The 55609-nt window shown below is 68.3% G+C and carries 56 protein-coding genes and 1 tRNA gene (2 of these 57 cut by a window edge); 18 read left to right on the forward strand and 39 right to left on the reverse strand.

Annotated features, from left to right (window positions below):
* The 4 genes from ABL838_RS29795 to ABL838_RS29810 all read right to left on the reverse strand — a co-directional run.
* On the reverse strand, positions 1 to 930 hold the 5' portion of the coding sequence (locus ABL838_RS29795; RefSeq protein WP_126021227.1) for a sugar ABC transporter permease. It extends 270 nt beyond the left edge of the window; the window shows 930 of its 1200 coding nt (coding positions 1–930); the start codon lies at positions 928 to 930; its stop codon lies beyond the left edge, outside the window.
* A gap of 163 nt (positions 931 to 1093) precedes the next feature.
* Positions 1094 to 2128 (reverse strand): D-xylose ABC transporter substrate-binding protein, encoded by a 1035-nt coding sequence (gene xylF / locus ABL838_RS29800; RefSeq protein WP_418123230.1) that lies wholly within the window; start codon positions 2126 to 2128, stop codon positions 1094 to 1096.
* A 142-nt stretch (positions 2129 to 2270) separates the two neighbouring features.
* Positions 2271 to 2972: an alpha/beta family hydrolase gene (locus ABL838_RS29805; RefSeq protein ID WP_418123231.1), complete on the reverse strand. Its 702-nt coding sequence runs from the start codon at positions 2970 to 2972 to the stop codon at positions 2271 to 2273.
* On the reverse strand, positions 2969 to 3601 hold the full coding sequence (locus ABL838_RS29810) for a response regulator transcription factor (protein ID WP_126021223.1): 633 nt from the start codon (positions 3599 to 3601) through the stop codon (positions 2969 to 2971). Before ABL838_RS29810 ends, ABL838_RS29805 begins: the two co-directional genes overlap by 4 nt.
* Positions 3602 to 3921: 320 nt before the next feature.
* On the opposite strand from ABL838_RS29810, the gene ABL838_RS29815 reads away from it, so the two are divergent.
* From ABL838_RS29815 to ABL838_RS29845, 7 genes are all read left to right on the forward strand, one after another.
* The gene (locus tag ABL838_RS29815) at positions 3922 to 4911 is read left to right on the forward strand and encodes an AraC family transcriptional regulator N-terminal domain-containing protein (protein WP_418123232.1); all 990 of its coding nucleotides are present in this window, start codon (positions 3922 to 3924) and stop codon (positions 4909 to 4911) included.
* 265 nt (positions 4912 to 5176) lie between these two features.
* Positions 5177 to 5827: an aldehyde dehydrogenase iron-sulfur subunit PaoA gene (gene paoA / locus ABL838_RS29820; protein ID WP_418123234.1), complete on the forward strand. Its 651-nt coding sequence runs from the start codon at positions 5177 to 5179 to the stop codon at positions 5825 to 5827.
* Complete coding sequence (locus ABL838_RS29825; protein ID WP_418123236.1) at positions 5824 to 6774, forward strand: FAD binding domain-containing protein; 951 nt, start codon at positions 5824 to 5826, stop codon at positions 6772 to 6774. Before paoA ends, ABL838_RS29825 begins: the two co-directional genes overlap by 4 nt.
* 2 nt (positions 6775 to 6776) lie before the next feature.
* Positions 6777 to 8987 (forward strand): aldehyde oxidoreductase molybdenum-binding subunit PaoC, encoded by a 2211-nt coding sequence (gene paoC, locus ABL838_RS29830; RefSeq protein WP_418123238.1) that lies wholly within the window; start codon positions 6777 to 6779, stop codon positions 8985 to 8987.
* Between the two features lie 98 nt (positions 8988 to 9085).
* On the forward strand, positions 9086 to 10129 hold the full coding sequence (locus ABL838_RS29835) for a thiamine pyrophosphate-dependent dehydrogenase E1 component subunit alpha (RefSeq protein ID WP_418123239.1): 1044 nt from the start codon (positions 9086 to 9088) through the stop codon (positions 10127 to 10129).
* The gene (locus ABL838_RS29840; protein ID WP_418123240.1) at positions 10120 to 11085 is read left to right on the forward strand and encodes an alpha-ketoacid dehydrogenase subunit beta; all 966 of its coding nucleotides are present in this window, start codon (positions 10120 to 10122) and stop codon (positions 11083 to 11085) included. Before ABL838_RS29835 ends, ABL838_RS29840 begins: the two co-directional genes overlap by 10 nt.
* A 12-nt stretch (positions 11086 to 11097) precedes the next feature.
* A complete protein-coding gene (locus tag ABL838_RS29845) occupies positions 11098 to 11523 on the forward strand; it encodes a MarR family winged helix-turn-helix transcriptional regulator (protein WP_184639563.1) in 426 nt (141 codons plus the stop codon).
* A 127-nt stretch (positions 11524 to 11650) separates the two neighbouring features.
* Here the strand turns inward: ABL838_RS29845 and ABL838_RS29850 are convergent, their stop codons facing one another.
* Entirely contained in the window at positions 11651 to 12418 is a 768-nt protein-coding gene (locus tag ABL838_RS29850; protein ID WP_418123242.1) for an SDR family oxidoreductase, read from the reverse strand.
* A 125-nt stretch (positions 12419 to 12543) separates the two neighbouring features.
* Here ABL838_RS29850 and ABL838_RS29855 point away from each other — a divergent pair, with 125 nt between their 5' ends.
* Positions 12544 to 13491, forward strand: coding sequence for a LysR family transcriptional regulator (locus tag ABL838_RS29855; protein ID WP_418123243.1), 948 nt, complete (start codon positions 12544 to 12546; stop codon positions 13489 to 13491).
* Between the two features lie 91 nt (positions 13492 to 13582).
* Positions 13583 to 14608, forward strand: a complete 1026-nt coding sequence (locus ABL838_RS29860) for a Bug family tripartite tricarboxylate transporter substrate binding protein (protein ID WP_418123244.1) — start codon at positions 13583 to 13585, stop codon at positions 14606 to 14608.
* A gap of 124 nt (positions 14609 to 14732) precedes the next feature.
* Here the strand turns inward: ABL838_RS29860 and ABL838_RS29865 are convergent, their stop codons facing one another.
* Both ABL838_RS29865 and ABL838_RS29870 read right to left on the reverse strand, forming a co-directional pair.
* Positions 14733 to 15056: a DUF1840 domain-containing protein gene (locus tag ABL838_RS29865; RefSeq protein WP_126021212.1), complete on the reverse strand. Its 324-nt coding sequence runs from the start codon at positions 15054 to 15056 to the stop codon at positions 14733 to 14735.
* Between the two features lie 11 nt (positions 15057 to 15067).
* Positions 15068 to 16339 carry a class I SAM-dependent methyltransferase gene (locus tag ABL838_RS29870; protein WP_418123245.1) on the reverse strand — a complete coding sequence of 424 codons (1272 nt, stop codon included), beginning with the start codon at positions 16337 to 16339 and terminating at the stop codon, positions 15068 to 15070.
* A gap of 131 nt (positions 16340 to 16470) precedes the next feature.
* On the opposite strand from ABL838_RS29870, the gene ABL838_RS29875 reads away from it, so the two are divergent.
* The 6 genes from ABL838_RS29875 to ABL838_RS29900 are packed head-to-tail and all read left to right on the forward strand — an operon-like array spanning position 16471 to position 23411.
* Positions 16471 to 18855 carry a bifunctional salicylyl-CoA 5-hydroxylase/oxidoreductase gene (locus ABL838_RS29875; protein ID WP_418123247.1) on the forward strand — a complete coding sequence of 795 codons (2385 nt, stop codon included), beginning with the start codon at positions 16471 to 16473 and terminating at the stop codon, positions 18853 to 18855.
* A gap of 1 nt (position 18856) precedes the next feature.
* On the forward strand, positions 18857 to 19339 hold the full coding sequence (locus tag ABL838_RS29880; RefSeq protein WP_184639551.1) for a MarR family winged helix-turn-helix transcriptional regulator: 483 nt from the start codon (positions 18857 to 18859) through the stop codon (positions 19337 to 19339).
* On the forward strand, positions 19336 to 20190 hold the full coding sequence (locus tag ABL838_RS29885; protein ID WP_418123249.1) for an enoyl-CoA hydratase family protein: 855 nt from the start codon (positions 19336 to 19338) through the stop codon (positions 20188 to 20190). The genes ABL838_RS29880 and ABL838_RS29885 overlap by 4 nt, the downstream gene beginning before the upstream one ends.
* 4 nt (positions 20191 to 20194) lie before the next feature.
* Positions 20195 to 21388, forward strand: a complete 1194-nt coding sequence (locus tag ABL838_RS29890; protein WP_418123251.1) for an acyl-CoA dehydrogenase family protein — start codon at positions 20195 to 20197, stop codon at positions 21386 to 21388.
* A gap of 5 nt (positions 21389 to 21393) precedes the next feature.
* Positions 21394 to 23016 carry an AMP-binding protein gene (locus tag ABL838_RS29895; RefSeq protein WP_418123252.1) on the forward strand — a complete coding sequence of 541 codons (1623 nt, stop codon included), beginning with the start codon at positions 21394 to 21396 and terminating at the stop codon, positions 23014 to 23016.
* Positions 23013 to 23411 carry a RidA family protein gene (locus tag ABL838_RS29900; RefSeq protein WP_184639544.1) on the forward strand — a complete coding sequence of 133 codons (399 nt, stop codon included), beginning with the start codon at positions 23013 to 23015 and terminating at the stop codon, positions 23409 to 23411. Before ABL838_RS29895 ends, ABL838_RS29900 begins: the two co-directional genes overlap by 4 nt.
* 129 nt (positions 23412 to 23540) lie before the next feature.
* On the opposite strand, the gene ABL838_RS29905 is transcribed toward ABL838_RS29900, so the two are convergent.
* The 18 genes from ABL838_RS29905 to rplN form a co-directional block, all read right to left on the reverse strand.
* Positions 23541 to 23617 (reverse strand) — tRNA-Met (locus ABL838_RS29905).
* Positions 23618 to 23635: 18 nt separating this feature from the next.
* Entirely contained in the window at positions 23636 to 24034 is a 399-nt protein-coding gene (rplQ, locus tag ABL838_RS29910) for a 50S ribosomal protein L17 (protein ID WP_126021204.1), read from the reverse strand.
* A gap of 97 nt (positions 24035 to 24131) precedes the next feature.
* Positions 24132 to 25121, reverse strand: a complete 990-nt coding sequence (locus ABL838_RS29915; protein WP_009124827.1) for a DNA-directed RNA polymerase subunit alpha — start codon at positions 25119 to 25121, stop codon at positions 24132 to 24134.
* 142 nt (positions 25122 to 25263) lie between these two features.
* Positions 25264 to 25887, reverse strand: coding sequence for a 30S ribosomal protein S4 (gene rpsD / locus ABL838_RS29920; RefSeq protein ID WP_126021203.1), 624 nt, complete (start codon positions 25885 to 25887; stop codon positions 25264 to 25266).
* 131 nt (positions 25888 to 26018) lie between these two features.
* On the reverse strand, positions 26019 to 26423 hold the full coding sequence (gene rpsK, locus ABL838_RS29925; RefSeq protein WP_009124825.1) for a 30S ribosomal protein S11: 405 nt from the start codon (positions 26421 to 26423) through the stop codon (positions 26019 to 26021).
* Positions 26424 to 26435: 12 nt separating this feature from the next.
* Positions 26436 to 26801 carry a 30S ribosomal protein S13 gene (gene rpsM, locus ABL838_RS29930; RefSeq protein WP_013544105.1) on the reverse strand — a complete coding sequence of 122 codons (366 nt, stop codon included), beginning with the start codon at positions 26799 to 26801 and terminating at the stop codon, positions 26436 to 26438.
* Between the two features lie 23 nt (positions 26802 to 26824).
* Positions 26825 to 26938, reverse strand: a complete 114-nt coding sequence (rpmJ, locus tag ABL838_RS29935; RefSeq protein ID WP_013544106.1) for a 50S ribosomal protein L36 — start codon at positions 26936 to 26938, stop codon at positions 26825 to 26827.
* Positions 26939 to 27002: 64 nt separating this feature from the next.
* Positions 27003 to 28316: a preprotein translocase subunit SecY gene (gene secY, locus ABL838_RS29940; protein ID WP_019653976.1), complete on the reverse strand. Its 1314-nt coding sequence runs from the start codon at positions 28314 to 28316 to the stop codon at positions 27003 to 27005.
* Between the two features lie 27 nt (positions 28317 to 28343).
* The gene (gene rplO, locus ABL838_RS29945) at positions 28344 to 28775 is read right to left on the reverse strand and encodes a 50S ribosomal protein L15 (protein ID WP_019653975.1); all 432 of its coding nucleotides are present in this window, start codon (positions 28773 to 28775) and stop codon (positions 28344 to 28346) included.
* Between the two features lie 11 nt (positions 28776 to 28786).
* A complete protein-coding gene (gene rpmD, locus ABL838_RS29950) occupies positions 28787 to 28969 on the reverse strand; it encodes a 50S ribosomal protein L30 (protein ID WP_019653974.1) in 183 nt (60 codons plus the stop codon).
* A gap of 35 nt (positions 28970 to 29004) precedes the next feature.
* Positions 29005 to 29523: a 30S ribosomal protein S5 gene (gene rpsE, locus ABL838_RS29955; RefSeq protein ID WP_125950502.1), complete on the reverse strand. Its 519-nt coding sequence runs from the start codon at positions 29521 to 29523 to the stop codon at positions 29005 to 29007.
* An 18-nt stretch (positions 29524 to 29541) separates the two neighbouring features.
* A complete protein-coding gene (gene rplR, locus ABL838_RS29960) occupies positions 29542 to 29907 on the reverse strand; it encodes a 50S ribosomal protein L18 (protein ID WP_026346312.1) in 366 nt (121 codons plus the stop codon).
* A 14-nt stretch (positions 29908 to 29921) separates the two neighbouring features.
* Complete coding sequence (gene rplF, locus ABL838_RS29965) at positions 29922 to 30455, reverse strand: 50S ribosomal protein L6 (RefSeq protein ID WP_369660446.1); 534 nt, start codon at positions 30453 to 30455, stop codon at positions 29922 to 29924.
* A gap of 24 nt (positions 30456 to 30479) precedes the next feature.
* Positions 30480 to 30875, reverse strand: coding sequence for a 30S ribosomal protein S8 (gene rpsH / locus ABL838_RS29970; protein WP_081267428.1), 396 nt, complete (start codon positions 30873 to 30875; stop codon positions 30480 to 30482).
* Between the two features lie 20 nt (positions 30876 to 30895).
* Positions 30896 to 31201, reverse strand: a complete 306-nt coding sequence (gene rpsN / locus ABL838_RS29975) for a 30S ribosomal protein S14 (RefSeq protein WP_019653969.1) — start codon at positions 31199 to 31201, stop codon at positions 30896 to 30898.
* Between the two features lie 8 nt (positions 31202 to 31209).
* Positions 31210 to 31749: a 50S ribosomal protein L5 gene (gene rplE / locus ABL838_RS29980; RefSeq protein WP_093196100.1), complete on the reverse strand. Its 540-nt coding sequence runs from the start codon at positions 31747 to 31749 to the stop codon at positions 31210 to 31212.
* 11 nt (positions 31750 to 31760) lie between these two features.
* On the reverse strand, positions 31761 to 32093 hold the full coding sequence (gene rplX, locus ABL838_RS29985) for a 50S ribosomal protein L24 (RefSeq protein ID WP_019653967.1): 333 nt from the start codon (positions 32091 to 32093) through the stop codon (positions 31761 to 31763).
* 12 nt (positions 32094 to 32105) lie between these two features.
* Positions 32106 to 32474: a 50S ribosomal protein L14 gene (rplN, locus tag ABL838_RS29990; RefSeq protein WP_009124801.1), complete on the reverse strand. Its 369-nt coding sequence runs from the start codon at positions 32472 to 32474 to the stop codon at positions 32106 to 32108.
* A 214-nt stretch (positions 32475 to 32688) separates the two neighbouring features.
* Between rplN and ABL838_RS29995 the strand changes: the two genes are divergently transcribed.
* Both ABL838_RS29995 and proC read left to right on the forward strand, forming a co-directional pair.
* Positions 32689 to 33861, forward strand: a complete 1173-nt coding sequence (locus ABL838_RS29995) for an esterase-like activity of phytase family protein (protein WP_418123253.1) — start codon at positions 32689 to 32691, stop codon at positions 33859 to 33861.
* A complete protein-coding gene (proC, locus tag ABL838_RS30000; RefSeq protein ID WP_418123254.1) occupies positions 33858 to 34715 on the forward strand; it encodes a pyrroline-5-carboxylate reductase in 858 nt (285 codons plus the stop codon). Before ABL838_RS29995 ends, proC begins: the two co-directional genes overlap by 4 nt.
* Positions 34716 to 34763: 48 nt before the next feature.
* On the opposite strand, the gene ubiA is transcribed toward proC, so the two are convergent.
* From ubiA to ABL838_RS30020, 4 genes are all read right to left on the reverse strand, one after another.
* Entirely contained in the window at positions 34764 to 35663 is a 900-nt protein-coding gene (gene ubiA, locus ABL838_RS30005) for a 4-hydroxybenzoate octaprenyltransferase (RefSeq protein ID WP_418118387.1), read from the reverse strand.
* Positions 35653 to 36228, reverse strand: a complete 576-nt coding sequence (locus ABL838_RS30010; RefSeq protein WP_126021199.1) for a Dps family protein — start codon at positions 36226 to 36228, stop codon at positions 35653 to 35655. The genes ubiA and ABL838_RS30010 overlap by 11 nt, the downstream gene beginning before the upstream one ends.
* Before the next feature lie 154 nt (positions 36229 to 36382).
* Complete coding sequence (locus ABL838_RS30015; RefSeq protein WP_126021198.1) at positions 36383 to 37348, reverse strand: LysR substrate-binding domain-containing protein; 966 nt, start codon at positions 37346 to 37348, stop codon at positions 36383 to 36385.
* Between the two features lie 74 nt (positions 37349 to 37422).
* On the reverse strand, positions 37423 to 38391 hold the full coding sequence (locus ABL838_RS30020; RefSeq protein WP_418123256.1) for an acyltransferase family protein: 969 nt from the start codon (positions 38389 to 38391) through the stop codon (positions 37423 to 37425).
* On the opposite strand from ABL838_RS30020, the gene ABL838_RS30025 reads away from it, so the two are divergent.
* Positions 38390 to 38563 carry a hypothetical protein gene (locus tag ABL838_RS30025; protein ID WP_418123257.1) on the forward strand — a complete coding sequence of 58 codons (174 nt, stop codon included), beginning with the start codon at positions 38390 to 38392 and terminating at the stop codon, positions 38561 to 38563. The genes ABL838_RS30020 and ABL838_RS30025 overlap by 2 nt on opposite strands.
* A 268-nt stretch (positions 38564 to 38831) precedes the next feature.
* Here the strand turns inward: ABL838_RS30025 and ABL838_RS30030 are convergent, their stop codons facing one another.
* The 10 genes from ABL838_RS30030 to ABL838_RS30075 all read right to left on the reverse strand — a co-directional run.
* The gene (locus tag ABL838_RS30030; RefSeq protein ID WP_126021196.1) at positions 38832 to 39053 is read right to left on the reverse strand and encodes an MbtH family protein; all 222 of its coding nucleotides are present in this window, start codon (positions 39051 to 39053) and stop codon (positions 38832 to 38834) included.
* 30 nt (positions 39054 to 39083) lie between these two features.
* Entirely contained in the window at positions 39084 to 40406 is a 1323-nt protein-coding gene (locus ABL838_RS30035) for a glycosyltransferase (protein WP_369660442.1), read from the reverse strand.
* A 1-nt stretch (position 40407) separates the two neighbouring features.
* A complete protein-coding gene (locus tag ABL838_RS30040) occupies positions 40408 to 47922 on the reverse strand; it encodes an amino acid adenylation domain-containing protein (protein WP_418123258.1) in 7515 nt (2504 codons plus the stop codon).
* A 295-nt stretch (positions 47923 to 48217) separates the two neighbouring features.
* Entirely contained in the window at positions 48218 to 49231 is a 1014-nt protein-coding gene (locus tag ABL838_RS30045) for a TRAP transporter substrate-binding protein (protein WP_418123259.1), read from the reverse strand.
* Between the two features lie 11 nt (positions 49232 to 49242).
* Positions 49243 to 50973, reverse strand: a complete 1731-nt coding sequence (locus ABL838_RS30050; protein ID WP_418123260.1) for an acetyl/propionyl/methylcrotonyl-CoA carboxylase subunit alpha — start codon at positions 50971 to 50973, stop codon at positions 49243 to 49245.
* A 10-nt stretch (positions 50974 to 50983) separates the two neighbouring features.
* A complete protein-coding gene (locus tag ABL838_RS30055) occupies positions 50984 to 52546 on the reverse strand; it encodes a 5-oxoprolinase/urea amidolyase family protein (RefSeq protein WP_418125929.1) in 1563 nt (520 codons plus the stop codon).
* Between the two features lie 5 nt (positions 52547 to 52551).
* Positions 52552 to 53316 carry a LamB/YcsF family protein gene (locus ABL838_RS30060; RefSeq protein WP_418123261.1) on the reverse strand — a complete coding sequence of 255 codons (765 nt, stop codon included), beginning with the start codon at positions 53314 to 53316 and terminating at the stop codon, positions 52552 to 52554.
* Between the two features lie 22 nt (positions 53317 to 53338).
* Positions 53339 to 54025 (reverse strand): pyroglutamyl-peptidase I, encoded by a 687-nt coding sequence (gene pcp, locus ABL838_RS30065; RefSeq protein ID WP_418123262.1) that lies wholly within the window; start codon positions 54023 to 54025, stop codon positions 53339 to 53341.
* Positions 54026 to 54034: 9 nt separating this feature from the next.
* Positions 54035 to 54991, reverse strand: a complete 957-nt coding sequence (locus ABL838_RS30070) for a DUF979 domain-containing protein (protein ID WP_418123263.1) — start codon at positions 54989 to 54991, stop codon at positions 54035 to 54037.
* Positions 54992 to 54993: 2 nt separating this feature from the next.
* On the reverse strand, positions 54994 to 55609 hold the 3' portion of the coding sequence (locus tag ABL838_RS30075) for a DUF969 domain-containing protein (RefSeq protein ID WP_418123264.1). It continues 128 nt past the right edge of the window; 616 of the gene's 744 nt are visible here — the last part of the coding sequence; its start codon lies beyond the right edge, outside the window; the stop codon is at positions 54994 to 54996.

A 55609-nucleotide genomic window follows, 5' to 3' on the forward strand; every position in this document is an offset into this window, starting at 1 on the left:
CGACACGATGGCCGCGACGGTGACCAGCACCGCCAGCAGCGCGAACAGCATCAGCGTGACGCGCTTGACCGGAATGCCCACCAGCGCCGCGGCGTCGGGGTTGCCGCCCATCGCGAACACGTAGCGCCCGAAGCGCGTGCGGTGCACGATGAACGACAGCACGATGGCCACCACCGCCCAGATCAGCACCGGGATCGGAATGCCCTGCGGCTCGTTCTTGGACGAGATCTGGTAGCTGTTCATCACCCAGGCGAAGCCGAACACCACCGCCACCGGCACGGCCGTGATGAGCACGTCCAGCCACAGCGCCTCGGTTGGCATGTCGTAGCGCTGGCGCGCGCGGCGCTTCTGCACCATGCGCGCGAACAGCACCACCGCCACGAACGCCGCGAGCACCCAGCTCGCGGTGACGCCGATGCCGCCGTCATAGCCACCGCCCAGGCGCTGGAAGAATTCGTCGTTCACCGGCTGCGTCTTGCCGTCGGCCACCAGGAAGGCCGCGCCGCGGAAGGACATGAGGCCGCCCAGCGTGACCACGAAGGAAGGCACGCCCAGCACCGCAGTGAGCCAGCCCTGGTAGATGGACACCAAGAGCGCCACCGCGAGCCCCGCGAGGCAGGCCGTGGGCCACGACCAGCCCGAGGTGTATTGCAGGTAGGCGATGAGAACACCGACGAAGCCCATCACCGAGCCCACCGACAGGTCGATGTGCCGCGCCACGATGATCAGCACCATCACGGTGGACACGATGCCCACCACCGCCGTCTGCTGCGCGACGTTGTAGAGGTTCTCGGGCGAGAGGAACACGCCGCCGGACATGACGCTGAACGCCACGGCCATGATGACCAGCAGCACGCACATCAGGATGAGCCGCAGGTCGACGCCGGTGCGGCGCCACCAGCCCGGTGTTGATGACGATGGGTTGCTCATGTTTCGGATCCTTTTTCTGGACTGCGCGGACTATGAAGAGATGCGCAGGCCCTGCCGGCCGGGCCCGTGGGCGCCGGCAGCTGGTGCGTTGCATGGGAAAGGGAAAAAAGCCGGCGCGCTTTCCGCGGATGGCGCCGGCGCGTCGCTCGCCTGTCGTGCGGCGTTACTTGCAGGCCGCGGGCGCGCTCGCGCCCGACACGCCCTTGCAGAGCTCGTCCTTCTTGATCCAGCCGGCCTTGACCACGAGGTCGAGGTTGTCGCGCGTCACCGCCACCGGCGTCAGCAGGCGCGACTGCAGCGCGACCTTCTTCGGGCCCGAGTTCCACGGCGCGGCCTTGTCGACAGGCTTGCCCTGCGACAGCGCGATGGCCGCTGCGGCGGCTTCGCGGCCGAGCTCGCGCGAGTCCTTGAAGATGGTGGCGGTCTGCGTGCCCAGCGCGATGCGGTTGAGCGCCGCGAAGTCGGCGTCCTGGCCCGACACCGGAATGCCGCGGATGCCCTTGGCCGTGAGCGCCGCCACCGCGCCGCCGGCCGTGCCGTCGTTGGCGGCCACCACGGCATCCACCTTGTTGCCGTTCTTGGTGAGGATCTGCTCCATGCTCTTCTGCGCGACCTCGGGCTTCCAGCCTTCGGTGTATTCGTCGCCGACGATCTTGATGTCGCCCTTCTTGATGGCGGCGTCCAGCACTTCCTGCTGGCCCGCGCGCAGGAAGTCGGCGTTCGGGTCGCTGGGCGAGCCCTTGATGATCACGTAGTTGCCCTTGGGCTTGACCTTGAAGACCTCGCGCGCCTCCATGCGGCCGACCTCGACGTTGTCGAAGGTGATGTAGAAGACGCCCGGCGCCTCGATGAGGCGGTCGTAGGCGACCACGGGCACCTTCTGGCGCGTGGCCTTGGTGACGGCCGGCAGGATGGCGTCCTTGTCCATCGCGAGCACGATGAGCGCCTTCGCGCCCTTCGACATCAGGCCCTCGATGTCGCCCAGCTGCTTCTCGGGCGAGCCGCCCGCATCGGCGCTGATGTACTTGGCGCCGAGCTTCTCCAGCTCTGCCTTGATGGCGGCCTCGTCGGTCTTCCAGCGCTCTTCCTGGAAGTTGGACCAGCTCACGCCGACGACGGTCTGCGCCATCGCGCCCACGGCCGTGGAACCGAGTGCCGTGGCGAAGGCCATGGCGGCCAGGGTTTGTTTCAGTCGCATCGATGTCTCTCCTGAGTTGAGTCGCCCGCAGGCGCCAGCCGTGTAAGAAATTAGTTAGTTTGAAGGGCGAACTAACTATCCCATCGAGGTGCGATCGTGGGCATCCGGGAATTCCCGGAGCGGCTTGCAAGGGTTTGTTCGTTCAGCCGATGCGCCAGGCCTGCGTCCACACGGCGATGCCGTCGAGCAGTTCGTCGAGCGCCTCGGCATCGGTGCGGCCGCTGCGCCGCAGGACGCTGAAGGAGTGGTCGGCGCCGTCTATCTCGAGCACGCTGGCCATCGGGCCGAGCGAGCGGGTGACGACATCGAACTCGCGCGGCTCGGCCAGCGTGTCGCGCGGACCGTGCGCGAAGAGCATGGGCACGTCGACATCGTGCAGATGCTCCGCGCGCGTGGTCGATGGCGCGCCCGAAGGGTGCAGAGGAAACCCGAGGAAGACCAGCCCCTTCACGCCCGGCAGCGGCTCCAGCGCCTGGGCCTGCGAAGTCATGCGGCCGCCGAACGACTTGCCGCCAGCGAAGAGGCGCAGCCCGCCGAAATGCATGGCCGCGCAATCGACCGCCGCACGCACGGTGGCATGCGCGAGGGCCGGCGCGTCGGTGCGCTTGCTGCCTCGCTCCATGTAGGGAAACTGGTAGCGCAGCGTGGCGATGCGCCGCTGCGCGAGCCCGTCGGCCGCAGCCTCCATGAACGGATGCGTCATGCCGGCACCGGCGCCATGCGCCAGCACATAGCAGGCCTCGGGCGAAGGCGGCGACACCGCGAGCGCGGACACGGCGACCTCATCGGCCACCGGAATGCGCAGTTGCCTTGTCGTTGCGGTCGTCGCCTCGGGGTTCGTCAATCGATGAGCTGTGTCTTGATGGCGTAGTAGGTCAGGTCGCTGTTGGTGGAAAGGTTCATCTTCTCCATCAGCCGCGTGCGGTAAGTACTGATGGTCTTCACCGAGAGCGACAGCGCCTCGCCGATGGCGCCCACCGATTCTCCCTTGGCCAGCTTCAGGAACACCTGGAATTCGCGCTCCGACAGGTGCTCGTGCGGCGGCGCGTTGTCCTTGCGTTCCAGCTGGCCCGCGAGCAGCTCTGCCACCGAGGGCGAGATGTAGCGCCGGCCCAGCGCGATCGTGCGGATGGCCTTGGCGATCTCCTCGGGCTCGCATTCCTTGTTGAGGTAGCCGGATGCGCCCTGGCGGATGAGGTTCACCGCGTAGTGCTCCTCGGGATAGCCGCTGAGGATGAGCACGCCGAGGTCGGGCGCCTTGGCGCGCACCATCGCGAGCGCGTCGATACCGCTCTGGCCGGGCATGGAAAGGTCCATCACCAGCACGTCGAGATCGGCCGTGCGCACCAGGTCGATGGCCTCCCGGCCGGTGCCGGCCTCGCCGACCACGCGGAAGTCGACGAAAGTGGAGAAGAACGACTTCAGGCCTGTGCGGACGACCGCGTGGTCGTCGACGATGCCGATCTTGATCATGGTGATGTGCCTCCTGCGCTGTGTTTGGTGGATGGCCGCGAGCCGGCACGCGGGCCGGCAGACGGAATGAGTAGGTGAAGATGCCACAGGCCCTTGCGCCGCGGGGCCTCGCCAGGCGGGTCGGGCATTTGTCCTGCACGCGTTCGCAGAAACGTCTCGCAGCGATGTAGGAGGGCAGGCAGGTGCCCGCTGCGCCGAGGGATGCGAAGACTTGCTCACTCCTCTGGATTTCTTGCCCGATCCTTCGGGGACACGGCTCTTTTGTGGATGACGAAGCGCCCCGCGGGTAGAGTCCTGCGCAAAGTCTCGAAGCAAGCAAGATGGCCCCCAGACAGGACGCGGACGAGGACGCCGCAGCGCGGTGCAGGGCGCTGCAGCGGGCGATGGCGCGGGTCATCGATGCCCGCACGCCGCTGCCGGGCGACCACGACACGCCCATCGCCAACCTCGGCTTCTTCAGGCGCGAATCTCCCGCGCCACCGGCCGTCTGCATGGTCGAGCCGAGCATCGTGCTCGTCGCGCAGGGCGCCAAGCAGATGTGGGTGGGCGGCGAGGCCTATCCGTACGACACCTCGCGGTTCCTCATCACCTCGCTGGACATGCCCGCCAATTCCGAAGTGAAGACGGCGAGCCCGCGGCAGCCCTGCCTGGGCCTGATGCTCAAGCTCGACGTGCGCGTGCTGGCCGAGCTCATCGCGCAGGGCGGCTTGCCGCCGCATCGCGAGCGGCCCATCGGCATCGGCGTGGGACTCGGCGAGGCGACGCCCGCGCTGCTGGCGCCGATCGCCCGGCTGGTGGAACTGCTGGACGAGCCCGAGGCCATTCCCGTTCTCGCGCCGATGATCCATCGCGAGATCCACTACCGGTTGCTGATGAGCGACCAGGCCGCGAGCCTGCGGCAGATCGCCTCGGTCGACGGGCAGGGCCACCGGATCGCCAGGGCCATCGACTGGCTGAAGCTGAACTACGCCTCCCCCTTTCGCATCGACGAGCTCGCGGCCCGCGTGCAGATGAGCGCGCCGACCTTCCACCACCACTTCCGCCAGCTGACGGCGATGAGTCCGCTGCAGTACCAGAAGTGGCTGCGGCTGAACGAGGCGAAGCGGCTGATGCTCAACGAGCACTTCGACGCGGCGAGCGCGGCCTTCCAGGTCGGCTACGAAAGCCCGTCGCAGTTCAGCCGCGAGTACAGCCGTCTGTTCGGCGCACCGCCCAGGCGGGACATCGAAGTGCTGCGCGGCGGTGCGCGCGCGGGTGGCAGGGGAATCGACGCAGCGGGAGCCGGGCAAGGCCAGGCCAGCGGGGCCTGAGGCAGGGCCCGTTGCCGCCGCGCCTCATCGGATCGGGCAAGAAATGAAGAGGATTGCGCTATCGATCCTCGCGCGGCTTCAGAAGAATGGAAATCGGCCGGTCTGCCCCCGCGGCTTCCCAAGGTGAGAACCATTTTCGGAAGCGGGGAGCCCCACGGGCCGCGGGCAGGGATCAACAGCAGCCGTTTTCCTACCGCCACCGCCCATGGCACGCGCTATCAGCAGTATTCGCCATCCCCACGAACCTCGAACAGCAGGAGCTGACATGGACAGTCCCACGACACAACTGATCTCGCGGCGCGACGCGCTCATCGTCGGCGCCGCGACCGCCGCGGCGGTCTCGGCAGCCACCGCGCCGCCCGCGTCGGCGCAGACCGCGGCCCCGGCAGCGGCCGCGGGCGGCTCGCGCATGAAGCTGACGCTGAACGTCAATGGCACGGCGCAGGCACTCGACCTGGACACGCGCACCACCCTGCTCGACGCACTGCGCGAGCACCTGCACCTGACGGGCACCAAGAAGGGCTGCGACCACGGCCAGTGCGGCGCCTGCACGGTCATCGTCGACGGAAGGCGGATCAACTCCTGCCTGACGCTCGCCGTGATGCACGAGGGCGCGCAGGTCACGACCATCGAAGGGCTGGGCACGCCGCAAGGCATGCATCCGCTGCAGGCCGCCTTCGTCAGGCACGACGGCTACCAGTGCGGCTACTGCACGCCCGGCCAGATCTGCTCGGCGGTCGGGGTGATCGACGAGGTCAGGCGCGGCGTGCCGAGCCATGTGAGCGCCGACCTCACGGCCCGCCCCATGTTCTCGGCCGAAGAGCTGCGCGAGCGCATGAGCGGCAACATCTGCCGCTGCGGCGCGTATTCCAACATCGTCGATGCCATCACGGAAGTGGCGGGGAGCAAGGCATGAAGGCTTTCACCTACGAGCGCGCCGCGACCCCGGCGCAGGCGGCGTCCGCCGTCGCGGGCAGGCCCGGCGCGAAATTCATCGCCGGCGGCACCAACCTGCTCGATCTCATGAAGCTGCAGATCGAGGCGCCGGTGCACCTGGTCGACGTGAACGGGCTCGCACTCGACCGGGTCGAGCCGACGCCCGAGGGTGGCCTGCGCATCGGCGCCCTGGTGCGCAACACCGACCTGGCGGCCGACGAGCGCGTGCGACGCGACTACGGCGTGCTCTCCCGCGCGCTGCTGGCCGGCGCATCGGGCCAGCTGCGCAACAAGGCGACCACCGCGGGCAACCTGCTGCAGCGCACGCGCTGCCCCTACTTCTACGACACCGACCAGCCCTGCAACAAGCGCCGCCCCGGCAGCGGCTGCAGTGCGATCGGCGGCGTGACGCGGCAGCTCGCGGTGATCGGCGGCAGCAAGTCGTGCATCGCCACCAACCCCAGCGACATGGCCGTGGCGATGCGCGTGCTGGACGCCTCGGTCGAGACCGTGCGGCCCGACGGGCGCACCCGCGTGATCCCGATCGCCGACTTCCATCGCCTGCCAGGCGACACGCCGCACGTCGAGACGACGCTGGAGCGCGACGAGCTCATCACCGGCGTCACGCTGCCCAGGCCCGTGGGCGGCACGCACGTCTACCGCAAGATCCGCGATCGCGCCTCCTATGCCTTCGCGCTGGTGTCGGTCGCGGCCATCGTGCAGCGCGACGGCTCCGGCCGGGTGGCGCTCGGCGGTGTCGCGCACAAGCCGTGGCGCATGGAGGCTGCAGAGACCGCCATGCCGCAAGGCGCCAGGGCCGTGACCGCGCGGCTGCTCGCCGACGCGCAGCCCACCCACGAGAACGCGTTCAAGCTGCAGCTCGCCGAGCGCGCGCTGGCCGCCGCCATCACGCAAGCGAGGAGCTGACCATGAGATTCGACACACCCGCCACGACAAACCCCATCGACCAGCTGAAGATCATCGGCAGGGCCACGGACCGCATCGACGGCCCGATGAAGACCACCGGCGCCGCGCGCTACGCCTACGAGCGCAACACCGAGATGCCCGGCGCAGCCTACGGCTACGTGGTGGGCGCGGGCATCGCGAAGGGCCGCATCGCGTCGATGGACCTGGCCGCTGCCCGGGCGGCGCCGGGCGTGCTGGCCATCGTCACCGCGCGCAATGCGGGCAAGCTCGCCAAGGGCGACTTCAATACGGCGAAGCTCCTGGGCGGGCCGGAAATTGACCACTACCACCAGGCGGTGGCGCTGGTCGTGGCCGACACCTTCGAGCAGGCGCGCGCGGCCGCGCAGCTGGTGCGCGTCGAGTACGAGCGCACGCCGGGCCGCTTCGACCTGTCCGCCGAGAAGGACGCGGCGAAACTGCCCGCGCCCAACCCCTTCGCGGGCGAGCCGCAGACGAAGACGGGCGATTTCGCGGGCGCCTACGCGGCGGCCCCCGTGCAGCTCGACGCGACCTACACCACGCCCGACGAGTCGCACGCGATGATGGAGCCGCACGCCTCCATCGCGCAGTGGCAGGGCGACAAGCTCACCATCTGGACCTCGAACCAGATGATCGCCTGGGGCGCCGGCGACGTCGCCAAGACGCTCGGCATCCCGAAGGCGAACGTGCGGCTGGTCTCGCCCTTCGTCGGCGGCGGCTTCGGAGGCAAGCTGTTCGTGCGGGCCGATGCGCTGCTCGCGGCGCTGGGTGCGCGGGCGGCGCGGCGGCCCGTGAAGGTGGCGCTGCCGCGGCCGCTGATGGCGAACAACACCACGCACCGGCCAGCGACCATCCAGCGCATCCGCCTGGGCGCCGGCCGGGACGGCAGGCTCACCGCCATCGCGCACGAAGGCTGGTCGGGCGACCTGCCGGGCGGCCAGCCGGAGACGGCCGTGAACCAGACCCGCCTGCTGTACGCCGGCGCGAACCGCCTCACGACCACGCGCCTGGCGGTGCTCGACCTGCCCGAGGGCAACGCGATGCGCGCACCCGGCGAGGCGCCCGGCATGATGGCGCTGGAGATCGCCATGGACGAGATGGCCGAGAAGCTGGGTATCGACCCGATCGAGTTCCGCGTGCTCAACGACACGCAGGTCGACCCCGAGAAGCCGCAGCGTCCCTACTCCCAGCGCAAGCTGATCGAATGCCTGCGCACAGGCGCCGAGCGCTTCGGCTGGAACAGGCGCAACCCGGCGCCGGGGCAGCAGCGCGACGGCCGCTGGCTCGTCGGCATGGGCGTGGCCGCCGCGTTCCGCAACAACCTGGTGATGAAGTCGGGCGCGCGCGTGCGTCTGGACAACCGGGGCATGGTCACGGTGGAGACCGACATGACGGACATCGGCACCGGGACCTACACCATCATCGCGCAGACCGCCGCCGAGACCATGGGCGTGCCGCTCGACAAGGTGCAGGTGCGCCTGGGCGACTCGGCGCACCCGGTTTCGGCCGGCTCGGGCGGCCAGTGGGGCGCCAACAGCTCGACCTCCGGCGTCTTCGCGGCATGCATGAAGCTGCGCGAAGCCGTGGCGTCGAAGCTGGGCATTCCGGTAGCCGAGGCGGAGTTCTCCGAAGGCATGGTGCGCGCCGGCTCGCGCGCGGTGCCGCTGGCCGAGGCGGCGGGAGCGCAGGAGCTGGTGGTGGAGGACAGCATCGAATTCGGCGACCTCGACAAGAAGTACCAGCAGTCGACCTTCGGCGCGCATTTCGTGGAGGTCGGCGTCGACGCGGCCACCGGCGAGATCCGCGTGCGGCGCATGCTCGCGGTGTGCGCGGCGGGGCGCATCCTGAACCCGAAGTCCGCGCGCAGCCAGGTGATCGGCGCGATGACGATGGGCGTCGGCGGCGCGCTGATGGAAGAGCTGGCGCTCGACAAGCGGCACGGCTTCTTCGTCAACCACGACCTGGCGGGCTACGAGGTGCCGGTGCATGCGGACATTCCGCACCAGGACGTCGTCTTCCTCGACGAGACCGACCCGATCTCCTCGCCGATGAAGGCCAAGGGCGTCGGGGAGCTCGGCATGTGCGGCGTCGCCGCGGCGGTGGCGAACGCCGTCTACAACGCAACGGGCGTGCGGGTGCGCGACTACCCGATCACGCTCGACAAGCTGCTGGATCGCCTGCCGCCCGTGGCCTGAGTCCGCTTGGAAAGCGGCGGGTAAGCCCGGTGCCGCGAGTCCGTATCGCTTGATACGATTTTTTCCGGAACGCCCGCTCCAAGGGCGTCGGAGACAAGATGGACTCGAGCATTTCCGGCAGCACCGCCCACGGCGCGCACGGCGCGGGTGAGGCCCTGTACCGCGTCATGGTGCGGATCCGGGCCTTCGAGAACGCGGCGGAGACCGCCAGCCAGGGCGGCGTGAGCGCCTACGGCCAGCAGGCGGCGGGCGCCGCCAAGGTGCGCGGGCCGCTGCACCTCTCCACCGGGCAGGAGGCGGTACCGGCCGGCGTCTGCGCCCACCTGCGCGCCGCCGACTACCTCACTTCCACCCACCGGGGCCACGGCCACACGCTGGCCAAGGGCGCCGACCTCGCGCGGATGATGTGCGAGCTGTTCGGCAAGGCCACCGGCTTCAACGGCGGCAAGGGCGGCTCGATGCACATCGCGGATTTCTCGGTCGGCATGCTGGGCGCCAACGGCGTGGTGGCGGCGGGGCTGCCGATCGCGGTGGGCGCGGCGCACGCGCAGAAGCTGCTGAACAAGGCTGACGACATCACCGTCTGCTTCTTCGGCGACGGCGCGATCAACCGCGGCCCCTTCCTCGAGGCGCTGAACTGGGCGCGCGTGTACGAGCTGCCGGTGCTCTTCGTCTGCGAGGACAACCGCTGGAGCGCGACCACGGCGAGCGGCCCGATGACGGCCGGGGAAGGCGCCTCGGCGCGCGCCGAGTCGCTCGGCATCGCGTCCACGCAGGTCGATGGCAACGACGTGTTCGCGGTGCATGCGGCCGCCGCGAAGCTGGTGGCGCAGGTGCGCAGCGGCGGCGGGCCGCGCCTGCTGCATGCGCTGACCTACCGCGTGAAGGGGCATGTGTCGGTGGACGTGGCGGCCTACCGCGATCCGGCTGAACTGGCCGCCGCGCTCGAGACCGACCCGATCGCACGGGCACGCGCCCATCTGCTTTCGGCCGGCGTCGCGGCTTCCGCGCTCGACGCCATCGAGAACGCCGCGCGCGACGAGGTCGACACCGCCCTCGCCATCGCCGACGCGGCCCCCTGGCCCGAGCCGGCCGCCGCCTTCACCGACGTGCAGACCGTCGGGGAGGGCCAATGGCGATGAAGCACGAACTCAGTTATTCGGAAGCCGCCCTGCTCGCCCTGCAGCGCGAGATGGAAGCCGACCCGCGCGTGGTGGTGCTCGGCGAGGACGTGGGCCGCGGCGGCATCTTCGGGCAGTACAAGGGGCTGCAGCAGAGCTTCGGCCCGGGACGCGTGATCGACACGCCGATCAGCGAGGCCGCGATCATGGGCGCCGGCGTGGGCATGGCGCTCGCAGGGCTGCGGCCGGTGGTCGAGATGCGCGTGGTCGACTTCGCGCTGTGCGGCATGGACGAGCTGGTGAACCAGGCCGCCAAGAACCGCTTCATGTTCGGCGGCCAGGGCCGCGTGCCGCTGGTGGCGCGCATGCCCGGCGGCATCTGGGACGCCTCGGCCGCGCAGCATTCGCAGTCGCTCGAAGCCTGGTTCGCGCACCTGCCGGGCGTGGTGGTGGTGAGCCCATCGACGCCGCAGGACAACCACGGGCTGCTGCGCTCCGCCCTGCAGTGCGGCGACCCTGTGGTCTACATCGAGCACAAGACGCTGTGGGGCGCGCGCGGCGAGGTCGACGAAAGCGTCGCCGTGCCGCTGGGCAAGGCGGCACGCGTGCGCGAGGGCGATGCGCTCACTCTCGTGAGCTGGAGCCGGCAGATGCAGGCCAGCGCGGCGGCGTGCGATGCGCTGGCGGCCGAGGGCATCGCGGTGGACCTGATCGACCTGCGCACGCTGTGGCCGTGGGACCGCGAGACGGTGCTGTCGTCGTGCGCCCGCACCGACCGGCTGCTGGTGGTGCACGAGGCGGTGCAGGCGGCGGGCTTCGGTGCGGAAATCGCGGCCAGCGCTGCGGAGGCCACCGGCTGCCGCGTGGCACGGCTGGGCGCGCCGCGCATTCCGGTCGGCTATGCGCCGGTGCTGGAGGCACAGTCACGCATCGGCACCGAGGCCATCGTGGCCGCGGCGAAAAGGCTCGCTGGCTGAACGCGACCCGCCATGGACCCGCTCTTCTTCAAGCTGGTGCGGGTCGTGAATCTCACGGCGCGGCCTTTCCATGAGCGCGTGGGCCGCGAGCACCGGATCACGCTGAACGAGTGGCGCACGATGGCGGTTCTGGCAGTGCAACCCGGCCTCAACGCCACGCAGGTGGCCGACCAGACCGGCCTCGACAAGATGGCGGTGAGCCGCGCCCTCGCCGGCCTGCTGCGCCACAAGCGCGTGCAGCGCCACGACGACCCGACCGACCGGCGCAGCAGCCGGCTCTATCTCACCGCCGCCGGCAAGGCGCTGCACGAAACGGTGGGCGCGCTCGGCCGCGCGCGCGAGGTCGCGCTATTCGGCGGCATCGGAGCCGTCGAACTGGCCCAGCTCGACGCCACGCTCGACAAGCTCATCGAGGCCGTGCAGCGCGGCCTCCCCTGACCTCCCGAGCAAGGCACGCCCCTTTCCAGAAACACCACGGAACCGGCTCTGCCGGGCCGTAGGTGTTGCCCCCGGAAGGGGGTTGGCGAAGCGACACGAAGTGCGCGCAGCCTGGGGGCGAACCAAGTCACGCCGCGAAGCCACCGTCGATGTTGAGGCTCGCGCCCGTCACGAAGCCGGCTTCGGGGCTGGCGAGGTAGCCGACCATGGCGGCGATTTCATCAGGATGGCCGTGGCGGGCCAGCGCCATCAGGCCGTGCATCGAGGCGGCATTAGGGCCGTCGACGGGGTTCATGTCGGTGTTGACCGGGCCGGGCTGCACGTTGTTGACGGTGATGCCGCGCGGGCCGAGGTCGCGCGACAGGCCCTGCACCAGGCCGACCAGCGCCGACTTGCTCATCGCGTAGGCGCTGCCGCCGGGCCAGGGCATGCGCTCGGCATTGGTGCTGCCGATGTTGATGATGCGGCCGCCCTCGCCCATGTGGCGCGAGGCCGCCTTGGCGGCGACGAAGACGGCGCGCACGTTGATGGCCAGCGTCTTGTCGAAGTCTTCGAGCGAGAACTCGTCGAGGGTGCCGCCGAGGAACACGCCGGCGTTGTTCACCAGGATGTCGATCCTGCCGAAGGTGCGGGCGGCCTCGTCGATGCCGGCGGTGAGGGCCGCGGGGTCGGCGCTGTCGATCTTCAGCGCGAGGGCGCGGCCGCCTTCGGACTGGATGCTGCGCACCAGTTCGTCGGCGGGAGCTGCCGAGGCCGCGTAGCTGAAGGCCACGGCGGCGCCGTCGCGCGCCAGGCGGCGCACGATGGCCGCGCCGATGCCGCGCGAGCCGCCGGTGACGAAGGCGACCTTGCCGGCCAGGACGGAAGAAGAAGCAGAAGCGGTGCTGGAGGCCATGATTTTTTCCTGTGCGATGGTGAAGAAGAAGGCCTCAGTTTGGGCGCTTCATTCCTTCTCCGGTAGCCGTCAATCGGGTCAATCAGATTCAACCGATGGTTGAAGATGGGCGCCACAATGCGGCCATGGAACCGCTCAATCACCTCGAATCCTTCGTGCAGAGCGCGGAAGGCGGCAGCTTCTCCGAGGCCGCGCGGCGCCTTGGCCTGACGCCGGCCGCCGTCAGCAAGAACGTGGCAAGGCTGGAAGCGCGGCTGGGGTTGCGGCTGTTCCAGCGCAGCACGCGCAGCCTGAAGCTGACCGAGGGCGGCGAGCGCTTCCTGGCGCAGATCGGCGGCGCGCTGGCCACGCTGCGCGAGGCGGTGGCCGGCATCGACACCGACGACGGCCAGCCCTCGGGCACGCTGAAGGTGAGCATGGGCCAGGCCTTCGGGCGCGAGCACGTGCTGCCGCTGATGGGCGGGTTCCTCGCGCGCTACCCGGCCATCGTGCCCGACTGGCACTTCGACAACCAGCAGGTCGACCTGGTGGGCGAGGGCTTCGACGCGGCCATCGGCGGCGGCATCGAGCTGCCGGCCGGGCTGGTGGCGCGCGAGCTGGCGCGCATCCACGTGGTGGCAGTGGCCTCGCCCGCGTACATGCAGGGGCGCAAGCCGCCCCGGCATCCGTCGGATCTGGCGGCGCTCGACACGCTGATGCGCCGCTCCTCGCCCACGGGGCGCGTGCGCAGCTGGACGCTGCGGCGCGTGCGCGGCGCGGGCGGAGGCGAAGGCGAAGGCGAGGTCAGCGTCGAGCTGCCCCGGCCGCGCGCCATCTTCAACGACCCCGAGGCGATCGCGCATGCCGCGCTGATGGGGCTGGGTGTGGCGATGCTGCCCATGCCCTTCGTGGAGCGCGGGCTGCGCAGCGGGGAGCTGCTGCGGCTGCTGCCCGACTGGTACCAGGACGCCGGTGCGGTGTGGCTGTACTACCCGAGCAAGAAGCTGCTGCCGCCGAAGACGCGGGTGTTCATCGATTTCGTGCTGGAGCGCTTCCGCGAGGAGCGGTTCGCGCAGCGGATGCAGGTGGCCTGAGGCGCCCCAGACCACGCGCTGTCAACTCCCTCACGCGGCCACGGGGTTTTCACCCGCGACGGCCGGAGCGCGCACCTGTACAAACGCGCGCATGACCCATCAGACTTTCTCTTCCTCCCCGAATCGCCGCACCGCGCTGGCCGCATCCGTCGCCGCCGCGCTGACCCTCATCACCGCTCCCTCGTGGGCACAGGGCACCTGGCCGACCAAGCCGGTGCGCATCGTCGTGCCCTTCGCGGCCGGCGGCACCACCGACATCCTGGCGCGCGCCGTGGCGCCCGAGCTTTCCAAGGCCTTCGGCCAGCAGTTCATCGTCGACAACCGCGCGGGCGCGGGCGGCAACGTGGGCGCCGAGATCGTGGCGCGCGCGCCGAACGACGGCTACACGCTGCTGATGGGCACGGTGGGCACGCACGGCATCAACCGCGCGCTGTATCCCAAGCTGCCCTTCGACCCGATCAAGGACTTCGCGCCCATCACGCTGGTGGCCGCCGTGCCGAACGTGATGGAGATGAACGCCGACAAGGCGAAGTCGCTGAACATCCACAACGTGCAGGACTTCATCAAGTACGCCAAGGCCAACCCTGGCAAGCTGAACATGGCCTCCAGCGGCAGCGGCACCTCGATCCACCTGGCGGGCGAGCTCTTCAAGAGCATGACGGGCACCTTCATGGCCCACATCCCGTACAAGGGCTCGGGCCCGGCGCTGCTGGACATGGTGGGCGGGAATGCCGACGTGATGTTCGACAACCTGCCTTCGTCGATGGCGCAGATCAAGGCGGGCAAGCTCACCGCGCTGGCGGTGACGAGCGCGCAGCGTTCACCGGCCCTGCCGGACATTCCTACGGTGGCTGAAGTGGGCGGCCCCTCGCTCAAGGGCTACGAGGCGAGTTCGTGGTTCGGGCTGCTGGCGCCGGCGGGCACGTCACCGGAGATCGTGAACCGCATTCAGCAGGAAGTGGCCAAGGCGCTGGGCACGCCGGCCATGAAGGAGAAGATGCTGGCTCAGGGCGCGATCCCGAGCGGGAATTCGCCGGCCGACTTCACGAAGCTCATCGCGAGCGAGCATGTGAAGTGGGCGAAGGTGGTCAAGGACTCCGGCGCGAAAGTTGACTAACCCCCAGGCTGCGCGCACTTCGTGTCGCTTCGCCACCCCCCTTGCAGGGGGCAACACCTACGGACCGGCGGAGCCGGTTCCGCGGCGTTTCACGAAAGGGCCGGAGGTGGCTGATCTTTGGTGATCAGGTCTTCCAGGTCACGTCCTTCTTTTCGGCAAGCGAGTCCTTGAGCATGTGCAGCAGCGGGATCGCACGCTGGTGCAGGCCCACGTGCTGCTTCTCGGCCTCGTTGGCGTGGCCTTCGACGGCGTAGTCGTCGTTGTTGTGGGTGTTGGAAGCCTCGCGTGCCAGCGCGGCTTCGAGGGCCGCGATGGCGCCGGGGATCTGCTCGACGGTGATGATGCCCTGCGGGGCGATCGACTTGCCGACGATCTCCAGCAACTGGCGGGCATGCACTTCGAGCATCACGAAATCGGGAGAGGCGCGGGACTGGAATCGATAGAGCATGGTGTTCTCACTCACTTGTTGTAGATGTAGTCACGTGCAAAAGGGTACACGGATTGCGCGCCGCGAAGGACGCCGTGTTCGACGTTGCCGTCGGGTTTGGTGGAAAGCATCTGGTGCAGCGAGATCCAGCCCTGCTCGAAGCTCATGGCGGAGCCGGCCAGGTACAGGCGGTAGGCGCGCAGCACGCGCTCGGCGTTCTCGGCCTGCCGGCCGCCGCTGCGCTGGAGCACTTCGCGCGCGGCGTCGAGCTGCGCTTCCAGCGCGTCCGACCAGGCCCAGAGCGTGCGCGCGTAGTGCGGGCGCAGGCTCTCGGTGTCGACCATCTCCAGGCCGGCCGCGGCCGTCTCGCGCAGCACGTGCGTCACGTGCAGCAGTTCGCCGCCGGGGAAGATGTATTTCTCGATGAAGTCGCCCATGCCCGCGCCGAGCTGGCGGTAGTTGAGTTCGCCCGAGGTGATGCCGTGGTTCATCACCAAGCCGCCTGGCCTGAGCAGCGCATGGATCTTGCGGAAGTAGGTCGGCATGTTGGCCGCGCCCACGTGCTCGAACATGCCGACGGAGGAGATCTTGTCGAAGGGCTTGTCGGTGGGCACTTCGCGATAGTCGCGCAGCTCGACGCGCACCCGGCCCTGCAGGCCCTTCTCCTCGATGAGCCGCTGCACGTGCGCATGCTGGTTCTTCGACAGCGTGATGCCGGTCGCGTCCACGCCGTAGTGCTCGGCCGCCCACAGCAGCAGCGCGCCCCAGCCGGAGCCGATGTCGAGGTAGCGCTCGCCGGGCTGCAGCATCAGCTTGCGGCAGATGTGGTCGAGCTTGGCTTCCTGCGCCTGCGCCAGCGTGAGGTCGGGCGTACGGAAGTACGCGCATGAATACACGCGGCGCGGGTCCAGCCACAGCGCGTAGAAGTCGTCGGAAACGTCGTAGTGGAACTCGATCTGCGCCGCGTCCTTGCGCAGCGAGTGCGAGCCGTGCGACTTGGCCCGGCGCTGCAGGCGGCTCCACCAGCCGGTGTCGGTCTCCGCCGGGTTGCCGGGGAGCATGCCGACCGTGGCATCGATCAGGTCGCGCATGGCGCCTTCGATCTGCACCTTGCCCTCGACGTAGGCCTCGCCGATGGCGCCCACCTGCCGTGCCGCCAGCTTGGCCAGCACCGCCCATTCCTTGAAGGCCAGCGTGACGCGGGCTCCGGCCTGTGCGACGCGCCGGCCATCGGGCAGCTCGAGCGCGATGGGGACAGGCAGCGAAGCCAGCTGCGACTCGATCTTGGGTATCAAGTGTTGCATGGGGCCATGGTATTGATTTTTCCAAGCTTTTGCATGACTTCCCGTGTCGGCGCAAGCCGCGATCTGAGGCGGCTTCGGGCCTGCGCGAACCCGGATTGACATTGGATTGTTTATGCCTAAACTATTTAGCCATGAACAGCCTCGACCCGTCCAAGTCCGCTCCCGCCTCGGACCTCCAACGCATCCTGTGCATCGGCGGCGGGCCGGCGGGCCTGTACTTCGCCCTGTTGATGAAGGCGCGCAACCCGGCGCTGCAGATCACCGTGGTGGAGCGCAACCGCCCCTTCGACACCTTCGGCTGGGGCGTGGTACTCAGCGACCAGACGCTCGCCAACCTGCGCGCGGCCGACGCGCCGACCGCAGCGCTCATCGGCAACGAGTTCCACCACTGGGACGACATCCAGGTCTTCTTCAAGGGCCGCCAGGTGCGCTCCGGCGGCCACGGCTTCTGCGGCATCGGTCGCAAGCGGCTGCTCAACATCCTGCAGGAGCGCTGCCTCGAGCTGGGCGTCGAGCTGGTGTTCGAGACCGACGTCGCCGACGACCAGGCGATGGCCGCCAAATACAAGGCCGACCTGGTGATCGCCAGCGACGGCCTCAACAGCCGCATCCGCCAGCGCTACGCCGAGGTGTTCAGGCCCGACATCGACCTGCGCAACTGCCGCTTCGTGTGGCTGGGCACGCACCAGACCTTCGACGCCTTCACCTTCGCCTTCGAACAGACCGAGCACGGCTGGTTCCAGGCGCACGCCTACCAGTTCGACGACAAGACCTCGACCTTCATCGTCGAGACGCCCGAGGCCGTCTGGAAGGCCCACGGCCTCGACCAGATGGAACAGCCCGAGGCCATCGCCTTCTGCGAGAAGCTCTTCGCCAAGTACCTCGGCGGCCATTCGCTGATCAGCAATGCCACGCACCTGCGCGGCTCTGCCAACTGGATCCGCTTTCCGCGCGTGGTGTGCGAGCGCTGGACGCACCGCATCGACGTAGAGGGCCGCTCGGTGCCCGTGGTGCTGATGGGCGACGCGGCGCACACGGCGCACTTCTCGATCGGCTCGGGCACCAAGCTGGCGCTGGAGGACGCGATCGACCTGGCCAACGAGTTCGCGCAGGGCGGCACTGTCGACCATGTGCTCGAAGGCTACGAGGCACGCCGCAGCGTCGAGGTGCTGAAGATCCAGAACGCCGCGCGCAACTCCACCGAGTGGTTCGAGAACGTGCCGCGCTACACAGGCATGCAGATCGAGCAGTTCGCCTACTCGCTGCTCACCCGCTCGCAGCGTATCAGCCACGAGAACCTGCGCCTGCGCGACACGCAGTGGCTCAGCGGCTACGAGCAGTGGCTGGCCGGCGGCAAGGCGCTGCCGCCGATGCTCATGCCCTACAAGGTGCGCGGGCTCACGCTGAAGAACCGCATCCTGGTATCGCCGATGGCCACCTACAGCGCGGTCGACGGCGTGCCGCAGGATTTCCTGCTGGTGCACCTGGGCGCACGCGCGCTCGGCGGCGCCGCGATGGTGTTCGTCGAGATGACCAGCCCGACGCCCGAAGGCCGCATCACGCCCGGCTGCACGGGCCTCTACAACGACGAGCAGCAGGCCGCCTTCAAGCGCATCGTCGACTTCGTGCATACGCAGTCCAGCGCGAAGATCGCCATGCAGCTCGGCCACAGCGGCCCCAAGGGCTCGACCCGCGTGGGTTGGGAAGGCACCGACGAGCCGCTCGAGAGCGGCAACTGGCCGCTGCTGGCCGCGAGCGCGCTGTCCTACGGCGAGCAGAACCAGCTGCCCGCGGCCATCACGCGCGCCGAGATGGACACGCTGCGCGACCAGTTCGTCGATTCGACCCGCCGCGCCGCCGAATGCGGCTTCGACTGGCTCGAGCTGCACTGCGCGCACGGCTACCTGCTGTCGGCCTTCATCAGCCCGCTCACCAACCTGCGCACCGACGAGTACGGCGGCGACATCGAGGCGCGCTGCCGCTATCCGCTCGAAGTTTTCCGCGCCATGCGCGCCGCGTGGCCCGCCGACAAGCCGATGAGCGTGCGCATCTCGGCGCACGACTGGGCGCCCGGCGGCAACACCGATGCCGACGCCATCGTGGTCGCGCACCTCTTCAAGGAGGCCGGCGCCGACTTCATCGACGTGTCGTCCGGCCAGACCACGCGCGCCGCGAAGCCGGTGTACGGGCGCATGTACCAGACGCCGTTCTCCGACCGCATCCGCAACGAGGTCGGCATCTCGACCATCGCCGTGGGCGCCATCACCGATGCCGACCAGGCCAACAGCATCATCGCCGCCGGCCGTGCCGACCTGTGCGCCATCGCGCGTCCGCACCTGGCCGACCCGGCATGGACGCTGCACGAAGCCGCCAAGCTGCAAAGCCGCGACGTCGAATGGCCCGTGCAGTACCTGAGCGGGCGCGACCAGATGTACCGCGAGATCGCCAAGCAGCAGCAGCTCGCCGCGGCCGCCAATGCAGCGATGGCCGCGCAGAACAGCGAGGAGACGCACTGAGATGGACCTCGAAGCGCGCGCGCACAGCGAACACCCGGAGGCGCTGCGGCTTTGGCTGCGGCTGCTCACCTGCACCCAGCTGATCGAGAAGCAGGTGCGCAACGAACTGCGCTCGCAGTTCGCCACCACGCTGCCGCGCTTCGACCTGATGTCCCAGCTCGAGCGCTCGCCCGAGGGGCTGAAGATGAACGAGCTCTCGCGCCGCATGATGGTGACGGGCGGCAATGTGACCGGCATCACCGACCAGCTCGTGTCCGAAGGGCTGGTGGAGCGCATCAACGTCGAGGGCGACCGCCGTGCATGGCGCGTGCGCCTCACGCCGCGCGGGCGCAAGCTCTTCAACGACATGGCGCAGCAGCACGAGGACTGGATCGTCGAGGCCTTCGCGGGCCTCAGCGCCAAGGAGATCGCGCAACTGCACAAGCTGCTGGGCAAGGTCAAGCAGCACTCGCACAACCAACTACTGATGGCGGAGACCGAATGAAGCACTACATCGGCGCGGGCAATCCCATGCGCGCCCAATTCGAACCCAAGGCAGCCTACAAGGCCGAGCACTTCGCATGGAGCTATGAGGCCGGCGTGGGCACCATCACGCTGAACCGGCCCGACCGCAAGAACCCGCTGACCTTCGACTCGTACGGCGAGCTGCGCGACCTGTTCCGCGCGCTGGTCTACGCCACCGACGTGAAGACGATCGTCGTGACCGGCGCGGGCGGCAACTTCTGCTCCGGTGGCGACGTGCACGAGATCATCGGCCCGCTGACCGGCATGCGCATGCCCGAGCTGCTGGAGTTCACGCGCATGACGGGCGACCTGGTGAAGGCGATGCGCGCCTGTCCGCAGCCCATCGTCGGCGCGATCGACGGCGTGTGCGCCGGTGCCGGCGCGATGATCGCGTTGGCCTGCGACCTGCGCTACGGCTCGCCCGCCACGCGCACCGCCTTCCTCTTCACGCGCGTGGGCCTCGCCGGTGCCGACATGGGCGCCTGCGCGCTGCTGCCGCGCGTAATCGGCCAGGGCCGTGCGTCCGAACTGCTCTTCACCGGCCGCGCGATGACGGCGCAGGAAGGCCATTCGTGGGGTTTCTTCAACGCGCTGTACGAAAGCGATGCGCTGCTCGAGGCCGCCACCAAGGTCGCGCGCGACCTGGCCGAAGGCCCGACCTTCGCGCACGGCATGACGAAGACGATGTTGTCGCAGGAATGGTCGATGACCATCGACCAGGCCATCGAAGCCGAGGCGCAGGCACAAGCCATCTGCATGCAGACCGAAGACTTCAAGCGCGCCTACGAGGCCTTCGCGGGCAAGCGCAAGCCGGTGTTCGGCGGGGACTGACGCGATGATGACCAAGGCTCCCGCACCACCCTCGACGGCGCACCTTGCGCTGCCCTTCTTCGACGACGCGCACCGCACGCTGGCCGACGGCCTGCTGCCCTGGGCCGACGCGCAGCAGGTCGACGAGCACGACGACCGCGCGGCCTGCCGCGACTGGGTACAGCGGCTAGGCGCCGGCGGCTGGCTGCGCTATTGCGTGCCGGGCAGCTCCGGCGGCGCGCTGGAGCGGCTCGATTCGCGCGCCCTGGTACTGCTGCGCGAGACGCTCGCCTACCACTCGCCGCTCGCCGACTTCGCCTTCGCGATGCAGGGCCTGGGCAGCGGCGCGATCACGCTCGCGGGCACACCGCAGCAGCACGCCGATTACCTGACCGCCGTTGCCAAGGGCGGCAAGATCGCGGCCTTCGCGCTCAGCGAGCCCGAGGCCGGCTCCGACGTGGGGGCGATGGCGATGCGCGCCGAGGCGACCACCGACGGCTGGAAGCTGAGCGGCGAGAAGACCTGGATCAGCAACGGCGGCATCGCCGACTTCTACTGCGTGTTCGCGAAGACCGACCCGGCGGGCGGCACGCGTGGCATCACCGCCTTCATCGTCGACGCGACGACGCCCGGCCTCGACACCTCCGCGCACATCGACGTGATGGCGCCCCACCCGCTGGCCACGCTGCGCTTCGAGAACTGTGTCGTGCCGCGTGCTACGCAACTGGGCGAGCTCAACGGCGGCTTCAAGCTCGCGATGCGCACGCTCGACATCTTCCGCGCCTCGGTGGCCGGTGCGGCGCTCGGCATGGGCCGGCGAGCGCTGGCGGAAGCGATCACCCATTCGAAGAAGCGCCGAATGTTCGGCCAGACGCTGGCGGACTTCCAGCTCACGCAGGCCAAGCTCGGCGAGATGGCCGCGCTGATCGACAGCGCCGCTCTGCTCACCTACCGCGCCGCATGGATGCGCGACGACGCCGAGCGGCGCGGCGCACCGGCGGTGGGCGACGTGTCGGCCGCCGCCGCGATGGCCAAGATGTGCGCGACCGAGAACGCGAGCCGCGTGATCGACATGGCGCTGCAGATGCATGGCGGCCTCGGCGTGAAGGTTGGCACGAAGGTTGAAAGCCTCTACCGCGACATCCGCTCGCTGCGCATCTACGAAGGCGCGACGGAAGTCCAACAACTGATCATCGGCAAATCCGTTCTACGGGGATAAACACCGTGTCTGCCCAAGTCGACCGCTTCGTTCACGACCGCTTGCCGCCCGCGGCACAGCTGCCCGTCTTTCGCTACGACCTGCCCGAGCTGCAGCTGCCCGACCAGCTCAACCTGGTCGAGGAGCTGCTCGACAAGGCCGCAGCGAAGGGTTTCGGCGACAAGCCGATGCTGCGCTCGCCGCAGGGCACGCTGACCTATGCGCAGGCGGCCGTCGAGGTCAATCGCATCGCGCAGGTGCTGGTGGAAGATCTCAAGCTGGTGCCGGGCAACCGGGTGCTGCTGCGCGGCGGCAATTCGGTGGCGATGGCGCTGGCATGGCTGGCGGTGGTGAAGGCCGGGCTGATCGCGGTGGCCACGATGCCGCTGCTGCGCGCGAAGGAGCTGGGCGACATCATCGAGAAATCACAGCCCGTGGCCGCGCTGTGCGATGGTCGGCTGCTCGATGAGTTGCTGCTGGCGCAGCAGGCGCATCCGGTGCTTGCCACGGTGGTTGCATTCAACAAGCCCGATGCGGAAGATTCGCTTTCGGCACGCGCGGCGAAGAAGAACGGTGTGTTCGAGGCATGCCCCACGGCATCCGATGACATCGCGCTGCTGGCTTTCACCTCGGGCACCACGGGCAAGCCGAAAGCGCCCGTCACCACGCACCGCGATGTGCTCGCGATGTGCGAGACCTGGCCGCGCCACGTGCTGCGCGCGCGCAGCGACGACATCGTGGTGGGCTCGCCGCCGCTGGCCTTCACCTTCGGGCTCGGCGGACTGCTGGTGTTTCCGATGTGGGCCGGCGCCTCCGTCTACTTCCCCGATGCGCCATTCACGCCCGAGGGGCTGGTGAAGCTCATCAACGAGGTCGGCGCAACCATCTGCTACACGGCACCCACGTTCTACCGGCAGATGGCGCCGTTCGTGAAGCAGCACGGCATGCCCAGCCTGCGCATCAGCGTGAGCGCGGGCGAGGCCCTGCCCGATGCCACACGGCAGCTGTGGAAGGAAGCTTCCGGCATCGAGATGCTGGATGGCATCGGCGGAACCGAGGTGTTCCACATCTACATCTCTGCCGCGGGCAACGACGTGCGCCGCGGGGCAGTTGGCAAGGCAGTGCCCGGTTTCACCGCGAAGGTGGTGGATGGCGAAGGCAACGAGGTGCCCCATGGCACGGTCGGCAAGCTTGCGCTGCAGGGGCCGGTGGGCTGCCGCTACCTCGACGATCCGCGCCAGACGGACTACGTGAAGAACGGCTGGAACTATCCGGGAGATTCGTTCGTGCAGGACGACGACGGCTACTTCTTCTACCAGGCACGCGCGGACGACATGATCATCACGGCCGGCTACAACGTCGGCGGGCCGGAAGTGGAGGATGCGCTGCTCAAGCATCCTGCCGTGGCCGAGTGCGGCGTGATCGGCAAGCCCGATGCCGAGCGAGGCATGATCGTGAAGGCGTTCTGCGTTCTCAAGCCCGGCAACGAGGGCAACGCAACCCTTGTGAAGGCGCTGCAGGACCACGTGAAGGCGACCATCGCGCCATTCAAATACCCAAGGGAGATCGAGTTCGTGCCGGCGCTGCCGCGCACGGAAACCGGCAAGCTCCAACGATTCAAACTGAGACAACTCAACACGACATCATGATCAACAAACTCCTGCAACCCGAAGGCTGGCTGCCTCCCAAGGGCTATGCGAACGGCGTCGCCGCTCGCGGAACGATGCTGTTCGTCGGTGGCCAGATCGGCTGGAATGCGCAGCAGCAATTCGAGTCGGACGACTTCATCGACCAGTGCGGCCTGGCGCTGCGCAACATCGTCGAGGTGCTGCGCGCAGGTGGTGCGGGCCCCGAGCACATGGTGCGCATGACCTGGTATGTGACGGACCGTGACGAATACAGCCGCCGCCTCAGCGAGCTCGGGCCTGTCTATCGCGAAGCGATGGGACGCAACTTCCCGGCCATGACCTGTGTGCAGGTGGCGGCGCTTGTGGAGCACCGGGCGAAGGTGGAGATCGAAGTGACGGCGGTCATCCCGGACTGATCTCTTGCGCCGACCGAAATAAAAATGTCCTCATTGCGAGGGCATTTCTTTTTGTCATTCACCGGCAATTGATAAACAAAGACCGGCAAAGAAAAAGGCCCTTTGATTTCTCAAAGGGCCTTTTCAATTTGGTTGCGCGAGCAAGATTTGAACTTGCGACCTTTGGGTTATGAGCCCAACGAGCTACCAGGCTGCTCCATCGCGCGGCAGACTTAGATTATAGCTTATTCAGCGGCGTTTTGCTCGGCTGCGTCTTCTTTAATTTCAGGACGGTCAACCAGTTCGACAAGCGCCATCGGGGCATTGTCACCCACGCGGAAGCCCATCTTCAGGATGCGGGTGTAGCCGCCCGGACGCGTTGCGAAACGCGGGCCGAGGTCACCGAAGAGCTTCACGACGGCATCGCGGTTGCGCAGGCGGTCGAAGGCCAGGCGCTTGTTGGCGACGGTGGGCTTCTTGGCGAGCGTGATCATCGGCTCGATGACGCGGCGCAGTTCCTTGGCCTTGGGGACCGTGGTCTTGATGACTTCGTGCTCGATGAGCGAATTCATCATGTTCTGCAGCATCGCGAGGCGGTGCGAGCTGGTGCGGTTGAGTTTGCGGAGTCCGTGTCCGTGACGCATGGTGCTTTCCTTTACTTTATAAAAACAGGCAGCCGTGTCAGGTACTGCCTGGTGCACTGGCCCTTTTCAGGGGGCCTCTTTCAAAAAATTCAAATGATCAACGCTTGTCGAGGCCGGCCGGCGGCCAGCTTTCGAGCTTCATGCCCAAGGTCAGGCCGCGCGAGGCAAGCACTTCCTTGATTTCGTTGAGCGACTTGCGACCCAGGTTCGGGGTCTTGAGCAGCTCGTTCTCGGTGCGCTGGATCAGGTCACCGATGTAGTAGATGTTTTCGGCCTTCAGGCAGTTGGCCGAACGCACCGTCAGTTCGAGTTCGTCGACAGGGCGCAGCAGGATCGGATCGAACTGCTGTGCGCTGCGCGGAGCCGGAGCGTCGAACGCAGCGAGTTCGCCGCCTTCGAGCTGCGCGAACACGGCGAGCTGCTCGACCAGGATTTTAGCCGATGCGCGCACTGCGTCTTCGGCGGTGATCGCACCGTTGGTCTCGATTTCGACCAGCAGCTTGTCCAGGTCGGTACGCTGCTCCACGCGGGCGCTTTCGACCGTATAGCTCACGCGCTTGACGGGCGAGAACGAAGCGTCGAGGACGATGCGGCCGATCGACTTGGTCGGCTCGTCCGCGTAGCGGCGCATCGTGCCGGGCACGTAGCCGCGGCCCTTCTCGACCTTGATCTGCATGTCGAGCTTGCCGCCTTGCGACAGGTGGGCGATCACGTGGTCGGGATTGATGATCTCGACGTCGTGCGGGGTCTGGATGTCGGACGCCAGCACCGGGCCTTCGCCGTCCTTGCGCAGGCTCAGCGTGACTTCGTCGCGGTTGTGGAGCTTGAACACCACGCCCTTGAGGTTCAGCAGGATGTTGACGACATCTTCCTGCACGCCGTCGATCGACGAGTACTCATGCAGAACGCCAGCGATCGTGACTTCGGTGGCCGAGTAGCCCACCATGGACGACAGCAGAACGCGACGCAGCGCGTTGCCGAGCGTGTGGCCATAGCCGCGCTCGAAAGGCTCGAGCGTCACCTTGGCCTTGTTGGCGGCAAGTTGCTCGACCTGGATGGTCTTGGGTTTCAGCAGGGTGGTTTGCATGCAGACTTCCTCTCAATACCCCCGGCTCGTTACACCGGTAAGGCTGGTGAAGCACCTGAGCCGCGACGGAGCGCGGAACAGGAACGTGAACAACAAAAACAATCTCCCGCCGGCGCGTGGAAGCGCAGGCGGGTAGAAAAAATCAACGCGAATACAGTTCGACGATCAGCGATTCGTTGATGTCGGCTGCGAATTCGTCGCGATCGGGCACCTTCTTGAACGTGCCTTCGGCCTTGTCGGCATTCACGTCGACCCATGCCGGGATACCGACTTGCTGGGCGAGTTGCAGCGCTTCGACAACGCGGGTCTGCTTTTTCGACTTCTCGCGCACGGCGATCACGTCGCCGGTCTTGACCAGGTACGACGGGATATTGACCGACTGACCGTTCACCGTGATCGCCTTGTGCGACACGAGCTGGCGCGCTTCGGCGCGGGTCGAGCCGAAGCCCATGCGGTAGACGACGTTGTCCAGACGCGATTCGAGAATGAACAGCAGGTTGGCACCGGTGTTGCCACGGCGGCGATCGGCTTCTTCGAAGTAGCGGCGGAACTGCTTCTCGAGCACGCCGTACATGCGCTTGACCTTCTGCTTCTCGCGCAGCTGCAGGCCGTAGTCGGAGGTACGCTGACCCGAGGTGCGGCCGTGCTGGCCGGGCTTGGAGTCGAACTTGGCCTTGTCCTGGATCGAACGACGAGCGCTCTTCAGGAACAGGTCGGTGCCTTCACGGCGGGAAAGTTTGGCCTTGGGGCCGAGGTAACGTGCCACGATTTTTCCTTTGTGTCATCTACCGCAGTTGCCTGCGGGAGCCATCAGCGGAATGCCGATGGCGGTGGGCTTAGTAAAAAAACAAACGCGCAGCCGCTATTCAAAGCCGGCTGCGCCTTGCGGACTGGCGATCAGATGCGGCGACGCTTCTGGGGACGGCAGCCGTTGTGCGGAACGGGCGTCACGTCGGCGATCGAGTTGATCCGGATGCCGAGCGCAGCCAGTGCGCGCACCGACGATTCGCGACCGGGGCCGGGGCCCTTGATCTCGACGTCGAGGTTCTTGATGCCTTGTTCGACAGCAGCACGGCCGGCCACTTCGGAAGCGACCTGCGCAGCGAACGGCGTCGACTTGCGCGAGCCCTTGAAGCCCTGGCCACCCGACGAAGCCCACGACAGGGCGTTGCCCTGGCGGTCGGTGATCGTGATGATGGTGTTGTTGAACGAAGCGTGCACGTGAGCGATACCGTCCGCGACGTTCTTGCGAACCTTCTTGCGAACGCGCTGTGCGGCGTTGTTTGCAGGTGCTTTAGCCATGCTGTTCTATCCTTATTTCTTCAGGGACTGCGCAGCCTTGCGCGGACCCTTGCGGGTGCGGGCGTTGGTGCGCGTGCGCTGGCCGCGCATCGGCAGGCCGCGACGGTGACGGAAGCCGCGGTAGCAGCCGATGTCCATCAGGCGCTTGATGTTCATCGTCGTCTCGCGACGCAGGTCGCCTTCGATCGTGAACAGGGCGATCTGGTCGCGGATCTTCTCGAGATCGGCGTCGGTCAGATCCTTGATCTTCTTCGAATACTCGATGCCGCTCGCTTCGCAGATCTGGCGGGCGCGGGTGCGACCGATGCCGAAGATGGCGGTCAGGCCGATTTCAGCGTGCTTGTGCGGCGGGATGTTGATGCCAGCAATACGTGCCATGTGCGTCCTCTAATACTCTTCAATCAACCCTGGCGCTGCTTGTGGCGCGGGTCGGTGCAGATCACGCGCACCACACCCTTGCGGCGGATGACCTTGCAATTACGGCAGATGGTTTTGACCGAAGCCGAAACTCTCATTTCACTCTCCTAAAACTGTTTAACGTGGCGGTCTACCGCCCGGACTCAATACTGAAACACAGCCCTACGATGTCTTGAAGTTCGCCTTCTTCAGCAGCGATTCGTACTGCTGGGACATCATGTAGTTTTGCACCTGGGCCATGAAGTCCATCGTGACGACCACGATGATCAGCAGGGAGGTACCACCGAAGTAGAACGGCACGTTGTACTTCAGGATCAGGAACTCCGGCAGCAGGCAGACGAAGGTGATGTACACCGCGCCAGCCAGCGTCAGTCGAACCAGGATCTTGTCGATGTAGCGAGCGGTCTGGTCACCCGGGCGGATACCCGGGATGAATGCACCACTCTTCTTCAGGTTGTCGGCCGTTTCCTTGCTGTTGAACACGAGTGCCGTGTAGAAGAAGCAGAAGAAAACGATCGCAGCGGCGTACAGCAGCACGTAGATCGGCTCGCCGGGACGCAGCGCGCTGGCGACGTCCTTGATCCAGCGGAAACCGCCGTCACCGGTGCTGAACCAGCCGACCACAGTCGCCGGCAGCAGGATGATCGACGAGGCGAAGATCGGCGGGATCACGCCAGCCATGTTCAGCTTCAGCGGCAGGTGCGACGACTGGCCGCCATACACCTTGTTGCCGACTTGGCGCCGCGCATAGTTCACGAGGATCTTGCGCTGGCCGCGTTCCACGAACACCACAAAGTAGGTGACCAGCACCACCACGGCGACGATGAAGAGCGCGACGATCACGTTCATGGCGCCGGTACGCACCAGTTCCAGCAGGCCGCCGATGGCATTGGGCAGGCCGGCCGCGATACCCGCGAAGATCAGGATCGAGATGCCGTTGCCCAGGCCGCGTTCGGTGATCTGCTCGCCGAGCCACATCAGGAACATGGAACCTGCCGTCAGGCTCACCATGGCGGTGATGCGGAAGCCGAAGCCGGGCGAGATCACCAGGCCTGCCGACGACTCGAGAGCCACCGCGATGCTGAACGACTGGAACAGGGCCAGACCCAGCGCGCCGTAGCGCGTGTACTGCGTGATCTTGCGGCGGCCGGCCTCGCCTTCCTTCTTCAATTGCTCGAAGGTCGGAAGCACGTAGGTCATCAGCTGCATGATGATCGACGCCGAGATGTACGGCATGATCCCCAACGCGAACACGGTGAAGCGCGACAGCGCACCGCCCGAGAACATGTTGAACAGGCTCAGAATGCCGCCCTGCTGGCCCTGGAACAGCGCAGCCAGCTGGTCCGGGTTGATACCCGGCACAGGAATGTGCGCGCCAATCCGGTAGACCACGAGCGCGAGCAGCAAAAAGACGAGCCGACGACGGAGGTCGCCGAACTTGCCTGTTTTTGCGATCGTTGCCGCGTTAGTTGCCACGAAGAACTTCTTTCAGTCCGATGGTGATCAGGCGATGCTGCCGCCGGCCGCTTCGATCGCAGCCTTGGCGCCAGCCGTTGCGCCCACGCCCGTCAGCTTGACGGCCTTGGTGAGCTCACCGGTCTTCACGACCTTGACGACCTTGGCGAGCTGGCCCACGAGGCCGGCTTGCTTCAGCGCCAGGATGTCCACTTCGGCCAGGCCGAGCTGCTCGAGAGCGGTCAGCGTGACTTCGGCGTTGAACTTCAGCAGGTGCGACTTGAAGCCACGCTTCGGCAGGCGACGCTGCAGCGGCATTTGACCGCCTTCGAAGCCGACCTTGTGGAAACCGCCTGCGCGCGACTTCTGGCCCTTGTGGCCGCGACCCGAGGTCTTGCCCAGGCCGGAACCGATACCGCGGCCGACACGGCGCTTGGCGTGCTTGGCGCCATCCGCCGGCTTGATGCCATTGAGTTCCATATCAGTCTCTCTTACAGGACTTTGACCAGATAACTGATCTTGTTGATCATGCCGCGCACCGCGGGCGTGTCTTGCAGCTCGCTCACGCTGTTGAGCTTGCGCAGGCCGAGGCCGCGCACGGTCGCGCGATGCGATTCCTTGGTGCCGATCGGGCTCTTGACCAGTTGCACCTTGAGGGTCTGTTGTTGCGTCATTTGAATGCTTCCTTGAGGCTTGCGACGGCCTGCGCTCAGGCGAAGATTTCTTCGACGGTCAGGCCGCGCTTGGCAGCCACTTCGCTGGCGGTCGTCGAGTTCTTCAACCCGTCGAGCGTGGCGCGAACCATGTTGTAGGGGTTCGACGAACCATGGCTCTTGGCCACGATGTCGGTGATACCCATCACTTCGAACACGGCGCGCATCGGGCCGCCGGCGATGATGCCGGTACCCTTGGGAGCCGGGTACATCACGACCGTCGAAGCGCCGTGGTGGCCTTGCACCTGGTGGTGCAGCGTGCCGTTCTTGATCGAAACCTTCAGCAGGTTGCGACGCGCTTCTTCCATTGCCTTCTGCACTGCAGCGGGCACTTCCTTCGACTTGCCCTTGCCCATGCCGACGCGGCCATCGCCGTCACCGACCACGGTGAGTGCTGCGAAACCGAGGATACGACCACCCTTCACCACCTTGGTGACGCGGTTGATCGCGATCATCTTCTCGCGCAAACCGTCCTCAGGGCCTTCGTTCTGAGCTCTTGCCTGAATCTTTGCCATTTTGAATCTCGTGTCCGGTTAGAACTGCAGGCCGGCTTCGCGGGCGGCTTCGGCCAGCGCCTTGACGCGGCCGTGGTAGGCGAAACCTGCGCGGTCGAAAGCGACCTTCTCGATGCCGGCTGCCTTCGCCTTTTCAGCGATGCGCTTGCCGACGGCGGTGGCGGCGGCAGCGTTGCCGCCCTTGCCCGAACCGCCGAGCGAGGTACGCACTTCGGCTTCTGCCGTCGATGCGGTTGCAATCACCTTGGCGCCGTCGCCGGAGATGACGGTGGCGTAGATGTGCAGGTTGGTGCGATTCACCGTCAGACGGGCCACGCCCTGCGTCGCGATGCGGATGCGGGTCTGGCGCGAGCGGCGGAGACGCTGTGCTTTTTTGGTCAACATCATTTTGCTGCCCCTTACTTCTTCTTGGTCTCTTTGATCACGATCTTCTCGTCCGCATAGCGGATGCCCTTGCCCTTGTAGGGCTCTGGCGGACGAACGGCACGGATCTCAGCGGCCACCTGGCCGACGCGCTGGCGGTCTGCGCCCTTGACCACGACTTCGGTCGGGGTGGGCGTCGCCACCGTGATGCCTTGCGGCATGTCGATGTTGACGGGGTGCGAGTAGCCGACCTGGAGGTTCAGCTTGGCGCCCTGGGCGGCGGCCTTGTAGCCCACGCCGATCAGGCTGAGCTTCTTCTCGAAGCCCTTGGTCACACCGACCACCATGTTGTTCACGAGCTGGCGAACCGTGCCGCTCATCGCGTTGGCTTCACGCGAATCGTTGGCGGGCTCGAAGCTCAGCTTGCCGTCCTTGCTGACGACGTTGACCAGCGCGTTGCGCGCGAGGTTGAGCGTGCCGCCCGTACCCTTGACGCTGATCTGGTCTTCCTTGATCGACACATCCACGCCTGCGGGGATGGCGACCGGCGATTTTCCTACTCGGGACATTTCAGTTACTCCTCGATGTCTCGGTTAGGCGACGTAGCACAGGACTTCGCCGCCGACACCGGAGGCGCGAGCCTTGCGGTCGGTCATCACGCCCTTGGGGGTCGTGACGATGGCGACGCCGAGGCCGTTCTGGACTTGCGGAATGGAAGCGCTGGCCTTGTAGACACGCAGGCCAGGGCGGCTCACACGCTCGATGCGCTCGATGACCGGACGGCCAGCGTAGTACTTCAGCGAGATTTCCAGTTCACTCTTGCCGGCTTCGGTCTTGACCTGGAAGCCGTCGATGTAGCCCTCGTCCTTCAGGACTTGTGCGATCGCGATCTTCACCTTGGAAGACGGGACCGACACGGTGGGCTTCGCCACCATCTGCGCGTTGCGGATACGCGTCAGCAGGTCGGCAATGGGATCACTCATGCTCATGTTGTTTGCTCCTGCCTGGCTTACCAGCTGGCCTTGGTGACACCGGGGATGTCGCCGTTGAAAGCCAGTTCGCGGATCTTGGCGCGGGCCAGACCGAATTGACGGAAGGTGCCACGGGGACGACCGGTGATTTCGCAACGGTTGCGCTGGCGCGTGGGGTTCGCGTTGCGCGGCAGCTTCTGCAGCGCCAGGCGAGCAGCGGCGCGCTCTTCCTCGGTCTTCTTCAGGTCGTTGGAAGCCGCCTTCAGTTCGGCGTGCTTCGCTGCGAACTTGGCAACCAGCTTGTCGCGCTTGAGTTCGCGCTGGATCAAAGATGCTTTAGCCACAGGCCACCTCAGTTCTTGAACGGGAAACGGAAGCCGGCGAGAAGAGCCTTGGCTTCTTCGTCGGTCTTGGCCGTCGTCGTGATGCTGATATTGAGACCGCGCAGGGCATCGACCTTGTCGTACTCGATCTCGGGGAAAATGATCTGTTCCTTGACGCCGATGTTGTAGTTGCCACGGCCGTCGAAAGCACGGCCGGAGATACCACGGAAGTCGCGAACGCGCGGCAGCGCGATGGTCACGAAGCGATCCAGGAATTCGTACATGTGCACGCCACGCAGCGTGACCATGCAGCCGATCGGCTGGTTTTCGCGGATCTTGAAGCCGGCGATGGCCTTCTTCGACTTGGTGACCACGGGCTTCTGGCCGGCGATCTTGGTCAGGTCGGCGACGGCGTTGTCGAGGACCTTCTTGTCGGCGACTGCTTCACCCACGCCCATGTTCAGGGTGATCTTGGTGAGGCGCGGAACCTGCATCGGCGACGTGTAGCCGAACTTTTCCGTCAGGTCTTTCGCGATCTTTTCGCGATAGTGTTGTTGGAGACGTGCCATGTGAGTACCTCTTAGGCGAACTTGATTTCTTCGCCGCTCGACTTGAACACGCGAACAGCCACGCGCTTGCCGTCAGCATCCTGGGTGACCTTGACGCCCACGCGATCGGCCTTGCCAGTCGCGGCGTTGAAGATCGCCACGTTGGACTGGTGAATCGGCATGGCCTTCTCGACGATGCCACCGGTCGTACCCTTCAGGGGGTTCGGCTTGGTGTGCTTCTTGACGAGGTTGATGCCTTCGACGACCACATGCGAGTCGTCCTTGCGCAGCGAGACGGTGCCCCGCTTGCCCTTGTCGCGGCCGGCCAACACGATGACCTGGTCGCCCTTGCGAATCTTGTTCATGGCGTTGTGTCCTTAGAGAACTTCGGGGGCCAGCGACACGATCTTCATGAACTTCTCGGTGCGCAGTTCGCGCGTGACCGGTCCGAAGATGCGGGTGCCGATGGGCTCCAGCTTGGCGTTGAGCAACACTGCTGCGTTGCCGTCGAACTTGACGAGCGAACCGTCAGCGCGACGGATGCCCTTGGCGGTGCGGACCACCACTGCGCTGTAGATCTCGCCCTTCTTGACGCGACCACGCGGAGCGGCCTCCTTGATGCTGACCTTGATGACGTCGCCCACGCTGGCATAACGCCGCTTGGAGCCACCGAGCACCTTGATACACAGGACGGATTTCGCGCCCGTGTTGTCGGCCACTTCGAGCCGGGATTCAGTTTGGATCATTTCTTGATATTCCCAACTTGTACCGATGTGCATCCAGGAGGGAGGCAAATCAGTCAGTCTTGGGCCCGTCGTCCATGCCCCGAACCACTCGGGACACTTTCGCTTTGGGCTGAAAGCTTCGCCTTTTGAAAGCGAAGCCCGCGATTGTTGCACGCGAGAAACCGGAAGTCAACAACCCTGCTTGCCGTCGAGCACTGCCACTAGACTCCGGGGCGTGCAAGCGCCCGAAAACCCCGTTCTTTCGACCTCGTCAATACAGCGCCGGCGCCTGCTGGCCGCCGGGGTCGGCTTCGCGGGGCTGGCACTGGCCGGTTGCAAAGGTGGCGCGACACCGAACCCGGACCCCGGCCGGCTGCGCCTCGTCGCCGAAGCGCGTTGGCCGCACCGCCTTCATATAGAAGGAACCACGGCCGGAGGCCTCTCGGGTATCGACTACGACCCAATCCGAGGTGAGTACCTGCTCATCAGCGACGACCGATCGGATCTCGCCCCCGTGCGCTACTACACCGCCCGTTGGCCCTCCCCGCAGGCCGCGCCGCCGGAGTCGACCGGCGTGGTGCAGCTGCAACGCCCGGGCGGCGGTCCCTGGCCCAGCCGCCGCAACGCGGTCGACGGCCTGCCTGTGCCCGATCCTGAAGCCCTTCGGCTGCGCCCCGCCACCAACACCCTGCTGTGGACCAGCGAGGGGGACGTCGCACGTGGCTTCGGCCCGGGCTTGTACGAATCGGCCCGCGACGGCCGTTTCCTGCGCGAATTCCGAATGCCGGCGATGTTCCAGCCCGATCCGGCAAAGCGCCGCGGCCCGCGCGACAACCTGACCTTCGAGGGCGTCAGCCTCACGCCCGACGGCCGCTTCGCCTGGCTGGCGATGGAAAACGCCCTGATCCAGGACGGCCCCGAACCCGCCGTGGGCGCCGCCGGCGGTCCCTGCCGCTTCACGCGGATCGACCTGGAGACCGGCCAGCCCGACCGCCAGATCGCCTACGTTCCCGACGCCATCCCGCTGCGCCCGCTCGTTCCCGGAAGCTACGCCGACAACGGCGTGAGCGAGATCCTGATGCTCGACGCCGACCGCATGCTGGTGCTGGAGCGCGCCTACGCCACCGGCCGCGGCAATTCGCTGCGCCTGTATGAAATAGACACCCGCGCCGCCAGCGATGTGCTTGCGGTCGATGCGCTGGCGCCCGGCAACCACCGGCCGGCGGCGAAGACCCTGGTGGCCGACTTCGCCGCGCTGGGCCTCTCCCGGCTCGACAACACCGAAGGCATGTGCTGGGGCCCGCCGCTGCCCGGCGGCAGGCGCATGCTGGTGGTCGTGAGCGACGACAATTTCAATCCGCTTCAAATCACCCAGTTCGCCGCCTTCGAATACGCCGACCGACCATGACCATCGCCGTGACCTTCCTGCCCCGCACCGGCCCTGCGCCGCTGCCTCCCGTCGCCTTCATCGGGGGCGGCAACATGGCCAGCGCCATCATCGGCGGCCTGATCCAGCAAGGCACCCCGGCGGATGCCTTCGAGGTGGTCGAGCCCTTCGAGGAGGCCCGGAAGAAGCTGGCCCAGTCCTTCGGCATCGTCGCCAGGGCCGAGGCGAGCGAGGCGCTGTCGCGCTGCGGCGTGGTGGTGTGGGCGGTCAAGCCCCAGACCTTCGCCGAAGCCGCCAGGCCGGTGCGCGCCTTCGCCGCCGATGTCCTGCACCTGAGCGTGGCCGCGGGCATTCCGTCCGACAGCATCGCCCGCTGGCTCGGCACCGAGCGCGTGGTGCGCGCCATGCCCAACACGCCCGCGCTGGTGGGCAAGGGCATGACCGGCCTGTATGCCCGCCCCGGCGTCGAAGGCACCGACCGCTCGATGGTCGGCCAGTTGCTGGCGCCTACCGGCGAACTGCTCTGGGTGGACACCGAACCGGCCCTCGATGCAGTCACCGCCATGTCCGGCTCCGGCCCGGCCTACGTGTTCTATTTCATCGAGGCAATGACCGAGGCCGGCGTCGAGATGGGCCTCTCGCCCGAGCAGGCCCAGCGGCTGGCCATCGGCACCTTCACCGGCGCCTCGGCGCTGGCGCACAGCGCGACCGAGCCGCCGTCGGTGCTGCGCGAGCGCGTGACCTCCAAGGGCGGCACCACCTACGCGGCCATCACCTCGCTGCAGGCGGCGGACGTGAAGTCGCAGTTCAAGACCGCGATCCGCGCGGCACAGAAGCGCGCTGCCGAACTGGGCGAAGAATTCGGCCGCGACTGAACAACTCGTTGGATAGAGCCACGAAGCCCGCCGGGCAGCGTGGCGTGCTCAACGCAGCGCGTAGCCGGCCACGACACCGGCGAACACGGTGAAGCCCAGCCAGTGGTTCAGCCGGAATGCCTTGAAGCAGCCTTCGCGCGTGCGGTCGTGGATCAGCCGCCAGTGCCACAGAGCCTGCGCCGCAGCCACGGCGATGCCCACATAAAACAGCACGCCCAGCGAACGGCTGGCGCCTGCCCAGGTCCAGACCGCGAGGAAGATCGCGTAGCTCGCCATTACCGCCGCGACATCGAAGCGGCCGAAGGTGATGGCCGATGTCTTCATGCCGATCTTCAGGTCGTCGTCGCGGTCGACCATCGCATATTCGGTGTCGTAGGCCAGCACCCAGAACAGGTTGCCCGCGAGCAGCACTGCCGCAAAGAGCGGCACGGTCGACTGCACCGCCGCGAACGCCATCGGAATGCCGAAGCTGAAGGCGATGCCCAGCACCGCCTGCGGCACCGAGACGAAGCGCTTGGCGAAGGGATAAACCAGCGTGATGGCCAGCGCCGCGAACGACCACAGTACCGTCGTGCGGTTGGTCGTGAGCACCAGCCCGAAGGACACCAGCGCCAGCACCACGCCCAGCCCCAGCGCCTCCTTGACCGACAGCTCGCCGCTGGTGACGGGCCGCTGCGCCGTGCGCTTCACGTGACGGTCGAAGTCGCGATCGGCCACGTCGTTCACGCAGCAGCCGGCGCTGCGCATGAGGAAGGTGCCGAGCGTGAACACGATGAGCAAGTGCCAGCCCGGCCAGCCGCCCGCCGCGAACCACAGCGCGCCCAGCGTGGGCCACAGCAGCAGCAGCCAGCCCGCCGGGCGGTTCCAGCGGATCAGGTCGAGATACAACGCAAAACGCCCGCGGCGAGCCGCGGGCGCGATGACGGGGGGAGCGGAATCAGTCTTCAAGGAGGGAACGCAGCATCCAGGCCGTCTGATCGTGCACCGTGCAGCGCGCGGTCAGCATGTCGGCCGTCGGGTCGTCGCCGGCTTCTTCGGCGACAGGAATGAATTCGCGCGCGATGCGCGACACGGTCTCGTGGCCCTTCACCAGGATGCGCACCATCTCCATCGCCTTGGGCGGGTTCTGCGGCACGTCGGGCACGGTGGCGATCTTGCTGAACTCGGCGTACGAGCCAGGGGCGTAGTGGCCCAGTGCGCGGATCCGCTCGGCGATCACATCGGTCGCGCCCCACAGCTCGGTGTACTGCTGCATGAACATGGCGTGCAGCGAGTTGAAGTGCGGGCCCGTCACGTTCCAGTGGAAGTTGTGCGTGGTGAGGTACAGCGTGTAGGTGTCGGCCAGCACGCGACTCAGGCCTTCGGCGATGGCGGCGCGGTCCTGGCGCTCGATGCCGATGTTGATGATGGGCGCATTGCGGCTGCCCGACTCCTGCGCGACCTGCTTGCCGCCCTTCTTGGGCACCTTGCCGGCGGAAGCTGCTGACGATGGTTTCTTGGAGTCTTTGGCCATGGCGGGAGATCCTTTTCTTCAGTCGATTTCTTGGAGGGGGTGTTCGCTTCGATTCTGGAAGCCGGCACGCGGCTTCGCAACAGTGCCACTCTATCTCAGCGATCAACGATTCAAAACAGCCCTCGCGTAGGCCAAGTTCTCGACATTCGATCCGCTACGAAAGGCGCTTCACGCCCGGCAGCTCGCACGCATAGATCGCGTTGCGCAGCGCGGCGATGGCCTCGTAGCGCGTGAAGGTGCGCCGCCATGCGAGCACCACGCGGCGCGTGGGCGGGTCGCGGTCCTGCGCGTCGCGCACCGGCAGGTAGCGCACCATCTGCTCGGCCTCCTTGCGGCCCTTGACCTTGGGCTTGAGCGCATCGGCCGGCACCGACAGGCGCGGCACCAGCGTCACGCCCATGCCCGAGGCCACCATGTGCTTGATGGTCTCGAGCGACGAGCCCTCGAAGCTCTTGCGGATGCCCTCGGCGTTGCTCGAGAAGCGCGCGAACTCCGGGCACACCTCCAGCACGTGGTCGCGGAAGCAATGGCCGGTGCCCAGCAGCAGCATGGTCTCGCTCTGCAGTTCTTCGGACGTGATGGATTCGCGGTCGGCGAACTTGTGCTTGTTGGGCAGCGCCGCCATGAAGGGCTCGTCGTACAGCGGCGCCATCGCGAGGCCGGTGTCGGGAAAGGGCTCGGCCATGATGGCGCAGTCGATCTCGCCGGCGCGCAGCATCTCCAGCAGCTTGGCGGTGAAGTTCTCCTGCAGCACCAGCGGCATCTGCGGCGTGCGCGCGATCACCTGGCGCACGAGGTCGGGCAGCAGGTACGGGCCGATGGTGTAGATCACGCCCAGGTTCAGCGGGCCGGCCAGCGGGTCCTTGCCGCGCTTGGCGATCTCCTTGATGCTGGCTGCCTGGTCGAGCACGCTCTGGGCCTGCTGCACGATCTGCTCGCCTAGCGGCGTGACGGTCACTTCGCCGGCACTGCGCTCAAAGAGCTTGACCTCGAGTTCGTCCTCGAGCTTCTTGATCGCAACCGAGAGGGTCGGCTGTGAAACGTAGCAGGCCTCGGCCGCCTTGCCGAAGTGCCTTTCGCGGGCCACTGCGACGATGTATTTGAGTTCGGTGAGAGTCATAGCTTGCGTCAATTATGCGCAAGGGTGTGTGACGAGGATGGCCTGGGGTCTTCAGGACCACGGCCATCCCCCGTTCAAGGCCCCGCCGCCTGCGCCGCGGGCATCCCGCGCGGCCCGGCCCGCAGGCGCCGGCCCCGCGCGATTCCCGGCTTCTCGACCAGCCGGTAGCTGACCACCGAGGCCGCCACCAGCAGCAGCGCGCAGGCGGTGCCCACCAGCCAGTACTGCATCGCCCCGGCCATCGCGAACTCTCTCACCGGCCGCAGGCCGAACACCAGCGTCAGCACCAGCCCCTGCAGCAGGTAGATGCTGTAGCTCGCCGTGCTCATGCGCCGGGCCGCGCGCGTGGCCAGCAGGCCGAAGAGGGTGCTGCCGGTGCACACCAGGTGGAAGAACACCCAGAGCAGCAGCACCTGCACTGGACCGACCATGTGCTCGAAGCCCAGGAAGACGCCTCCAAGGCAGGCCAGCGCGAGCAGTGAAGCCGATCGCTGCGGCAGCTTCGGCCCGCCGCGCCGAACCAGCCAGGCCGACAGCATGCCCATGAGAAACGATGCCAGCACCCAGGCCAGTGCCCCGATCACCAGCGCGAGCGTAGGCCGCGAGGGCGTGGCGCCCGGCGACAGCGCCGCGAAGCACAGCAAGGGCAGGCACAGCAGCAGCATGAGACCGAGCACGAACCGGGGTGTGCGATCGCCCCGTGCGAGCGGCGCCATCGGCCGCAGCGCCCCGTAGAACAGCCACTCCACGAAGACCGTCCACGTCACGCCAGCGAGGATCAGCGTCGTGCCGGCATAGCCGTTGATGTCCGGCTGCAGCGGCCAGATGCCGAGGGCCAGCCACTGCAGCACTGCGCCGAGCAGGGACCACACCGGCTCCCTGAGCTCGAAGCCGGTGCGCCATGCGACCGCAAGAAACATCAAGCCCACCGCCAGCAGATAAGTCGGGCCGATGCGCCAGAGCCGGCCGGCATACAGGCCGCGCCAGTCCGGCCGCCCCTTCGCGTCGAGCAGCTTTCCCCAGAACAGGAAGCCGGTGATCATGAAGAAGACGCCCACGCCCGCCTGCCCCCAGCAGCGTGTGGAAGCCCGAGGGCGGAAAAGTCCACTCGCCATGCTCGATGTAGCCATGGGTCACCATCAGGTGATGCACGAACACGCTCAGCGCGAGAAAGCCGCGCAGCCCGTCGAGCGTGGCGGTGCGGTGGTCGCGTGAACTGTGCCGCGGCTCGTCGGCCGCGCGGAACACCGGGAGCGCCATCGCGCCGAGCACCACCAGCACGAGCACGAAGTACGGCCAGGCAGAGAAGACGCTCATCGCCGGCTCGGCCCGCCCCGCTGCCGCGGCTTTTCCCGCCTCCCTTCGGCCGAGCCGGCGCGTTCCTTCCGCTCGCCGGAGGCGGCGCTCACATCACCGGCCGCGGACGAGCGCAGGCGCGCCGCATACGCCCATGCGGCGCCGCGCCGGTGCAGGGCGAACACCCTCATGCGCCGGCAGCATCGAGATCCTTCGCCGCAAGGGAGCGCGGGCGCATGTCCGTCCAGTTCGCCTCGATGTAGGCGCCGCAGGCGGCCCTGTCGGTGGCGGGCAGCGCCACCTTCCAGCCGGCGGGCACGTCGATGAAGGCGGGCCACAGCGAGTGCTGGCCTTCGTCGTTCACCAGCACCTGGAAGGTGCCGTTCTTGTCATCAAACGGGTTGCTCATCGTCGGTTTCCTTGCGGGGTTCGTCTTCAGTCAGGCCATTTCCACGGATTCGGCAGCAGCGGCCTCGCGCAGCGCCCCGAGCGCGGCCGATATCCCGGTGAGCGCGTGATGCCGCGCGAAGTCGTCGCGCAGCACGCCCGCGCGCTGGCGGTAGGCGGGGTCGTTCAGCAGCCTGCGCACCGCGTCGCCGATCTGGCGCGCGGTGGGCTGTCCGTTGCCCAGGTTGATGCCTGCCCCCGACCACGCCACGCGCGCGGCGATCTCGGGCTTCTCCTCGGTGGCGCCAGCCACCACCAGCGGCACGCCGAGGCTCAGCGCATGATTGACCGAGCCGTAGCCGCCGTTGGTGACCATCGCGTGCACCTTGGGCAGCAGCCGGTCGTAGGGCAGGAAGGGCAGCACGCGCGCATTCGCCGGCACCGCCATGTTCAGTGCTTCGGGCTGCGGGCCGCCGGTGGTCGCGATGACCTGGATGTCGCCAGCGCCGGCCAGCCCCTGCAGGGTCGGCCCGATCAGCTGCGCCGGGTTCTGGTTGGCCAGCGTGCCCTGCGTCACCAGCACCACCGCGCGGCCGTCGTCCAGCTCGTGCCACCAGTCGGGTTCCACGAAGTCGCGGCTGGCCGGCGCCAGCAGCGGGCCGACGAAGCGCACCGAGGCCGGCAGGTCGCTGCGCGGGTACTCGAAGGATTCGGAAGTGAGCTGCAGGTAGACGTCCGGCAGCTTCACCATCGCGTCGATGAAGAACTCGGGCAGGGCCGGCAGGCCCGCGCAGGTCAGCAGCGCGTCGAAGTAGCGCTGCACCTCGCCGAACATCGCCTGCTTGAGGTTGGCGTTCATCGCGCGGTTGCGCACCCGCCCTTCCGGCGTGGACGACGGCGGCAGCGCGGTGCCGAAGAAGGCGGTGTCGCAGCTAGACAGCGGCAGCGCCGAGATGCCGATGGCCACGATGGCCGGGCGCTGCTCGCGCGGCCCCAGCAGCAGCGGGAAGGTGCCGCAGAACATGGTATCGACCACGATCGCGTCGGCCGCGAAGTCGCGCAGGATGGCCTCCAGCCCGGCCCGCTGCGCCGCCATGGCGTCGGCGAAGAAGTGCTTGAGCCCGAAGCACAGCTGCGCATGCGCCGACGGCAGCCGCTGGCGCTGCGGAAAGCGCTGGTCGAGTTCGTGGTGATCGAAGTCGATGGAGGCGTCGAAGGGCGTGAAGCCCGCGCCGGTGGCCTCGGCCTGCGCGCGGAAGCGGCTCGCCGTGTGCACCCGCACCTCGTGCCCGAGGCCCACCAGATGCTGCGCGATGGCGAGCATCGGCAGCACGTGTCCCGGCAGCGCGGTCGCCGCGATGAGGTAGCGCGCCATCTCAGGCCACCTGCGATGCGCGGGTCTCGACGGCCGCGCGGCGCGCCTTGGTGTCGATGCCCAGGTCGACGAAGTAGCGCTGCAGCAGATCGCGGTCCACCGGGCGGATCGCCGCGCCGATGGCCTGCAGCTGCGCGTGCGTGGCCTCGCCGCTCACCTTCGGCGGCGTGGCCGAGGTGTCGTAGCGGTCGAGAATCGCCAGCACCGCTGCGAGGTCGCGGTCCTGCCCCACGGCGAGCCGCGCATGCGCGCGCTGCAGCCACGGTTCGAGCCCGACGGGTTCGAGCCGCATGCCGAGCCGCTCGAACACGGCCGGAATGTCGCGCACCCGCAGCGCCTCCTGGCTCGTCAGGTGGAACACCTGGCCCCACGAGGACTGCAGTGCCGCGAGGCCGAGGATGGCGCGCGCAACGTCGTCCACCGGCGTGAGGTTCAGTGGCAGGTCCATGTCGGGAATGGCTTCGAGGTCGGCATAGAGATGCGCCACGCGCCAGATCAGGTCGTCGGCGTTGCAGATCGCGTGCGTGTGGTCGCCCGTGACCGCGCCCAGCCGGTAGATCGCCACCGGCATGCCGCGCGACTGCGCCTCGCGCGCCAGCGCGTCGCCCACCCACTTGCTCTGGCTGTAGCCGTCGACCAGCCCGCTCCAGGAGGCCAGCGCCGACTGCTCGGTGACGGTGGCGCCTTCCTTGCCGTTGTTCTGGTCGATCACCGCCAGCGTCGACACGTAGTGCATGCTCTTCGGCCGGCCCTGCGCGGTCCATTCGAGCAGCGTGACCACGCTGTCGACGTTGGCGGGCTTCAGGCTGGCATAGGGATGCAGGAAGTCCACCTGCGCCGCGCAGTGGTAGATGGCGTCGCAGCCCTCGCGCACCAGCTGCACCGCGCTGTCGTCCAGCCCCAGGCGCGGCTTGCCGAGATCGCCGGTCACGACCTTGATGCGCGCGTCGTCCCAGATCGCGCCGAGCTGCCGCTGCGCCAGCGTGAGCTGCAGGCGGCGCCGGCCGGCCTCCTCGTCGGCGGCGCGCACGTGGCAGACCACGCGGGCAGCGGTATCGCGCAGCAGCGCGGCCAGCAGGTGGCTGCCGACGAAGCCGCTGGCGCCGGTCAGGAACACGCGCTTTGCAATCAACGGCGGCAGGGCCACATGGGGCTGGATGTACGCCGGCAGGTCGAGCTCGCGCGACAGGTCCAGCGCCTGGGCGCCTTCCGTGTTGTCGTCCAGCCATGCGGCCAGCGCCGCGATGGTCGGCCGGTTGTAGACCTCGGCATGCGGAAAGTCCGCGCGCACCTGCTGACGGATGCGCATGCCGAGCTGAATGGCCATCAGCGAATGCCCGCCGAGCTCGAAGAAGTTGTCGTGGATGCCCACGCGCTCCAGGTGCAGCGTCTCGGCCCACAGCGCGGCGAGCTGCGTTTCGGTGGCGGTGCGCGGCTCGGCATATGCCGAGGCGGCCTGCTGGCCCGGCGCGGGCAGCGCCCTGCGGTCGAGCTTGCCGCTCTGTGTGAGCGGCAGGAACGGCAGGTGCACGAAGGCCGAGGGCACCATGTAGTCGGGCAGCGACTGCGCCATGTGGGCGCGCAGTTCCGCCGGCTGCGGATCGGACGACGCCACCACGTAGGCCACCAGACGCTTCTCGCCCGGCACATCCTCGCGCGCGATGACGGCCGCCTGCGTCACCTGCGGGTGGCGCAGCAGCACCGATTCGATCTCGCCGGGCTCGATGCGGTAGCCGCGGATCTTCACCTGCTGGTCGGCGCGGCCGAGGAAGTCGAGGCTGCCGTCGTTGCGCCAGCGCACCAGGTCGCCGCTGCGGTACATGCGGCTGCCGGGCTCGCCGAAGGGATCGGCGACGAAGCGCTCGGCGCTCAGCAACGCGCGGTTCAGGTAGCCGCGCGCGACGCCGCTGCCCGCGATGTAGAGCTCGCCCGCCACGCCTGGCGGCACCGGCTGCAGCGCGTCGTCGAGCACGTACACGCGCGTGTTCCACACCGGGGTGCCGATGGTGGGCGGCTCATCGCCGTTCATCGGCGCGCTGGTGCTCGCACAGATGGTGATCTCGGTCGGGCCGTAGGCGTTGATCATGCGGCGGCCCCTGGACCAGCGCGCGGCCAGTTCGGCGGAGCAGGCATCGCCGCCCACCACCACCGTCCGCAGATACGGGTACTCGCCCTCGGGCAGCGTCGCGAGCGCGGCCGGCGGAATCAGCGCGTGGCTCACGGCCAGCCGGTCGATCAGCGCGCCGAGCTCGACCCCCAGCACCTGCTGCGCTGAAGGCACCACCAGCGCGGCTCCTGCATGGAAGGCCATCAGCAGGTCCATCACCGAAGCGTCGAAGCCGCTGGAGGAGAACTGCAGCACGCGCGAGCCGTGGTCGATGGCGAAGCGCTGCGCCATCGAGGCGCCGAGGCTGCTCAACCCTTGGTGCGGCACCACCACGCCCTTGGGCTTGCCGGTGGAGCCGGAGGTGTAGATGACGTAGGCGGCATCGCGCGGGTCGGCCGCGCGAGGTTGCGCCACGGGCCCGTCCGACTGGATGGCCAGCGCTGCGACGGTCTCGTCGCTGTCGAGCGCGAGGCAGTGCGCAATGCCGGCCAGTTCCGGCAGCAGCGACGTGTGCGTCAGCACCGCGGCAGGCGCCGCCTCCTCGAACACGAAGGCGCTGCGCCCGGCCATGTGGTTCGGATCGACGGGCAGGTAGGCCGCGCCGGCCTTCACGATGGCGAGGTGCGCCACCACGAGGTCCAGCGAACGCGGCAGCACGGTCGCAACGATGTGGCCCGCGCCCACGCCCCGCCCGCGCAGCAGGTGCGCGAGCCTGTTGGCGCGCACGTCGAGCGCGGCATAGCTCACGACCGAGGCATCGTCGAGCACCACCGCAGCCGCATGCGGGCGCGCGGCGGCGTGCGCCTCGACCATGGCCGCGAGCGAGAGCGGCGCGATGTCGTCGCGCGTGCCGCCGCTCCAGTCGTGCAGCAGCCGATGACGCTCTTCTTCGCCGAGGATGTCCAGGCTGCCCAGCGCGGCATCGGGCGCATCGCAGGCCTGCTCCAGCAGGCGCACGAGCCGCTGGCCGACGGCCTCGACGGTCGCGCGGTCGAAGATGTCGGTGCTGAACTGGATGCCGCCCGCGATGCCGCCAGGCAGCCCGTCGGCGCCGCGCTGCTCGTCGAGGATGAAGGACAGGTCGAACTTGGCCGTGTCCACCTCCACCGGCTGCGGCGTGATCGACAGGCCCGGCAGCCCGAAGGAGAGCCGGTTGCTGCCGCTCTGGAAGCCCAGCATCACCTGGAACAGCGGCAGGTTCGCGCCGCCGCGCTGCGGGCGCAGCAGCTCCACGATGCGGTCGTACGGGAACTCCTGGTTCGCGTAGGCCGCGAGGTTGGTGGCGCGCACCCGTGCGACCAGCTCGCGCAGGCTGGGCTGCCCTGCGAGGTCGGTGCGCAGCACGAGCGCGTTGACGAAGCAGCCGATGAGCTCGTCCAGCGCGTGATCGCTGCGGCCTGCCACCGGCGTTCCGATGACGATGTCGTCCCCCGCGCCCAGACGGTTGAGCAGCCCCGCGAGCGCGGCCTGCAGCACCATGAAGACGCTGGCCTGGCCGTCGCGTGCCAGCTGCAGCATGCGCTCGTGCACCTGCGGCGGAATCTGCAGCGGCACCACGTCGCCGCGGTAGCTGGGCACGGCCGGATGCGGGCGGTCGACCGGCAGGCTCAGCCGCTCGGGCAGGTCGCGCAGGGTCTCGCGCCAGAACTCGCGCTGGCGGCCGGCCATGCTCTCGGGGTCGTCTTCGCTGCCCAGCAGCTCCTGCTGCCACAGCGCGTAGTCGGCGTACTGCAGCGGCAGCGGCGCCCAGCCAGGCGCCTTGCCTTCGCTGCGCGCGGCGTAGGCCACGCTCAGGTCGCGCGCCAGCGGCAGCAGCGAGGCGCCATCGCCCACGATGTGGTGGGTGAGCAGCAGCAGCACGTGCTCGTCGTCGGCCAGCCTGAAGAGCTGCGGGCGCAGCGGCGCGGTGGTGCCGAGGTCGAAGCCGGTGCGGGCGGCGGCGTGCAGCTGCGCGGCGATCCCGTCCTCGCTGCTGTCGGCCTCGACCAGCAGCGCGCGCGCCTGTTCGCCTTCGAGGATGTGCTGGTAGGGCAGCCCGTCCTCGCTCGGGTAGATGGTGCGCAGGCTCTCGTGGCGCTGCACCAGGTCGTCGAGCGCCGACTGCAGCGCGGCGCGGTCGAGCGTGCCCGACAGGCGCAGCGCCAGCGGCATGTTGTAGGCGGGGTTGGCGTTCTCCAGCTGGTTCATCAGCCAAAGGCGGCGCTGCGCGAACGACAGCGGAATGCGCGCCGGACGCGGCATCGGCACCAGGCTCGGGCGCGCCTGCGAGGCCTGGTCGAGCAGCTCGGCGAGGCCGGCGATGGTGGAGACCTGGAACAGCGTATCCAGCGGCAGGTCGATCATGAACTGCTGGCGGATCATCGAGATCAGCTGCACGATCATCAGCGAGTGCCCGCCGAGCTCGAAGAAGTTGTCCTCGATGCCCACGCGCGGCAGGTGCAGCGTCTCGGCCCAGAGGCGCGCGAGGATCTTCTCGGTGTGCGTGCGCGGCGCCACGTAGGGCGTGGCCGCCTGCAGCTCGGGCGCGGGCAGCGCGCGGCGGTCGAGCTTGCCGCTGGGGCCCAGCGGCAGCGCCGGCACGTTGACGAAGGCCGAGGGCACCATGTACTCGGGCAGCGACTGCGCGAGGTGGGTGCGCAGATCGGCCGCCTGCGGATCGGCACCCTCGGCGGCCACCACGTAGGCCACGAGGCGCTTCTCGCCCGGCACGTCTTCCCGCGCGACCACCGCCGCCTGCGCGACCTGCGCGTGCTGCAGCAGCGCCGATTCGATCTCGCCGGGCTCGATGCGCAGCCCGCGGATCTTCACCTGCTGGTCGGCGCGGCCCAGGAAGTCGAGGCTGCCGTCCTCGCGCCAGCGCGCGAGGTCGCCGGTGCGGTACATGCGGCTGCCGGGCTCGCCGTAGGGGTTGGCCACGAAGCGCTCGGCGCTCAGCAGCGGGCGCTCGAGATAGCCCCGCGCGAGGCCGACGCCCGCGATGTACAGCTCGCCCGTGGTACCGGGCGGCACGGGCTGCAGGCCGCTGTCGAGCACATGCATCTGCGTGTTCCAGATCGGCCGGCCGATGGGCACGCTGCTGCGCGAAGACGGCGCGTCCTCAGCCTCGCGCGGGCACTCCCACGAAGTGACGTCGACCGCGGCCTCGGTCGGCCCGTAGAGGTTGTGCAGCTCGCACGGCAGCTGCTGCTGGAACTGCGACACCAGCGCGGGCGACAGCGCCTCGCCGCTGCAGATCACGCGCCGCAGCGAGGCGCACTCGCGCGCCTTCGGCTCGAGCAGGAACACTTCCAGCATCGACGGCACGAAGTGCGCGGTAGTGATGCCTTCATCGGCGATCAGCTTCGCGAGGTAGGCCGCGTCCTTGTGGCCGCCGGGCTTCGCGAGCACCAGCGTGGCGCCGTCGATCAGCGGCCAGAAGAATTCCCACACCGACACGTCGAAGCTCGACGGCGTCTTCTGCAGCACGCGGTCGTCTGCCTTCAGGCGGTAGCGGTCCTGCATCCACTGCAGGCGGTTGACGATGGCGCGGTGCGACACCACCGCGCCCTTGGGCTTGCCGGTGGAGCCGGAGGTGTAGATCACGTAGGCCGGATGCGCGGGGTCGATGGCGATACCGTGATCGGCGTCGTCGCAATTCGCCAGGTCCGCAAACGTTTGCCCTACATCGAGCAGAAGGGTCGGGGCGCCCACCTGCAGCGACTCCGCGAGCGCAGCGGTGGTGACGAGGCAGGCGGGCCGCGCGTCGCCAAGCATGAAGGCGATGCGGTCCTGTGGGAAGTCGGGGTCCACGGGCAGATAGGCCGCGCCGGTCTTCAGCGTGGCGAGCAGCGCCACCATGAGGTCGAAGGAACGCGGAATGGCCAGCGCCACGGTGCGCTCGGGGCCTGCGCCACGCGCGCGCAGCAGGTGCGCGAGGCGGTTGGCACGGCGGTCGAGTTCCTCGTTGCTCATCGCCTCGCCCTCGAAGCGCAGTGCGATGCCTTGCGGGTTGGCGGCGAGCTGCGCTTCGATGAGCGCGACGAGGTTCGTCCCGGGCACTGCGTGCGCCGTGTCGTTCCACGTCACCAGAAGCTGCTCTCGCTCGGCGGCATCGAGCAGGTCGACGTGGCCGATGGCCTGCGCGGGCTGGCGGATCACCGCCGTCATGAAGGCCAGCAGCCGGCGCTGGTGGTCGGCCAGCGATTGCGCAGTGTGGATCGCGGGGTTGGCGTCGAAGTCGATCTGCAGGTCCTGCCCGTTGCCGCGCTCGTACAAAAAGATGCCCAGGTCCTCGGCCGTGCCGTTGGACAGGTTGCGCGGCCATGCGGCGTGGCCGGCGAAGCGGAAGTCGTAGTCGAAGGGCTCGACGTTGACCACGGTGGTGAAGAGCTGCCGGTTGTTCACCAGCATGTTGAGGTCGCCGCGCAGGTGCTCGTAGCGGTAGGACTGGTGCCGCAGGATCTGCCGCATCTGCCGCCCCACTTCGGCGATCAGCTCTGCCACCGGCAGGTCGGGGCGCATCGCCAGGCGCAGCGGCAGCGCGTTGGCCACCATCGCGGGCACGCGGCGCATGCGGTCGTTGTGCCGCGCGGTGACAGGGATGCCGATCACCATGTCCTCGACGCCGGTGGCACGGTACAGGTAGGCGGCGGTGGTCGCGATCAGGATCTGCGGCAGCGTGGCGCCGAGCTGCTGCGCGATGTCGGCCAGGGCGCGCACGCTTTCGGCCGGCAGGTAGGCGGTCTGGCGCAACAGGCCGCCGACGTTCACCGAGCGCTGCGAGGCCAGGCTCAGCGGATCGGGCGCGTCGGCGAAGCGCTCCGTCCAGTACTGCCTGTCGCGCGGGTAGCGTCCCGATTCGCGATAGGCCTTGTCTTCCTCCATCAACTGCGAAATGGGCGCGAGGCGCGAGGCCTCGGGCACCTCGGTGCCGGCGATGCGGGCGCTGTACACGTCGGCGAAGCGGCGCGCGATGAGCCCGCCGCCGAAGCCGTCGAGCACGATGTGGTGGCTGCGGTGGTACCAGACGTGGTGGTCGTCCGCGAGGCGGATCAGCGCGGACATCCAGAGCTGGTCGCGCGCGAGGTCGTCCTTGCGCGTGAAGTCGGCCTGCATCCAGGCTTGCGCGGCGGCGCCCGGATCGTGCTCGCCGCTGAAGTCCAGGAAGGGCATCTCGCGGTTGAAGGCGGGCGCCACCACCTGCCGCGGGCCCTGCGCGGTGTCGACGAAGCTCAGGCGCGTGGCCTCGGCCTCTTCGGTCACCTGCCGCATCGCGGCCATGAAGACGTCCGCGTCGATCCAGCCCTCGATCTCGATGGCTTCGGCGAGGTTGAAGTTGGTGTCCGGCGAGGCGAACTTCGCGCCGAGCCACATCGCCATCTGGCCCGTAGTGAGGACCGATGCGGCACCCAGGGGATCGACCGTGCTCATGAACTTCTCCACGTCTTGAATTGAATCGGCGAGCGATCGTTTCCCGCAGGAAACATTCGCAAACTCCGAATCAATGTACAAGCTGTTTCAATAATTTCAGCGACAGCTTCCCGGGTGAAAACATTTCACGTGGGGCGTTGAGAGAGAAAGATTTCATCGGGAAGTGGTCACCCGATTCGCAGCCGGAAAATTCGATGGCTTTCGTCGTAACCGCAAGCACAAGCGCAGGAAATGGAATGTTGCAACGCAGCAACTTCATCTCCTGGGCGTAGGGTTTTCGCTCCGCCCGCGGTCTTCAGCGCTTCTCGAAATACGGAATGAAGATGCCGTTGGCGGCCGTGCCCACCTGCTTGACCCAGTTCAGCGAAAAGTTCTCGCCGAGGCGCTGCAGGTCGCGCCCCAGCAGGAAGGGCACCGGCTCGATCTTCACGCCGTTGCGCCGCAGTTCGTCCGTCGAGCGGGCAGCGGCTTCGGCGCTGCGGGCCCATCCGCGCGTCTCGGCGAGCGCGCCTGCGGCGGCCAGCGAGTTGCGCGACGACGGGTCGAGCCCGTCCCACGCCCTGGCGTTGACGAACACGAGGTTCTTCGGGAACCACGCGTTGATCTCGTAGAAGTAGCGCATCGACTGCCACGCCTGGTTCTCCACGCCGGTCACGGCGGAGGTCAGCATGCAGTCGATGCGGCCTTCGGCCAGCGCCTTGCCCAGGCCGGTGGCCGGAACGTCGACGGGCACCGCGCCCATCAGCGTCGCGATGCGCGCGGTGGTGTCGTTGTAGGCGCGCATGCGCATGCCGCGCAGGTCGCCCACGCCGCCGAGCGGCCGCGTCGAGAAGAGGCCCTGCGGCGGCCATGCCACCGCGTAGAGCACGCGCAGGCCGCGCCGTGCGAAGTCCTGCTCGATCAGCGGGCGCTGGATGCGCCACAGCAATTGCGCATCGGCATAACTGCGCGTGATGAAGGGAACGGAGTCGGCGCCCGCCAGCGGCACGTCGGCCGCGAGGCTGCTCATGATGGCTTCGCCGGCCTCGACCTTGCCCTCCTGCACCGCCGCGCGGATCGCGTTCAGCGCGAACAGCGTGTTGCCCGGATGCACCTCGATGCGAAGCTGTCCGCCGGTCGCGGCCTCCACCTCCTTCGCCATCGCCAGCAGGTTGGCGGTGTGGAAGTTCTCCGCCGGATAGCCGGTGGCCAGCCGCCACACGGCGGCCTGCGCCGACCACGCGGTCGCCGGCAGAACGCCCGCTCCGCATGCCAGCCACGCGAAGCCGCGCCGCGTGATGCTGCCGCTGGTCATGCCGCCGCTGTTCATGCCGCTGTCTTTCAGGCGATGGTCGCTATGGCGGCGCCGACCGCCACGTAACCGCCCCCGGCCACCGAGATGGCGATGCGACCCGCGCGATGCGCGAGCACCTGCATCTCCATCTTCATAGCCTCCATCACCGCGATGACGGCGCCCTCGGCGACCTCGTCACCGTCGGCCACCTTCCATGCCTGCACCGTGCCCGAGACGGGCGCGGCCACCGCGGCTGCATCCGCCGCGGGTGCCTGCGACGCGGGAGCCGCCGCGGCACCGCCTGCTGCGGCCGAGAGCCCGCTCAGCAGCACGGCCGGCAGGCCCACCGCCATGCGCCGCCCATCGACTTCGATCGCCGTGCGCAGCAGCGCGGCGTCGGGCAGCGGATCGGGGCGCAGGGCCGGCGTCTCGCCGTTGGCGAAGTCGGTCTCGATCCAGCGCGTGTGCACCTTGAAAGCATCGCCCGAGACGAAGTCCGGGTGCGCCATCACCGCGCGATGGAAGGGCAGCACGGTGGGCAGTCCCTCGATGCGGAACTCCTTCAGCGCGCGCCGCGCCCGCGCGATGGCCTGCTCGCGCGTGGCGCCGGTGACGATGAGCTTGGCCATCAGCGAATCGAAGGTGCCCGGCACCTGCGAGCCCGACTCCACGCCGGCATCCACGCGCACGCCGGGCCCCGAGGGCGCGTCGAACACCTTGACCGGCCCGGGCGAGGGCAGGAACCCGCGCCCCACGTCCTCGGCGTTGATGCGGAACTCGAAGGCATGGCCGCGCGGCGCGGGCGTCTGCCTGATCTGCAGCGGCAGGCCTTCGGCGATGCGCAGTTGCTCGATCACGAGGTCGATGCCCGTGGTTTCCTCCGTCACCGGATGCTCCACCTGCAGCCGCGTGTTCACTTCGAGAAAGGAAATCGCGCCGCTCGCGCTCAGCATGAACTCGACCGTGCCCGCGCCGGTGTAGCCGGCCTCCGCGCAGATGTCGCGCGCGGCCTGATGGATGCGCTCGCGCTGCGCGTCGCTCAGGAAGGGCGCGGGCGCTTCTTCCACCAGCTTCTGGTTGCGCCGCTGCAGCGAGCAGTCGCGCGTGCCGAGCACGACCACGTTGCCGTGCGTGTCGGCCAGCACCTGCGCCTCGACATGGCGGGGGCGGTCGAGGAACTGCTCGACATAGCACTCGCCGCGCCCGAAGGCCGTCACCGCCTCGCGCACCGCAGATTCATAGAGGCCTTCGACCTCGTCGAGCCGCCACGCCACCTTGATGCCGCGCCCGCCGCCGCCGAACGCGGCTTTGATCGCGACCGGCAGCCCGTGCTTCTCCGCGAAGGCAAGCACCTCGCTTGCGTCCTTCACCGGATCGGCCGTGCCCGCCACCAGCGGCGCGCCGACCTTCATCGCGAGCTTGCGGGCCTGCACCTTGTCGCCCAGCATCGCGATGGCGGCCGGCGGTGGGCCGATCCAGGTGAGCCCGGCGTCGATGACGGCCTGCGCGAAGGCCGCGCTCTCCGACAGGAAGCCGTAGCCCGGATGCACCGCGTCGGCGCCGCTGCGCGCGGCCACGTCGAGCAGCTTGGCGATGTTGAGGTAGGTGTCGGCGGGCTTGTTGCCGTCGAGCCCGTAGGCCTCGTCGGCCATGCGCGCATGCAGCGCATTCAGGTCGGCGTCGGCGTACACCGCGACCGACCTTACGCCGTGGTCGGCGCAGGCGCGCGCGATGCGCACGGCGATTTCGCCCCGGTTGGCGATCAGTACTTTTTTCATGGGGAGGCTTTCACTGGGCCATGGGCCTGAATCGGACGCGCGCGTTCACGGGGATCTGCCCCGCGCGGTCGAGGTGATGGGTGGCGACGGAGGCGATCACGGGATAGCCGCCCGTCAGCGGATGGTCGGCCAGGAACAGCACAGGCTGGCCGCTGGCCGGCACCTGGATCGAGCCGCGCGCGGTGCCTTCGCTGGGCAGCTCGGCGTGGTTGGCGCGCTGCAGCGCTTCTTCGCCGGCAAGGCGGATGCCGACGCGGTTCGACTGCGGCGTGACGGTCCATGCCTGGCCGCAGAGCAGCTCGACCGCGTCGGGCGTGAACCAGTCGGTGCGCGGGCCGAGCACGATGTCGAGCACGACTTCTTCCCGCACGGTGGGCAGGTCCGTGGGCGGAGCTTCCGGCTCGCCGACCAGCGCGCCGGCGGACACCGCGCGCACGGGCAGCACGTCACCCGCGGCGAGGGCGGCGGGGCCGACGCGCGCGAGCGTGTCGGTCGAGAGGCTGCCGAGCACGGGCGCGATGTCGAAGCCGCCGCGCACCGCGATGTAGCTGCGGATGCCCGCCGTCGGCTCGCCGAGCGCGAGCACGTCGCCGTCGGTCAGCGCGACCGCCTGGTAGCGCGGCAGCGGCCATTTCGCGCCATCGGCGCGGGTCAGCGTGACCGGAGCTTCGGCGCCGGTGACCGCCACCACCGCATCGCCGCGGCAGGCGAGCTGGAAGCCGCCGTAGGCGACCTCGATGCACGCGGCGTCGGAGGCATTGCCGACGAGCCGGTTGGCCGCCTGCAGCGAGCGCCGGTCCATCGCGCCGGAAGCCGACACGCCCTGCTTCGCCTGCCCGTGGCGGCCGCCGTCCTGCAGCAGCGACTGCAGGCCCGGGGCGCGGATCTCCAGGGCGCAGCCGCTCTTCGGCACGGCCGGTTGCGCAGGCGCGGCAGCGGCCTGCACCTCCGCGCGCGGCTGGCCGGTCACGTCGACGAAGCGCACTGCATCGCCGGGTTGCAGCAGCGCGGGCGTATCGCGCGAGAGGTCCCACATCGGCGTGTCGGTCACGCCGATGATCTGCCAGCCGCCCGGGCTGGCCTGCGGATAGACGCCGCTGAAGCTTCCCGCGAGCCCGACGGCGCCGGCGGGAATGCGCGTGCGCGGCACCTTGCGGCGCGGCACGTTCAGGCTCGGGTGCCCGCCCGAGAGGTACGCGAAGCCGGGCGCGAAACCGGTGAAGGCCACGGTGTAGTCGCTGCCGGTGTGGCGGCGCACGACTTCGTCGGGCGTGATGCCGAGCAGCCCGGCCACCTCGGCCAGGTCCTCGCCGTCGTAGCGCACCGGAATCTCGATGCGCCTTTCGCTGCGCGCCTCGCTTGCGTCGAGGCTGCGCGCGCCGACCTGCCGCGCGAGCTCGTCGGCTGAAATTGCGGCCGGCCGGAAGGTGATGAGCAGCGTGCGCGCCGCGGGCACCAGCTCCTCGATGCCCGCGATGGGCTCGGCGCGCAGCGAGGCCAGCAGCGCGAGCGTCTGCGCCAGGTCTTCGAGCTCGACCAGCACCGCATTCAGGTTGACCGGCAGGAAGCGCATGCTCGTCATGCCGCGTCCACGAAGGAGCGGATCGCCACGCCCGACTGCTCCAGCAGCGCGCGCACCCGGCGCGCCATCTCCACCGCGCCGGGGCTGTCGCCGTGCACGCAGACCGACTCGGCCTCGATGCGCACGGTGCTGCCGTCGATGGCGGTGACCACGCCTTCGGAGGCCAGCCGCAGCATGCGCGCGGCCACCTCTTCGGCGTCGTGCAGCACCGCGCCGGGTTCGCGGCGCGACACCAGCGTGCCATTGGGCGTGTAGGCACGGTCGGCGAAGGCCTCGGCCACCACGCGCAGGCCAGCGTCGCGCGCCCAGCCCAGCAGCGGCGAGCCCGCCAGCGCCACCAGCACGAGGCTGGCGTCGATCTCGCGGATGGCGGCGATCACGTCGCGCGCCTGGCGCTCGTCGTGGGCGATGGTGTTGTAGAGCGCGCCGTGCGGCTTCACGTAGCGCACGGTGGTGCCAGCCGCGGCGGCCAGGCCCTTGAGCGCGCCGATCTGGTAGATCACGTCGGCGCGCAGGTCGGCGCTCTCCACGTCCATGTTGCGGCGCCCGAAGCCCACGAGGTCGCGGTAGGCAACGTGCGCGCCGATGGCCACGCCGCGCTCCTTCGCCTGCCGCAGCGTGCGCAGGATGCCGGCCGGGTCGCCCGCGTGGAAGCCGCAGGCCACGTTGGCGCTGCTCACGAGGGAAAGCATGGCGGCGTCGTCGCCCATGCGCCAGGCGCCCAGGCTCTCGCCGAGGTCGCTGTTCAAGTCGATGTTCATCGTTCGGTCTTCAGTGAGTCGGTCAGTGCAGGCGGCCGGCGGTCTCGCGCACGTCGTCGCGCACGAGCAGCGCGGTGCGGATCGCCACGCGGAAGGCTTCCACCTGCGCCTGCAGCGCCATGCTCGCCACGCCGGGCCTGGAGGCGGCCTGTTCGGGCAGGTAGGGCACATGCACGAAGCCGCCGCGCGTGTGCGCCAGCATCGGCCGGGTCGCGAGCCGGTGCATCAGCGCATAGAAGATGTGGTTGCACACGAAGGTGCCGGCGCTGTTGGACACCGCCGCGGGCAGCCCGGCGGCGCGCATGTCGCGCACCATGGCCTTGATCGGCAGCGTCGAGAAGTAGGCGGCGGGGCCGCCCGCCTCCACCTCGATGTCGATGGGCTGGTAGCCAGCATTGTCTGGAATGCGCGCGTCGTCGACGTTCAGCGCGGCGCGCTCCAGCGAGATCTCTGTGCGCCCGCCCGCGGCGCCGATGCACAGCACCAGCGGCAGCGGCCTGCCGCTCTCCGCGATGCCCGCCATGGCGGCGTCGAGCACGTGGATCGAGCGGCCGAACACGCAGGGCAGCTGCAGCGCCTGCACCACGGTGCCTTCGCAGCGCCAGCCCTCGAGCGCGCGGGCGATCTCCCACGCGGGGTTGACGGGATCGTTCTCGAACGGCTCGAAGCCCGCGACCAGCACCCGAGGCGCCTTGTCATCGGTGGTCATGCAGCGGCCTCAGCGGAACATCAGGAAGTACATCAGGAAGATGTTGACCACCAGCAGCGTGGCCGCGGTCGGTATCTGCACGCGGATCACCGCGTTCTTGTCGGGCAGCTCCAGCAGCGCCGCCGGCACGATGTTGAAGTTGGCCGCCATCGGCGTCATCAGCGTCCCGCAGTAGCCCGAGAACATGCCGATGGCCGCCATCACCGCCGGGTCGCCGTGGTACACGCCCACCAGCACCGGCACGCCCACGCCGCCCGTCATCACCGGGAAGGCCGCGAAGCCGTTGCCCATGATGATGGTGAAGAGCGCCATGCCCAGCACGTAGACCGCGACGGCAACGAAGCGGATGTCCATGTTGATGTAGCTGGTGGTGACGTACGCCACCGCCTTGCCCACGCCCGCGTCGGAGAACACCAGCCCCAGCATGCCCAGCATCTGCGGCAGCACCACGGCCCAGCCCAGCGCGTCGGTCAGGCGGCGCGACTCGCGCATGCCCTGAACCGGCGTCTCGCGCGTCAGCCAGCAGGCCAGCGCCAGCGCCGCCACGCAGCCCACGCCCAGGCTCACCAGCGTGGTGTTCTTGGGGTCGAGCAGGAAGGCGTCGCCGATCTTGACCTTGCTCACGAGCACCGTGCCGATCACGGTGACCAGCGGGATCGCCAGCGCCGGCATGAAGAGCTTGTTGCCCAGGCGCCTGGCGCTGGCCTCGTACTGGGCGGGCGTCGGCTCGTTGTGCTTGCCCGCGCCCACGCCGCGCATGCCGGCGATGACGGCCATGGCGATTGCGCCCACGCCCACCAGCGCGGGCGGCAGCTTGTCGCCCACCAGGAAGACCAGCGAATAGAGGCCCCAGAAGAGCGCGCTGGTGTAGCGCTTGGGATGCTGGTGGTCGGCCAGCGTCATGACAGCCGTGATCGCGAGGATCAGGCCGACCAGGATGTAGAGGTGCTGGATCGAGAGGATCATGATCAGCGGCCCTCTTGCGTTGCGGGCACCGAGGGAACCGCGGGCACTTCAGGCTTGCCGTCGAGTTCGCGCGCCAGCGCCTGGTCGAGCCGGCGCAGGCGCCAGGCGTGGATCACGAAGGCGGCGATGGCCGTCGGGATGCCCCACATCGCGACGTGCAGCGGCTCCACGTCGATGCCTGCCTCGTGCAGGAAGGTGGTCATCAGCACGATGGCGCCGAAGGCCACGAAGATGTCCTCGCCGAAGAACAGGCCCACGTTGTCGGTGGCCGCCGCATAGGCGCGCAGCTTGTGGCGGATGCGGTCGGGCAGCTTGCCGTAGCGCGTCTCGGTGGCGCCCTCGGCCATCGGCGCGAGCAGCGGACGCACCATCTGCGGATGGCCGCCCAGGCTGGTCAGGCCCATGGCCGCGGTCAGCTCGCGCGCGGCCAGGTAGACGATCAGCAGGCGCCCGGCGGTGGCCGACTTGATGCGGCTGATCCAGTTCTGCGCGTGCTGGCGCAGGCCGTGGCGCTCGAGCAGGCCGATCACCGCCAGCGGCAGAAGAATGATCAGCGGCAGGTTGCGCGTCTTGATGAAGCCGTTGCCGATGGCCGTGAGGATCGCCATCGGGCCGAAG

The sequence above is a fragment of the Variovorax sp. 160MFSha2.1 genome (assembly GCF_048305075.1).
GTDB lineage: Bacteria > Pseudomonadota > Gammaproteobacteria > Burkholderiales > Burkholderiaceae_C > Variovorax > Variovorax guangxiensis.

Coding starts and splice junctions, on each gene's coding strand:
- ABL838_RS30050 (WP_418123260.1), bottom strand. CDS start 50,973: ATGAAAAAAGTACTGATCGCCAACCGGGGCGAAATCGCCGTGCGCATC.
- ABL838_RS29915 (WP_009124827.1), bottom strand. CDS start 25,121: ATGCAAACCACCCTGCTGAAACCCAAGACCATCCAGGTCGAGCAACTT.
- ABL838_RS29880 (WP_184639551.1), top strand. CDS start 18,857: ATGGACCTCGAAGCGCGCGCGCACAGCGAACACCCGGAGGCGCTGCGG.
- ABL838_RS29855 (WP_418123243.1), top strand. CDS start 12,544: ATGGAACCGCTCAATCACCTCGAATCCTTCGTGCAGAGCGCGGAAGGC.
- rplN (WP_009124801.1), bottom strand. CDS start 32,474: ATGATCCAAACTGAATCCCGGCTCGAAGTGGCCGACAACACGGGCGCG.
- ABL838_RS30015 (WP_126021198.1), bottom strand. CDS start 37,348: ATGACTCTCACCGAACTCAAATACATCGTCGCAGTGGCCCGCGAAAGG.
- rplE (WP_093196100.1), bottom strand. CDS start 31,749: ATGGCACGTCTCCAACAACACTATCGCGAAAAGATCGCGAAAGACCTG.
- rplO (WP_019653975.1), bottom strand. CDS start 28,775: ATGGAACTCAATGGCATCAAGCCGGCGGATGGCGCCAAGCACGCCAAG.
- rplX (WP_019653967.1), bottom strand. CDS start 32,093: ATGAACAAGATTCGCAAGGGCGACCAGGTCATCGTGTTGGCCGGCCGC.
- ABL838_RS29870 (WP_418123245.1), bottom strand. CDS start 16,339: ATGCAACACTTGATACCCAAGATCGAGTCGCAGCTGGCTTCGCTGCCT.
- ABL838_RS29815 (WP_418123232.1), top strand. CDS start 3,922: ATGGCCCCCAGACAGGACGCGGACGAGGACGCCGCAGCGCGGTGCAGG.
- rpmJ (WP_013544106.1), bottom strand. CDS start 26,938: ATGAGAGTTTCGGCTTCGGTCAAAACCATCTGCCGTAATTGCAAGGTC.
- xylF (WP_418123230.1), bottom strand. CDS start 2,128: ATGCGACTGAAACAAACCCTGGCCGCCATGGCCTTCGCCACGGCACTC.
- proC (WP_418123254.1), top strand. CDS start 33,858: ATGACCATCGCCGTGACCTTCCTGCCCCGCACCGGCCCTGCGCCGCTG.
- ABL838_RS30010 (WP_126021199.1), bottom strand. CDS start 36,228: ATGGCCAAAGACTCCAAGAAACCATCGTCAGCAGCTTCCGCCGGCAAG.
- rplR (WP_026346312.1), bottom strand. CDS start 29,907: ATGTTGACCAAAAAAGCACAGCGTCTCCGCCGCTCGCGCCAGACCCGC.
- rpmD (WP_019653974.1), bottom strand. CDS start 28,969: ATGACGCAACAACAGACCCTCAAGGTGCAACTGGTCAAGAGCCCGATC.
- rpsH (WP_081267428.1), bottom strand. CDS start 30,875: ATGAGCATGAGTGATCCCATTGCCGACCTGCTGACGCGTATCCGCAAC.
- ABL838_RS29845 (WP_184639563.1), top strand. CDS start 11,098: ATGGACCCGCTCTTCTTCAAGCTGGTGCGGGTCGTGAATCTCACGGCG.
- ABL838_RS30060 (WP_418123261.1), bottom strand. CDS start 53,316: ATGAACATCGACTTGAACAGCGACCTCGGCGAGAGCCTGGGCGCCTGG.
- ABL838_RS30040 (WP_418123258.1), bottom strand. CDS start 47,922: ATGAGCACGGTCGATCCCCTGGGTGCCGCATCGGTCCTCACTACGGGC.
- ABL838_RS29850 (WP_418123242.1), bottom strand. CDS start 12,418: ATGGCCTCCAGCACCGCTTCTGCTTCTTCTTCCGTCCTGGCCGGCAAG.
- ABL838_RS29835 (WP_418123239.1), top strand. CDS start 9,086: ATGGACTCGAGCATTTCCGGCAGCACCGCCCACGGCGCGCACGGCGCG.
- paoC (WP_418123238.1), top strand. CDS start 6,777: ATGAGATTCGACACACCCGCCACGACAAACCCCATCGACCAGCTGAAG.
- pcp (WP_418123262.1), bottom strand. CDS start 54,025: ATGACCACCGATGACAAGGCGCCTCGGGTGCTGGTCGCGGGCTTCGAG.
- ABL838_RS30020 (WP_418123256.1), bottom strand. CDS start 38,391: ATGATCACCGGCTTCCTGTTCTGGGGAAAGCTGCTCGACGCGAAGGGG.
- ABL838_RS29840 (WP_418123240.1), top strand. CDS start 10,120: ATGGCGATGAAGCACGAACTCAGTTATTCGGAAGCCGCCCTGCTCGCC.
- rpsK (WP_009124825.1), bottom strand. CDS start 26,423: ATGGCTAAAGCACCTGCAAACAACGCCGCACAGCGCGTTCGCAAGAAG.
- rpsE (WP_125950502.1), bottom strand. CDS start 29,523: ATGGCAAAGATTCAGGCAAGAGCTCAGAACGAAGGCCCTGAGGACGGT.
- ABL838_RS30025 (WP_418123257.1), top strand. CDS start 38,390: ATGAAGAAGACGCCCACGCCCGCCTGCCCCCAGCAGCGTGTGGAAGCC.
- ABL838_RS30030 (WP_126021196.1), bottom strand. CDS start 39,053: ATGAGCAACCCGTTTGATGACAAGAACGGCACCTTCCAGGTGCTGGTG.
- ABL838_RS29825 (WP_418123236.1), top strand. CDS start 5,824: ATGAAGGCTTTCACCTACGAGCGCGCCGCGACCCCGGCGCAGGCGGCG.
- rpsM (WP_013544105.1), bottom strand. CDS start 26,801: ATGGCACGTATTGCTGGCATCAACATCCCGCCGCACAAGCACGCTGAA.
- ABL838_RS29810 (WP_126021223.1), bottom strand. CDS start 3,601: ATGATCAAGATCGGCATCGTCGACGACCACGCGGTCGTCCGCACAGGC.
- paoA (WP_418123234.1), top strand. CDS start 5,177: ATGGACAGTCCCACGACACAACTGATCTCGCGGCGCGACGCGCTCATC.
- ABL838_RS29875 (WP_418123247.1), top strand. CDS start 16,471: ATGAACAGCCTCGACCCGTCCAAGTCCGCTCCCGCCTCGGACCTCCAA.
- ABL838_RS29890 (WP_418123251.1), top strand. CDS start 20,195: ATGATGACCAAGGCTCCCGCACCACCCTCGACGGCGCACCTTGCGCTG.
- ABL838_RS30045 (WP_418123259.1), bottom strand. CDS start 49,231: ATGAACAGCGGCGGCATGACCAGCGGCAGCATCACGCGGCGCGGCTTC.
- ABL838_RS29860 (WP_418123244.1), top strand. CDS start 13,583: ATGACCCATCAGACTTTCTCTTCCTCCCCGAATCGCCGCACCGCGCTG.
- ABL838_RS29900 (WP_184639544.1), top strand. CDS start 23,013: ATGATCAACAAACTCCTGCAACCCGAAGGCTGGCTGCCTCCCAAGGGC.
- ABL838_RS30055 (WP_418125929.1), bottom strand. CDS start 52,546: ATGCGCTTCCTGCCGGTCAACCTGAATGCGGTGCTGGTCGAGCTCGAA.
- rplF (WP_369660446.1), bottom strand. CDS start 30,455: ATGTCCCGAGTAGGAAAATCGCCGGTCGCCATCCCCGCAGGCGTGGAT.
- ABL838_RS30070 (WP_418123263.1), bottom strand. CDS start 54,991: ATGATCCTCTCGATCCAGCACCTCTACATCCTGGTCGGCCTGATCCTC.
- ABL838_RS30035 (WP_369660442.1), bottom strand. CDS start 40,406: ATGGCGCGCTACCTCATCGCGGCGACCGCGCTGCCGGGACACGTGCTG.
- ABL838_RS29885 (WP_418123249.1), top strand. CDS start 19,336: ATGAAGCACTACATCGGCGCGGGCAATCCCATGCGCGCCCAATTCGAA.
- rplQ (WP_126021204.1), bottom strand. CDS start 24,034: ATGCGTCACGGACACGGACTCCGCAAACTCAACCGCACCAGCTCGCAC.
- ABL838_RS29865 (WP_126021212.1), bottom strand. CDS start 15,056: ATGCTCTATCGATTCCAGTCCCGCGCCTCTCCCGATTTCGTGATGCTC.